The sequence below is a fragment of the Belnapia arida genome, from assembly GCF_016773205.1.
GTDB lineage: Bacteria > Pseudomonadota > Alphaproteobacteria > Acetobacterales > Acetobacteraceae > Belnapia > Belnapia arida.
The window spans coordinates 1-55140 of record NZ_JAETWB010000025.1; the positions used below are offsets into that span (position 1 = coordinate 1).

The 55140-nt window shown below is 64.4% G+C and carries 56 protein-coding genes and 1 pseudogene; 16 read left to right on the forward strand and 41 right to left on the reverse strand.

Annotated features, from left to right (window positions below; genetic code table 11):
* Positions 1-267: 267 nt before the first annotated feature.
* The 8 genes from JMJ56_RS25290 to JMJ56_RS25325 all read right to left on the reverse strand — a co-directional run bounded on the left by JMJ56_RS25290 (position 268) and on the right by JMJ56_RS25325 (position 9459).
* Positions 268-1422, reverse strand: coding sequence for a zinc-binding metallopeptidase family protein (locus JMJ56_RS25290; RefSeq protein ID WP_202834538.1), 1155 nt, complete (start codon positions 1420-1422; stop codon positions 268-270).
* 290 nt (positions 1423-1712) lie between these two features.
* Positions 1713-2441 (reverse strand): uroporphyrinogen-III C-methyltransferase, encoded by a 729-nt coding sequence (gene cobA, locus JMJ56_RS25295; RefSeq protein WP_202834539.1) that lies wholly within the window; start codon positions 2439-2441, stop codon positions 1713-1715.
* Entirely contained in the window at positions 2438-2761 is a 324-nt protein-coding gene (locus JMJ56_RS25300; RefSeq protein ID WP_202834540.1) for a nitrite reductase (NAD(P)H) small subunit, read from the reverse strand. Before JMJ56_RS25300 ends, cobA begins: the two co-directional genes overlap by 4 nt.
* Positions 2762-2989: 228 nt before the next feature.
* Entirely contained in the window at positions 2990-3322 is a 333-nt protein-coding gene (locus JMJ56_RS25305) for a Rieske (2Fe-2S) protein (RefSeq protein ID WP_328702471.1), read from the reverse strand.
* A gap of 2 nt (positions 3323-3324) precedes the next feature.
* A complete protein-coding gene (gene nirB / locus JMJ56_RS25310) occupies positions 3325-5766 on the reverse strand; it encodes a nitrite reductase large subunit NirB (RefSeq protein ID WP_202834542.1) in 2442 nt (813 codons plus the stop codon).
* An 11-nt stretch (positions 5767-5777) separates the two neighbouring features.
* Complete coding sequence (locus tag JMJ56_RS25315; RefSeq protein WP_202834543.1) at positions 5778-6131, reverse strand: hypothetical protein; 354 nt, start codon at positions 6129-6131, stop codon at positions 5778-5780.
* A complete protein-coding gene (locus JMJ56_RS25320) occupies positions 6128-8248 on the reverse strand; it encodes a molybdopterin oxidoreductase family protein (protein ID WP_202834544.1) in 2121 nt (706 codons plus the stop codon). Before JMJ56_RS25320 ends, JMJ56_RS25315 begins: the two co-directional genes overlap by 4 nt.
* Complete coding sequence (locus JMJ56_RS25325) at positions 8248-9459, reverse strand: nitrate/nitrite transporter (RefSeq protein WP_202834545.1); 1212 nt, start codon at positions 9457-9459, stop codon at positions 8248-8250. The genes JMJ56_RS25320 and JMJ56_RS25325 overlap by 1 nt, the downstream gene beginning before the upstream one ends.
* 291 nt (positions 9460-9750) lie before the next feature.
* On the opposite strand from JMJ56_RS25325, the gene JMJ56_RS25330 reads away from it, so the two are divergent.
* Positions 9751-11481: a bifunctional protein-serine/threonine kinase/phosphatase gene (locus tag JMJ56_RS25330; RefSeq protein WP_202834546.1), complete on the forward strand. Its 1731-nt coding sequence runs from the start codon at positions 9751-9753 to the stop codon at positions 11479-11481.
* Here the strand turns inward: JMJ56_RS25330 and JMJ56_RS25335 are convergent.
* The 15 genes from JMJ56_RS25335 to JMJ56_RS25405 all read right to left on the reverse strand — a co-directional run bounded on the left by JMJ56_RS25335 (position 11473) and on the right by JMJ56_RS25405 (position 28177).
* The gene (locus JMJ56_RS25335) at positions 11473-11676 is read right to left on the reverse strand and encodes a hypothetical protein (protein ID WP_202834547.1); all 204 of its coding nucleotides are present in this window, start codon (positions 11674-11676) and stop codon (positions 11473-11475) included. The genes JMJ56_RS25330 and JMJ56_RS25335 overlap by 9 nt on opposite strands.
* A gap of 70 nt (positions 11677-11746) precedes the next feature.
* On the reverse strand, positions 11747-13156 hold the full coding sequence (locus JMJ56_RS25340) for a cytochrome P450 (RefSeq protein WP_202834548.1): 1410 nt from the start codon (positions 13154-13156) through the stop codon (positions 11747-11749).
* 49 nt (positions 13157-13205) lie between these two features.
* Positions 13206-14090 carry an ADP-ribosylglycohydrolase family protein gene (locus JMJ56_RS25345; protein WP_202834549.1) on the reverse strand — a complete coding sequence of 295 codons (885 nt, stop codon included), beginning with the start codon at positions 14088-14090 and terminating at the stop codon, positions 13206-13208.
* Complete coding sequence (locus JMJ56_RS25350) at positions 14087-15421, reverse strand: vWA domain-containing protein (protein WP_202834550.1); 1335 nt, start codon at positions 15419-15421, stop codon at positions 14087-14089. The genes JMJ56_RS25345 and JMJ56_RS25350 overlap by 4 nt, the downstream gene beginning before the upstream one ends.
* Positions 15418-16071: a helix-turn-helix domain-containing protein gene (locus tag JMJ56_RS25355; RefSeq protein ID WP_202834551.1), complete on the reverse strand. Its 654-nt coding sequence runs from the start codon at positions 16069-16071 to the stop codon at positions 15418-15420. The genes JMJ56_RS25350 and JMJ56_RS25355 overlap by 4 nt, the downstream gene beginning before the upstream one ends.
* 303 nt (positions 16072-16374) lie before the next feature.
* Positions 16375-17232, reverse strand: a complete 858-nt coding sequence (locus JMJ56_RS25360; protein WP_202834552.1) for a KilA-N domain-containing protein — start codon at positions 17230-17232, stop codon at positions 16375-16377.
* Positions 17233-18022: 790 nt separating this feature from the next.
* Positions 18023-18325 carry a hypothetical protein gene (locus tag JMJ56_RS25365; RefSeq protein ID WP_202834553.1) on the reverse strand — a complete coding sequence of 101 codons (303 nt, stop codon included), beginning with the start codon at positions 18323-18325 and terminating at the stop codon, positions 18023-18025.
* Positions 18326-18566: 241 nt separating this feature from the next.
* Positions 18567-19646 (reverse strand): tyrosine-type recombinase/integrase, encoded by a 1080-nt coding sequence (locus JMJ56_RS25370; RefSeq protein WP_202834554.1) that lies wholly within the window; start codon positions 19644-19646, stop codon positions 18567-18569.
* Positions 19646-21526, reverse strand: a complete 1881-nt coding sequence (locus JMJ56_RS25375; RefSeq protein WP_202834555.1) for a site-specific integrase — start codon at positions 21524-21526, stop codon at positions 19646-19648. Before JMJ56_RS25375 ends, JMJ56_RS25370 begins: the two co-directional genes overlap by 1 nt.
* Positions 21527-21690: 164 nt before the next feature.
* Complete coding sequence (locus JMJ56_RS35645) at positions 21691-22041, reverse strand: helix-turn-helix domain-containing protein (RefSeq protein WP_202834556.1); 351 nt, start codon at positions 22039-22041, stop codon at positions 21691-21693.
* 84 nt (positions 22042-22125) lie between these two features.
* Positions 22126-22833 (reverse strand): hypothetical protein, encoded by a 708-nt coding sequence (locus JMJ56_RS25385; protein ID WP_202834557.1) that lies wholly within the window; start codon positions 22831-22833, stop codon positions 22126-22128.
* Between the two features lie 1074 nt (positions 22834-23907).
* The gene (locus JMJ56_RS25390; protein WP_202834558.1) at positions 23908-25497 is read right to left on the reverse strand and encodes an ABC transporter substrate-binding protein; all 1590 of its coding nucleotides are present in this window, start codon (positions 25495-25497) and stop codon (positions 23908-23910) included.
* Positions 25494-25673, reverse strand: coding sequence for a hypothetical protein (locus JMJ56_RS25395; protein WP_202834559.1), 180 nt, complete (start codon positions 25671-25673; stop codon positions 25494-25496). The genes JMJ56_RS25390 and JMJ56_RS25395 overlap by 4 nt, the downstream gene beginning before the upstream one ends.
* Before the next feature lie 55 nt (positions 25674-25728).
* Positions 25729-27150, reverse strand: a complete 1422-nt coding sequence (locus JMJ56_RS25400) for an amidase (protein WP_202834560.1) — start codon at positions 27148-27150, stop codon at positions 25729-25731.
* A 688-nt stretch (positions 27151-27838) separates the two neighbouring features.
* Positions 27839-28177, reverse strand: a complete 339-nt coding sequence (locus JMJ56_RS25405; protein ID WP_202834561.1) for an HNH endonuclease — start codon at positions 28175-28177, stop codon at positions 27839-27841.
* A gap of 681 nt (positions 28178-28858) precedes the next feature.
* Between JMJ56_RS25405 and JMJ56_RS25410 the strand changes: the two genes are divergently transcribed.
* The 3 genes from JMJ56_RS25410 to JMJ56_RS25420 all read left to right on the forward strand — a co-directional run bounded on the left by JMJ56_RS25410 (position 28859) and on the right by JMJ56_RS25420 (position 32400).
* Positions 28859-29797 (forward strand): replication protein RepA, encoded by a 939-nt coding sequence (locus JMJ56_RS25410; protein WP_202834562.1) that lies wholly within the window; start codon positions 28859-28861, stop codon positions 29795-29797.
* Positions 29798-31090: 1293 nt separating this feature from the next.
* A complete protein-coding gene (locus JMJ56_RS25415; RefSeq protein WP_202834563.1) occupies positions 31091-31735 on the forward strand; it encodes a ParA family protein in 645 nt (214 codons plus the stop codon).
* Entirely contained in the window at positions 31732-32400 is a 669-nt protein-coding gene (locus JMJ56_RS25420; RefSeq protein ID WP_202834564.1) for a DUF3102 domain-containing protein, read from the forward strand. The genes JMJ56_RS25415 and JMJ56_RS25420 overlap by 4 nt, the downstream gene beginning before the upstream one ends.
* A gap of 105 nt (positions 32401-32505) precedes the next feature.
* Here the strand turns inward: JMJ56_RS25420 and JMJ56_RS25425 are convergent, their stop codons facing one another.
* From JMJ56_RS25425 to JMJ56_RS25435, 3 genes are all read right to left on the reverse strand, one after another.
* Positions 32506-32730: a hypothetical protein gene (locus tag JMJ56_RS25425; protein WP_202834565.1), complete on the reverse strand. Its 225-nt coding sequence runs from the start codon at positions 32728-32730 to the stop codon at positions 32506-32508.
* An 8-nt stretch (positions 32731-32738) separates the two neighbouring features.
* Positions 32739-32939, reverse strand: a complete 201-nt coding sequence (locus JMJ56_RS25430; protein WP_202834566.1) for a hypothetical protein — start codon at positions 32937-32939, stop codon at positions 32739-32741.
* Positions 32940-33284: 345 nt separating this feature from the next.
* Positions 33285-33581, reverse strand: coding sequence for a hypothetical protein (locus tag JMJ56_RS25435; RefSeq protein ID WP_202834567.1), 297 nt, complete (start codon positions 33579-33581; stop codon positions 33285-33287).
* Positions 33582-33598: 17 nt separating this feature from the next.
* On the opposite strand from JMJ56_RS25435, the gene JMJ56_RS25440 reads away from it, so the two are divergent.
* Together JMJ56_RS25440 and JMJ56_RS25445 are read left to right on the forward strand one after the other, a co-directional pair.
* Positions 33599-34000 carry a hypothetical protein gene (locus tag JMJ56_RS25440; protein WP_202834568.1) on the forward strand — a complete coding sequence of 134 codons (402 nt, stop codon included), beginning with the start codon at positions 33599-33601 and terminating at the stop codon, positions 33998-34000.
* 200 nt (positions 34001-34200) lie between these two features.
* Entirely contained in the window at positions 34201-34437 is a 237-nt protein-coding gene (locus JMJ56_RS25445; RefSeq protein ID WP_202834569.1) for a hypothetical protein, read from the forward strand.
* A 103-nt stretch (positions 34438-34540) separates the two neighbouring features.
* Here the strand turns inward: JMJ56_RS25445 and JMJ56_RS25450 are convergent, their stop codons facing one another.
* The 4 genes from JMJ56_RS25450 to JMJ56_RS25465 form a co-directional block, all read right to left on the reverse strand.
* Positions 34541-34903, reverse strand: coding sequence for a hypothetical protein (locus JMJ56_RS25450; protein ID WP_202834570.1), 363 nt, complete (start codon positions 34901-34903; stop codon positions 34541-34543).
* Between the two features lie 28 nt (positions 34904-34931).
* A complete protein-coding gene (locus tag JMJ56_RS25455; RefSeq protein WP_202834571.1) occupies positions 34932-35672 on the reverse strand; it encodes a response regulator transcription factor in 741 nt (246 codons plus the stop codon).
* A gap of 104 nt (positions 35673-35776) precedes the next feature.
* Positions 35777-37327 carry a carbohydrate-binding domain-containing protein gene (locus JMJ56_RS25460; RefSeq protein WP_202834572.1) on the reverse strand — a complete coding sequence of 517 codons (1551 nt, stop codon included), beginning with the start codon at positions 37325-37327 and terminating at the stop codon, positions 35777-35779.
* A gap of 633 nt (positions 37328-37960) precedes the next feature.
* Positions 37961-38446, reverse strand: coding sequence for a GFA family protein (locus tag JMJ56_RS25465; protein WP_202834573.1), 486 nt, complete (start codon positions 38444-38446; stop codon positions 37961-37963).
* A 152-nt stretch (positions 38447-38598) separates the two neighbouring features.
* Between JMJ56_RS25465 and JMJ56_RS25470 the strand changes: the two genes are divergently transcribed.
* From JMJ56_RS25470 to JMJ56_RS25485, 4 genes are all read left to right on the forward strand, one after another.
* Positions 38599-38880 (forward strand): type II toxin-antitoxin system RelE/ParE family toxin, encoded by a 282-nt coding sequence (locus JMJ56_RS25470; RefSeq protein WP_202834574.1) that lies wholly within the window; start codon positions 38599-38601, stop codon positions 38878-38880.
* Between the two features lie 67 nt (positions 38881-38947).
* A complete protein-coding gene (locus JMJ56_RS25475) occupies positions 38948-39268 on the forward strand; it encodes a HigA family addiction module antitoxin (protein ID WP_202834575.1) in 321 nt (106 codons plus the stop codon).
* A gap of 501 nt (positions 39269-39769) precedes the next feature.
* The gene (locus tag JMJ56_RS25480) at positions 39770-39925 is read left to right on the forward strand and encodes a hypothetical protein (RefSeq protein ID WP_202834576.1); all 156 of its coding nucleotides are present in this window, start codon (positions 39770-39772) and stop codon (positions 39923-39925) included.
* A 121-nt stretch (positions 39926-40046) separates the two neighbouring features.
* Positions 40047-41027 carry a Bug family tripartite tricarboxylate transporter substrate binding protein gene (locus JMJ56_RS25485; RefSeq protein ID WP_202834577.1) on the forward strand — a complete coding sequence of 327 codons (981 nt, stop codon included), beginning with the start codon at positions 40047-40049 and terminating at the stop codon, positions 41025-41027.
* A 119-nt stretch (positions 41028-41146) separates the two neighbouring features.
* Here JMJ56_RS25485 and JMJ56_RS25490 read toward each other — a convergent pair whose 3' ends face one another.
* The 3 genes from JMJ56_RS25490 to JMJ56_RS25500 form a co-directional block, all read right to left on the reverse strand.
* A complete protein-coding gene (locus JMJ56_RS25490; protein ID WP_202834578.1) occupies positions 41147-42202 on the reverse strand; it encodes an LLM class flavin-dependent oxidoreductase in 1056 nt (351 codons plus the stop codon).
* 181 nt (positions 42203-42383) lie between these two features.
* Entirely contained in the window at positions 42384-42710 is a 327-nt protein-coding gene (locus tag JMJ56_RS25495) for a hypothetical protein (RefSeq protein WP_202834579.1), read from the reverse strand.
* Positions 42711-42948: 238 nt separating this feature from the next.
* Positions 42949-43176, reverse strand: coding sequence for a hypothetical protein (locus tag JMJ56_RS25500; RefSeq protein ID WP_202834580.1), 228 nt, complete (start codon positions 43174-43176; stop codon positions 42949-42951).
* Between the two features lie 515 nt (positions 43177-43691).
* On the opposite strand from JMJ56_RS25500, the gene JMJ56_RS25505 reads away from it, so the two are divergent.
* Together JMJ56_RS25505 and JMJ56_RS25510 are read left to right on the forward strand one after the other, a co-directional pair.
* On the forward strand, positions 43692-44585 hold the full coding sequence (locus JMJ56_RS25505; protein ID WP_202834581.1) for a GNAT family N-acetyltransferase: 894 nt from the start codon (positions 43692-43694) through the stop codon (positions 44583-44585).
* Positions 44586-44780: 195 nt separating this feature from the next.
* Positions 44781-45959, forward strand: a complete 1179-nt coding sequence (locus JMJ56_RS25510) for an acyl-CoA dehydrogenase family protein (RefSeq protein ID WP_202834582.1) — start codon at positions 44781-44783, stop codon at positions 45957-45959.
* Positions 45960-46363: 404 nt separating this feature from the next.
* On the opposite strand, the gene JMJ56_RS25515 is transcribed toward JMJ56_RS25510, so the two are convergent.
* Complete coding sequence (locus JMJ56_RS25515) at positions 46364-47269, reverse strand: helix-turn-helix transcriptional regulator (RefSeq protein ID WP_202834583.1); 906 nt, start codon at positions 47267-47269, stop codon at positions 46364-46366.
* Between the two features lie 260 nt (positions 47270-47529).
* Between JMJ56_RS25515 and JMJ56_RS35650 the strand changes: the two genes are divergently transcribed.
* From JMJ56_RS35650 to JMJ56_RS25535, 4 genes are all read left to right on the forward strand, one after another.
* The gene (locus tag JMJ56_RS35650) at positions 47530-47772 is read left to right on the forward strand and encodes a DUF1127 domain-containing protein (RefSeq protein ID WP_202834584.1); all 243 of its coding nucleotides are present in this window, start codon (positions 47530-47532) and stop codon (positions 47770-47772) included.
* A gap of 115 nt (positions 47773-47887) precedes the next feature.
* Positions 47888-48355 (forward strand): cupin domain-containing protein, encoded by a 468-nt coding sequence (locus tag JMJ56_RS25525; protein WP_202834585.1) that lies wholly within the window; start codon positions 47888-47890, stop codon positions 48353-48355.
* An 80-nt stretch (positions 48356-48435) separates the two neighbouring features.
* Entirely contained in the window at positions 48436-48849 is a 414-nt protein-coding gene (locus JMJ56_RS25530; RefSeq protein WP_202834586.1) for a DoxX family protein, read from the forward strand.
* A gap of 1424 nt (positions 48850-50273) precedes the next feature.
* Complete coding sequence (locus JMJ56_RS25535; protein WP_202834587.1) at positions 50274-51239, forward strand: IS5 family transposase; 966 nt, start codon at positions 50274-50276, stop codon at positions 51237-51239.
* 55 nt (positions 51240-51294) lie between these two features.
* Here JMJ56_RS25535 and JMJ56_RS34185 read toward each other — a convergent pair.
* From JMJ56_RS34185 to JMJ56_RS36250, 7 genes and pseudogenes are all read right to left on the reverse strand, one after another.
* Positions 51295-51549, reverse strand: a pseudogene (locus tag JMJ56_RS34185) (IS481 family transposase); the annotation flags it as partial.
* 65 nt (positions 51550-51614) lie between these two features.
* Positions 51615-51821 (reverse strand): tripartite tricarboxylate transporter substrate-binding protein, encoded by a 207-nt coding sequence (locus JMJ56_RS34975; RefSeq protein ID WP_202834588.1) that lies wholly within the window; start codon positions 51819-51821, stop codon positions 51615-51617.
* Between the two features lie 68 nt (positions 51822-51889).
* Entirely contained in the window at positions 51890-52693 is an 804-nt protein-coding gene (gene rutD, locus JMJ56_RS25545; protein ID WP_407927949.1) for a pyrimidine utilization protein D, read from the reverse strand.
* A complete protein-coding gene (gene rutC, locus JMJ56_RS25550) occupies positions 52690-53079 on the reverse strand; it encodes a pyrimidine utilization protein C (protein ID WP_202834590.1) in 390 nt (129 codons plus the stop codon). The genes rutD and rutC overlap by 4 nt, the downstream gene beginning before the upstream one ends.
* Before the next feature lie 5 nt (positions 53080-53084).
* Positions 53085-53804 carry a pyrimidine utilization protein B gene (gene rutB, locus JMJ56_RS25555; protein ID WP_202834591.1) on the reverse strand — a complete coding sequence of 240 codons (720 nt, stop codon included), beginning with the start codon at positions 53802-53804 and terminating at the stop codon, positions 53085-53087.
* Positions 53804-54307: a hypothetical protein gene (locus JMJ56_RS36245; protein ID WP_328702472.1), complete on the reverse strand. Its 504-nt coding sequence runs from the start codon at positions 54305-54307 to the stop codon at positions 53804-53806. Before JMJ56_RS36245 ends, rutB begins: the two co-directional genes overlap by 1 nt.
* Positions 54291-54881 carry an LLM class flavin-dependent oxidoreductase gene (locus JMJ56_RS36250; protein ID WP_268885099.1) on the reverse strand — a complete coding sequence of 197 codons (591 nt, stop codon included), beginning with the start codon at positions 54879-54881 and terminating at the stop codon, positions 54291-54293. Before JMJ56_RS36250 ends, JMJ56_RS36245 begins: the two co-directional genes overlap by 17 nt.
* Positions 54882-55140 lie beyond the last annotated feature (259 nt).

A 55140-nucleotide genomic window follows, 5' to 3' on the forward strand; every position in this document is an offset into this window, starting at 1 on the left:
TTACGCCCGACGTTAAGGCCGCCAGCCTCAACGCACCTCAGCAGCCAGAGAAGGCGATGGAGGCCGGACGCTTACGACCGTGGCACCGTTGCCAACGAAGCAAAGCGGAAACCCGGAGCGCCGCCGAGATGAAGGACCAGAATGGGATCTTTAGAAGTCTTCTAAATTCCATGTCCACGAGACGCTCGCCCATCCCAATCTGGTTTCAGGTTCCGTCGGGCTGGAACAAGCCACCTTTTGGCCTTTGTGTAAGGTTCAGCCCTCGAATCAAGCTAGGCGTCTTCTGCCTTCAGCGCCCGCCCGGTGCTCCTGCACGAGGTCGTGGATGAAGCGCAGCTTTCTTATGACTGCACCTGACAGTACGAAAGGGTAGAGGTCCGGCTGCCCCATGGAGCGGTTCAAGCTGTTCATCGCAAGGGATAATGGCAGCCAGTTGCCGATGACCGGGTCGAAGTCCTTCGTCTGATACGGGTCGAAGTTTACCACGGCGCCAATTGTGCCGCCGCGGTCGCGCGGGTGTACCTCGACCCCATGGGCGCCTGCTGTCTCCAGCATGTCGAGCAAGTGCAGGTAATGCGCCCAGGTTTCGGCGAAGTCTTCCCAGGGGTGCATTGTTGCATAAGCGCTGACAAAGCGGCCGCGCCAATCGTCAGGCGCTCCATGGATGTAGTAGGCCTTGAGCGACCTACCGTAGTTGACACGCTCATCCCCGAAGAGGGCGCGGCACGCTTCCAGCTGGCCGCTGTCGCACACCAGCGGGTCCCAGAAGTAGTGCCCGCTCTCATGCCGGAAATGGCCGAGCAGGGTGCGATAGGGCTCGCCCAGGCTCTTGCGCATCTTCTCTCGCTCGACGTCGTCGGCTTCTCGCAAGGCGATGGTGATGAGGCCGTTGGCATGGCCCGTTATCACCCGTGGCAACTTCGGGTCGGGTGGATCGGCGAGGAAGTCGAAGGCGAGCCCCTCCGGGTTCTCCGCCCTAGTCGGCATGGGCAGCCGCAGCCTCAAAAGCGAATAGAACAGCCGGCGCTTGGCTCGTTCGAGCTGACGCCAGCCCGCCAAGTTATCATCTTGGCCAGGATCAGAAACATGGCGATTGTGCCGGCACGCCGCACAGTGCGGTTCGGCATCCTGAAAGGGAACCAGCCAATTGCACCCTACGAGGCTCACATTCGCGCAGAAGCGATACCGCTTCCCCGGCCGTAGATATGGAAGCCAGACTTCCTCCACATCCAGCGGCAGTGCGACTGCGTCGCGCAGCCCGGTTTCGTCGAGTGCAGCGAGGAGATCCGGGTTGACGTCCGGCTCCAGAGCCGACATCAGCCCGATTTCGGATAGGTAGCCGAGCCGGGAGCCGCAGCGTACGCAACGCGTGTTCTCAAAATATACGGTCTGCCCGCAGGCTTGGCACTTGAACAACCTCATCCGGGGTCCGAAAGCTGCATGCTCAGTTGGGCTCGGCTGATAATGCCAACCTCCATTCAAGTTGCGGTTCGACAGCTATACGACGCGATCGGCATCTCCTCGGATGTGATCGAGCGGCGGTCGAGGTCACCTTTCCGCAGCAGATTATTGGCACTAACGGCTGCTTCAAAGCGAGTTCTGTCTCGGTAACGTGCAGGAGGCCGTGCCTCTTTCGGTCGAATTCGATCCCCTTTCTTTCGGGAATAGATGCCTGCGGGCCTTAATGGTCAGCATCGTGGTCTCTACGGTGTTCACACGGTGATTGCGCCCATTGCGACTACCTCGCCGATCAGCACCATGGTTGGTCCAGCGCCGCCGAGCCGCGCCACCTGGTCGGCGAGATCAGCCAGGGTGCCGTAGACACAGCTTTCTTGCGGCAAAGTGACGGACTGCACTGCGACAGCAGGCGTCGACGGTTTCATGCCGGCTTCCAGCAGCCGCGCGGTCAACAGCCGCAGGGTGCGGATACCCATATAGACAGCCAGGGTGCCGCCGCGTGCGAGCGCCGCCCAATCATACTCCGGCAAACCGTCTTGGTGGTCATGTGCGGTCAGCAGGTGCAGGCTGCGGGAGACGCCACGATGCGTCAGCGGCACCTGCAACTGCGCGCCGACGGCGAGCGCGGTGGTGATCCCCGGCACCACCTCGACCGGAACCCCAGCCTCGCGCAAGCTTTGCAGTTCCTCACCGCCACGGCCGAAGACGAAGGGATCGCCGCCCTTTAGGCGCACCACGCAGCGACCAGCCCGGGCGTAGATTCGGATCAGCCGGTTGATCGCCGCCTGCTCCGTCGAATGCCGGCCGCAGCGCTTGCCGACGTTGATCATCTGCGCATCCGAGCGGGCGAAGGTCAGGACTTCAGGCCCGACCAGATTATCGAACAGCACCACGTCGGCGGTGGCGATGATGCGCGCGGCCTTCAGCGTCAGTAATTCGGGATCCCCCGGGCCGGCGCCAATCAGATAAGCACGGCCGATCATACCGGCAGCGCTAACGGCGCGCGACCTGCCTTAAGTTTCACCGGCCTGCGCCGTACGTACCCGAAGTCGGACGCCTGCGCCTCGCCACTGTCAAGATCGATGACCCTGTTATGCAGCGGGTAGGTCACCGTGTGACCATGCACGATGCCTTGGCTCAGTGGCCCGCCCTTGTGCGGACATTTGTTGTCAACCGCGAAGACGTTGTCACCGGCGCAGCGGAACAGTGCGATATCGCATAGCGCGGTCGCTACGACCCGGCTGCCGAGGTGGGGGATGTCGGCAAACCAAGCGACTTCCCCCCACGCCATTGTGGCTTTCATCCGCGTCACTCCATTTGCGGCGGCGGAACCGGCGACAGCCACAAGCCGTGCGGTCGGGGCCGCTCCGTCACCGTGGCGGAGCCACAGGTCACACAATCCATCCCGGGTCCTGACCTGCTGGTCTCAAAGCCTAACCCCGGTACCTCGGCTAGCCAACTGAGGTGCTTGGCGTGAGGCCTGACAGAAGCGCGGCGATTGCCCCGATGCTGTGCCACTGGCCAAAAGGCCTCAGGAGATCATGGCGTCGGAGGCGGCTGGCAGCAGCAGGACGACCCCATCTGCCGTCCTGCGCACCGGGTAAGTCATAAGGTCGCAATCGCCGGTCAGCTCGCGGCCATTGGCGAGATCATAGACGCGCTCGTGCAGCGGGCAGGTGACCGTTGTGCCGCCGAGCATGCCGTCCGCCAGCGGCCCGCCCTTGTGGGGGCATTCGGCTGCTGTTGCGAAAACAGAGCCGGTGCGGGTGTGGAACACCGCGATGCGCTGGCCGTCCATCTCGAAGGTGCGGCCCTCGCCTGGCGGGACATCCACCAGACGGCATAGGAAGCGTTCGCCGAGCACGCTCATTCTCCCGCCGGGATAAGGGAAGCGAAGCGGGTTGTCTCTTGCCCCTCGATCAGCGCACCCCAGGGATCTACATAAGCATCGACGGATTCCTGCATTGCGGCGTCGAGCCGCGCGGCAATGCCGTCGCTATCCTCGACGACAACGGCGCGCACCCGCTCGATGCCGACGCGTTCGATCCAGTTGTAGGTGCGTTCCTTGTACTTCGCCTCCTCACGATAATACTGCATAAAGCGCCCGGAAATCAAAATGGCCTCTTCATGACTGGAGACGGTGCAGAGCAGATCTCCCTTGCGCACATGAGAGCCGCCAGCACCGGCAACATAGATCTCCCAGCGGTCGTCACCGACCGCGACCAGACCAACATCCTTGATCAGGGCCTCGGAGCAGTTGCGCGGGCAGCCAGCGGTGGCGAGCTTCATCTTATGCGGGCTGTCGATGCCCTTGAACCTGTCCTCGATCTTCTTGGCCAAGGCCATGCTGTCGCCAAGACCGAAGCGACAGAAATCCGTGCCAACGCAGGCCTTGCAGGTGCGGTAGGTCTTACCGTAGGCGTGACCGGAGACGGTGCCGAGCTCGGCCCAGACTGCAGGCAGATCCTCCTTCCGCACGCCGAGTAGGTCGATGCGCTGGCCACCCGTCACCTTTACCAGCGAGACATGGTACTTTTCGGCCACCTCGGCAATGCGCCGCAGCTCTGCCGGCGTGGTCGCGCCGCCCGGCATCGGTGGCACGACGGAAAAAGTACCGTCCTTCTGGATGTTGGCGTGGATGCGTTCGTTGATGAAGCGCGCATCGGGCTCCGCCACGTATTCGCCCTTCCATACCACCGAAAGCAGCGAGGCGAGTGCGGGTTTGGCTCCGGCGTCTTCGACACCGCCAGCGAGCTCGCGAAATACAGCCGAGACGGATTTCAGCGTTCGCGCGCGGATTGCCTCGACCAGCTCGGACTTCTTCAACGGGATGTTTGGCACATACCAATGGACCGAGGGGTCCTCCTCCACGTCGCCGCCGGCGAACCAGGCAACGAGGTCGGAGACCAACCCTTTGCACGACCCGCAGCCCTTGCCAGCGCGCGTTGCGTTCATCACCCCGGGCAAGCTGCGGTTGCCGCCGGCGACACAGTTGCCGATCGCCGCCTTGGTGACGCCGTTGCAATTGCAAACCTGCGCCTCGGCTGGCATCTCGTCCAACGTCACCTTCTGCGGCGGCGCACCGAGATCGAACAGCAAAGAGAGCCGTTCCTCTGGCAGTGGACTGTCGCGGTCGAAAGCCTGCATTAGGTAGGCGGCTTTGCTGATGTCGCCCATCAGGATCCCGCCGATTAACCGACCATCGCGCACAATCAACTTCTTGTAGGTGCCGCGCTGTGGCTCACTGAACTGGATGGTCTCGTCGCGTTCCTCGGAAGGTTCAGTGATGCCCATCGAGGCCAGCTCAACCCCCATGACTTTCAGTTTGGTGGCGAGCTTCGAGCCATGATAGGCGGCATTGCGGTTGGCACCCGTTACATGGTCGGCGAAAACCTTGGCCTGATCCCAGAGCGGCGCGACCAGCCCATAGACCCGGCTGCGATGCTGTGCACATTCGCCAACGACATAGACGCTCATGTCATCAACCGCGAGCATGTGGTTGTCCACCACGATGGCACGCTCCACGGTCAGCCCGGCGCGCACGCCAATCTCGGCATTTGGCTTGATTCCGGCGGCGACGACGACCAGGCCACATTCGAGCGATGTACCGTCCTTGAAGGCCAACCCAGTGACGCGGTCCTCGCCCAGCACCTGGCTGGTGGACTTGCCGACATGAACGGTGACGCCCATGCTCTCCATGGTCTTCTTGAGGATCGCGCCGCCCGGAGCGTCGAGCTGCTGCTCCATCAGATGGCCGGCAAGGTGGACGACATGCACCTCGCAGCCATGGTGCAGCAGGCCACGTGCTGCCTCCAGCCCTAGCAGCCCGCCGCCGATCACTGCCGCCTTACCGCCAGAGCCCGCAGCGGCGGCGATGCCGGAACAGTCGTCGATGGTACGGAAGCCGAAGACGCCGGACTTGAGCTTGCCGGGCTCCGTGAAGATGCCAGGAATGGGTGGGATGAAAGCGCGGCTGCCGGTTGCGATCAGCAGCTTGTCATAATGCGCCCGTACGCCACTCGCGCTTTGCACCACTTTGGCAAAGCGATCAATCTCCGTGACCGGCGACCCGGCATGCAATGTGATGCCGTTCTCGGCATACCAGTCGAGCGGGTTGAGAAAGATCTCGCTGGCATCCTGTATCCCGCTCAGGATGTTGGACAGCAGGATGCGGTTGTAGTTGCCGTAGGGCTCATCGCCGAACATCGTGATGTCGAACATCTCGCTGCCACCGCGGGCAAGCACCTCCTCAACCGCACGGGCACCCGCCATGCCATTGCCGATGACGACCAATCTCTGCTTCGCCATGGACGTGCTCCTCAGATTTCCATCAGGCCCAGATCGACCACCACCTCGCCCGTCACGCCTTGCGGCGCCGCGAGGTGCAGCTCAAGCACCGTTTCGGGAAAGATGTCCTCCACCACGGCCAGCGGCACATGCATGGCCCCACGTGCGCCGACCGGGAAGTGCCGCATCGGCGTGCCCGCCCGCATCAGCACCAGATTGACGAGCGCATCCGAAGAATTGCCGGCGCGGAGGTAGATCAATTGCGCCCGTTTGTCGGCTGGCACCGTATAGGTGAGTTTAGCATCGAGTAGTGCGGGCACGGTGAGTCCCTTGCCCTCGAAGTGGTAGACGCCGTTGAGGAAGCGCGGTGTGGTCTCCATGGTCATGCTGAATTGGATCCTTGTTGAGAAGCAGGCGGCATGCATTCGACGCGGACGGCGCAAGTCTTGAACTCGGGGATGCGCGAGACTGGGTCGAGCACGGCATTGGTCAGCAGGTTCGCATTCCCCAGGCCGCCCCAGTGGAAGGGCACGAACACGGTGTCGAGGCGGATGGTACGGACCAGCCGTGCCCGCAGCGCTGCGGCACCACGCCGCGTCACCAGCCGCACCATGTTGCCCTCGGCGATGCCGAGACCTCGGGCGGTCTCACCATGGATCTCGACAAAGGCCTCGGGGTCGGCCGCCAGCAGTGCCTGCACACGCCGGGTCTGGGTGCCTGAATTGTACTGCGCCAGCACGCGGCCCGTGGTGAGAAGCAGCGGATACTCCTGGTCGGGCGGCTCCGCCGACAACGGCTGCTCCACCGCATGGAAGCGGGCGCGGCCGTCTGGCGTGGCGAAGCGCTCTTGGAAGGGGCGCGGAGTGCCGGGGTGCCCGGGCGTCGGGCATGGCCAAAACACGCCCTGCTCCGCCACGATCCGCTCCCAGGTGATGCCTGCGTAATCGGCAATGCCACCGGCGCTGGCGCGGCGAAGCTCCTCGAAGACGTCCCGTGCGTCGGCGCTGAAGAACTTCCCGCGGCCGAGGCGCTCGGCGATCTCCTGCAGCAGCTCCAAATCGGTCAGCACGCCTGGCGGCGGCGCAACCAAGCGGTCGCGCAGCAGCACCCGGCCCTCGAGGTTGGTGATGGTGCCGGCTTCCTCAGCCCAATGCGCCACAGGCAGCACGACATCGGCGAGCGCGGCCGTCTCGGACAAGAATGGGTCGGCCACAACCAGCATGTCGAGCGCCGCCAGCCGCTCCCGCACCCGGTTGGTGTTGGGCGCCGCGACCAGCAGGTTGCAGCCCTGTACCAGCAATGCGCGGATGCCATCCGGCGCGCCGCAGCGGTCCAGTAGCTCGCAGGCAGAAGGGCCGGGTCCCGGCAGCGTCGCTGGATCGACACCCCAGATGGCGGCCACGGCGGCGCGGTGCGCCGGATCGGCGAGATTGCGGTAGCCCGGCAGCTGGTCCGCTTTCTGGCCGTGCTCGCGGCCGCCCTGGCCATTGCCCTGGCCGGTGAGCGTGCCCCAGCCGCAGGCCTGACGGCCGGCCTTGCCCAGTGCGAGCGCCAGGTTGATGTAGCCCAGCGCGTTGGCCACGCCGTGGCGCTGCTGCTCCGGACCGCGGCCGGTCAGGATCATCGCCGTCGCCGCCTCGCCTAGCAGATGCGCCGCCTGCACCAGCTGGCGCTCTGGCACGCCGGTCGCACGCTCCACCCGATCGGGCCACCAGGCGGCGGCGGCGCGGCGGGCGGTGGGGAAGCCGGTTGTGCGCGCGGCAATGAAATCCTCATCTAGCAGCCGGTCGCGCACCGCGATATGCAGCAGTCCATTGGCCAGCGCCGCATCGCTGCCCGGCGTCAGCTGCAGGTGCAGCGTCGCCATGGCGGCGGTCGCTGTGCGGCGCGGGTCGGCGACGATCAACTGCCCGCCGCGCTGCCGCTGCGCCTCCAAATATTGCAGCAGCACCGGCAGGGTTTCGGCGGGATTGCCGCCGGCGATCAGGATCGCCTCGGCTTCCGGGATGTCCTGCAGCGGGAAGGGCAGGCCACGGTCGAGGCCAAAGGCGCGGTTGCCAGCCGCTGCAGCCGAGGCCATGCAGAAACGGCCATTGTAGTCGATGTTGCAGGTGCCGAGGCCGACGCGGGCGAATTTACCCAGCGCATAAGCTTTCTCGTTGGTCAGGGCGCCGCCGCCGAAGACGCCGACCGCATCGGCACCGCCTGCCGCCTGCGCCGCGCCGATCCCTCTCACCACATGGTCGAGCGCCTCCTCCCAGGTCGCGGGACGTAGCGGGGCATCGCGCCTGTCGCGCAGTAGCGGAGTGAGCGGCCGGTCGGCGGTAAAGAGGTCGGCGGCTGTCCATCCTTTGCGACAGAGCCCACCCTGGCTGGTCGGGAAGTCGCGGGGCGTGACCTCCAGACGCCCGTCCTTTGCCACCAGCCGCATGGCACATTGCATGGCGCAATAGGGGCAATGGGTGCCACCGGTGGGGTTGCAGAGCGGCGGAGCGGCGATCATCAAATGCGCCCGACGCCGGCCACGGCACCCCAGGTGGTCCGCCAGCGCGCCTTGACGCTGGTGAGGCCGACCAGCGCGACGGCAGCGAGCACGGCGAAGACCAGCAACCCGACCTGGTAGCTGCCGGTGAACTGCTTCGAGTAGCCAAGACTGGAGGCGAGATAGAAGCCACCTATGCCGCCGGTCATACCGACCAGCCCGGTCATCACCCCGATCTCCCGCCGGAAGCGCTGCGGTACCAACTGGAAGACCGAGCCATTGCCCATGCCGAAGGCCAACATGCCAATGATGAAGACGGTCAACGCCATCCAGGCTTGCGGCAGGCCGATGCTAACGACGGCAATGGCTAGCGCCGCAGTGGCGTACATAACCGAGAGCGCGCGGATGCCGCCAATGCGGTCGGCGAGCGTCCCGCCGACCGGCCGCACCAGCGAGCCGGCGAGGACACAGGCGGCGGCGAAATAGCCGGCCAGTTTAGGGTCCAGTCCGTACTGGTCGTGGAAGTATATGGGCAGCGAGGAGGCGAGGCCGGAGAAGCCGCCGAAGGTGACAGCATAGAAAAACATGAACCACCAGGCGTCACCGACGCGAAAGACCGCCAGGTATTCTGTCAGCGACTTCGGCGGCGGCGTCTCTGGGCTTTCGCGCGCCACAGCCAGGTAGGTGACGAAAGCGACGATCAACGGGATCGTTGCGAGTCCAAACACGTTGGTCCAACCGTAGGCGGCGGCGAGGCCGGGTGCGAAGAGTGCGGCGAACACCACGCCGGAATTGCCGGCGCCGGCGATACCGAGCGCAATGCCTTGGAGCTCTGGCGGGTACCAGCGGGAGGCCAGGGGCAGGGCGACGGCGAAGGAGGCGCCGGCGACGCCTAGGACGATGCCCAGCAGCAGCACCTGCGCATAGCTGTGCACACCGAACCACCAGGCCGAGAGCAGCCCGAGGATGACGATGACTTGGCCGATCGTGCCGGTGCGCAGCGGCCCGATGCGGTCCACCAGCACGCCGTTCACCACCCGGAGCAGCGCGCCTGCCAACAGCGGCACGGCGACCATCAATCCACGCTGTGCCGCGTTCAGGTGCAGGTCCTGCGCGATCTGGACGCCGAGCGGCCCCAGCATCACCCAGACCATGAAGCTCATGTCGAAATAGAAGAACGCCGCGAAGAGCGTCGGCGGATGCCCCGCCTTGAAGAAGTCACGACTTGCCATACGGCCAGATTGCCCCGCGCGTCCATGGGTCGCGCAGATCGTCGTGCCACCCGCCCGGCCACCCGAGCGTGTCACCGGCGACGCTCTGCGTCGCCGTGGTACCGTGCCTTCTCCCGTTGCCATCGGTCTTCGACACGACTCTTGTCGCGTACGCGCCGGGGCACTTCCACAGCTTATGAATTCATCAATGATTGAGGCAGTCGTAAAGACGGTAGCTGTCTTCACAGAATCGTTTTCGAGACGCCATCATTCTGATGTTCTCATAAGGAGATCCGAATTCCGAACAAACCTATGGCGACGACGCTAGGTATTGCCGGAGCGACCTCGCCCGGCCAGCCGAACGTGCGAGCCGGCTTCTGTAGCGAGCGCGGCCGGCGTCCGGACAACCAGGATTATTGCGGGCTCTGGCTCGGCGACCCGGTGCGCGGCGACCGGCACGGGATGATTGCGGCTATCGCGGATGGCGTAGGCGGCGCGAAGGGTGGTCGCGTTGCGGCGGAACTGGCAGTACGTGGGTTGCTTGAAGGGCTACTCGGACAGAGCGAGACGCTTGCGGTGCAGCGCGCCGCAGCGCGCGCGATAGAGGCGACCAACGGTTGGCTGCATGCCGTGGGCCGGACCGATGCCGCACTCGCCGGCATGGCTTGCACACTGACAGCGCTGGTGCTGCGCGGCCGCCGGTTGCATGTACTGCATGTCGGTGACACGCGGCTCTACCGCTTGCGAGGCGGCGTGTTGGACCGACTGACCACCGACCATACCCCAGGCGCGCCCGGCACTTCCCATATGCTCACACGAGCGGTCGGACCGGCGGAGACGGTACGGCTGGACTATGCCGAGGAAGCGGCACAGCCGCATGACCGCTATCTGCTGTGCAGCGACGGCGTACATGGTGAGCTTCCGGATCGCCGCATCCTGGTGGAACTTGCCCGCCGCGCCGCTCCGCATGAGACGGCGCGGCGGTTGGTGGAAGCCGCGCTCGCCTCATCGGCGGGGGACAATGCTACCGCGCTGGTGCTCGACGTGCTCGACTTGCCGACGCCGGATCAGGCAGACCTGCAGGCGGCGGCGGCGGCCCTGCCGGTACTGCCGGCGCCCCGGCGCGGCGCCACAGTAGACGACTTCGTGCTCGACGAGATGCTCGTCGACGGCCGCTATAGCCGGGTTTTCCGCGGCCGCGACACGGCCGCCGAGGGGCGTCCGGTGGTCCTCAAGTTTCCGAAGCCTGGTGCCGCGGCTGAGGCCAGCTTCCGCCAAGCCTTCCTGCGCGAGAGCTGGATCGCTGCGCGGGTCCGCAGCCCCTTCGTGGGCGAGGTGCTGGAACTGCCAGCGGGGCGGCAAAGCTGTCTCTATTCGGCCATGCCGCTGTACCAAGGCGAAACGCTGGAGCGGCGGATTTTGCGTGGCCCGCCGGTGTCCCTCGAGGCTGGGGTCGTGATCGCGGCGAAGCTCGGCAAAGCGCTCGGCGCGCTGCACCGAGCCGGGGTGATCCACCGCGATATCAAGCCCGATAACGTCATCCTCGAGCCTGGTGGTGGGCTGCGACTGATTGACCTCGGCGTGGCGCGCCTGCCCAACCTTGAAGACTTTGCCGCCCCCGACATCCCGGGCACGCCAAGCTACATGGCGCCTGAGTTGCATGCCGGGCAGGCCGGCGACGAGCGCTCTGACCTTTACGCTCTAGGTGTCACGCTGTACCGGCTGTTCGGTGGCGGCTACCCTTACGGCGAGGTGGAACCCTTTTCCCACCCGCGCTTCAAGGCGCCAGAGTCGCTGCTCACGCGGCGCAGGGACCTGCCGGCTTGGCTGGACCAGGTACTCGCCCGGTCGGTCGCGGTCGCGCCGGAGCACCGCTTCGCCGATGCGAATGAGCTGGTCGCGGAACTCGAGATCGGCATGGCGCGCGGAGCCCCGCAAAAGCCAGGGCCGCGCTCGCTACACGATCGGAACCCGCTGCTGTTCTGGCGAATAACCGCTGGACTGCTGGCGCTGATGCTGCTCGCCAGCTTGGCGTCAAAATGAAAACTTCGCGTTGTTGGCCTGGCGGTTTGGTTGGGACATGTTCCTGAAGGACCAACGGTCCAACTTCTTCCAGAAGCCCAGCTTACCGTTCAGGGCCAATGCTTCTCGATTGTCGGTATCCATATCGACGAAGATGTCGGTGTCAGCGAGTCTGGGGCGGAAGTGCTTCAGTCCGTCTAGATGATCGATTTGCACGCGGTGCTCGCTAAGCGGGTGAGCGGCTTTGATGACCTAGTGACGTTGCACACCGCACCTGTGCGGCGCATCAGTCGACGCGCACCAGGTGCACTTGCATCCCATCCTTTGGCTGCGGAATTGGCCACATCCTCCAAGCTGTGACGTAGCCGGGCGCGACGCCGACCGAAAGGTTCTGCAGCAGGTGCCGAGCGAAGCACTTGGCCTGCATCATGGCGAAGTTCAGCCCGAGACACATATGCGCGCCGCCGCCGAACGGGACATAGGCGCCACGGCGGCGGCCTGCCCGCGCAGTCTCGTCAAAGCGGTCCGGGTCGAAGCGGTCGGGGTCGAGCCAGAGACCTGGCATATGATGCGTGAACAGCGGATTGATCCCGATCGAGGTGCCGGCCGGGATATGGTAGCCGCCGAACTCGAAGTCCCGCAGCGCGCGTCGCGGCACGGCGGGTACTGGTGGGATGATCCGTAGCGCTTCCTCGAAAGCCATCCCGGTCAGCCGCAGTTCGTCCAGCCGATCGAAGGGCAATGGCTCGTCAGCCTGCAGGCCGAGCCCGGCGATCTCGTCACGTAGTCGAACCTGCCAACGCGGGTTAGTGGCGAGCAGCCATACAAAGGCCGTGAGCGAGGAGGTGAGCGTGTCGTGCGCCGCCATCATCAGGAAGCTCATATGATCCACCGCCGCCTCGGTGGGGAGCGGTACGCCATCCTCCGTCGTCGCATGGCAAAGCTGGGTGAACAGGTCATTGCCATCTGACATGCGACGGACCGGAACCTGTCGAGCGAGGTACGCGACGATACGCGCGCGCCCCTGCACGCCACGGCGCATCTGCGTCCCCGGTAGCGCCCTTCGAATGGGCGCGACCGTCGCTGCGATCATGTCGGCGAACGCAGACCTGACGTCTTCCATGTCAGGGCCAATGTCGGCGCCGAGAAAGGACCGCGCGGCGAGATCGAGGGTGAGGCGCTTCATCTCCGGGTAGAGCGTCATCGGGCCCGGTGTGGCCCGCCACCGTGCCACAGCAGCGGCAATCCCCGTATCCAGCGTCGCCAGATAGGCCCGCAGCGGCCCGGCCTTGAAGGCTACCGCCAGCGCACGGCGCTGCAGTCTATGCTCCTCGAAGTCCAGGGTCAGCAGGCCACGCGGGAAGACCCGGTCGAGAAATCGGCCCCAACCCAGCTGGGCGGAGAAGAGGCGCTGCTGGTCGAACAGCACCAGCTCGTTCGCCTCCGGCCCCAGCAGCTGTACACCCGTCTCACCAAGGATATTGACCCGCATCACAAGCCCGTGCCGCGCGGCGAGCGCCTCGTAGTATCCTTTGGGATCGGCGAGGACCTGCAGAGTGCTGCCGATAAGCGGCAAGCCATTGCTGCCCGGAATATGCACGAGGGCGCGTCGCGGAGGCGGCACGACCTTCGCACGATTAAGCGGCACGCCAGCTGAAATCATAGCTACAGCCCTCTTCTCGCTGCGGGTCCCCAAAGCGGCAGCAACGTCGAGTTCCGCCCTTCGAAGCCCGTGCGCCCTCGTGTCAGACTGTAGTCGCCTGCTGGCGTGGCTGGCTGATAAGATTCCAACCCGCCGCCTCGATCTCTTTGCGCCAGAGCAGCCGTTCGCGCCACATGCTGGGGATGCCGGCATAGCCGTACATTGCTCCCGCGATCTGCCCTGCGACGGCCGCAGTGGTATCGGCATCCTCGCCGAGATTGGCCGCGGCCAGTACCGCCTCGCGGAAGCTGCCCGTGGTGGCGACCGCCCAGCGCGCGGCGTTCCAGGTATCGAGGACATAGCCGCCAGAGCGCACCAGGTTCCGAGTTGCCGCCACCTCGCCCAGGACCTCCGGCCCGGCGCCGTGGAGCAGATCATACAGGAGGCCGGCCATGGCCGCCGCCGTCGCAGCGGCTTCCTCGCTGTTGTGGGTCAGCCGCGCCTGCTGAACCGCCAGCTCAGCTGCGACCGTACGCCGCCGCTCCAGCGGCTCGCGCATGGCAAAGAGCACGACCGGCGTGAGCCGCATGATCGCGCCGTTGCCGGCCGCGTCGGTCGGCGGCGGCAAGCTGCCATCCCGCTCAAAGCGCCGCAGGGCCGCCCTGGTCTGGTTGCCGATGTCGAAGCAGGTTCCGGTGTGGCTGTAGGCCCCCTGCCCCATCCAGCGGAGCCAGCGCCGCATGATGTCGGCGCCGTCGAAACGCCCGAGTTCGACCAGGCTGCCGGCCAGGCCAAGCGCCATGGAGGTGTCGTCCGTCCAGCCGCCCGGCGGCAGCCGGAAGGGGCCGCCGCCCACCATGTCGGTCAGCGGCGGGTAGCTGTCGCGCGGACAGAACTCGAGCGTCGTGCCGACGGCATCGCCCACGGCCAGGCCGACCAGGGCGCCAAGCGCCCGGTCCGCCAGTGTTCCTGCCAGGGGGGCGTTCATCGCCTTGGGACCCCGCTGAAGCGCTCGGCGATAGAGGGCGGCGCCGCGGCGCGCAGGTCCACCTCACCGCGGGCACGCTGGTAGGAGGCGGCATAGACCTCCTTGCGAACCTGCTCGTCCCAGTCCTCGCCAACCCGGCGCAGCAGCAGCACCAGCTCGGCCAGCAGCGGCTCCACCGCCTTCAGGCCTCGGGCATAGCGCTGCATCCAGCGCAGCTCCCGCTCGAGGTAGTGCCGTGCCGCCCGTCGGTCGCCGTCGCGGTTCATCCGCACCGCCCGCCGCAGCACCTCCGCCTGCCAGGCCCGCACGGCGGCGAGGTCGCGGTCGGCGTCGCGCGGCTGGGCGCTGTTCTCGTGGCCAGGCGCCAGTTGCAGCTCGGCCTCCGCCGGGCGGGCCTCGATCAGACCGCCACCATCCGGCAGGGCACCACTGGCCGAGACGCCGAGCAGCAGCGCCGTCCCCGGTGCCCCGGCTGGCGCGTGCAGCCGGAACACCAGCCGCTTCGGGCGGTCCGGCAGCAGCGTGCCGACCAGCACCTCGAGCGCGCCGGGCAGCGCCGTCTGCGTCCAGGCCCCCACCACCTCGGCCCGGAGGGTCGCCGGGACGGAGAGGCGGAGGGTGGTGCGCTCCAGCAGTGCGTCGCGGCCCTCGCGCAGCTCGCCCAGCACCACCTCGCCGATCTCGTGGGCCTGCCCGGCATCGTGCAGCCGGCCACCGCCGGCCTCGGCCATGGCGCCCAGCAGCTCCTCATCGTAGCCGTCGCCGATGCCGACGGCCGAGGTCATGATGCCGCGCCTGAGCAGCTCGCCCGCGTGGTGGGCGAGTTCGGTGCGGTCGGTCACCCCCTCATTCGCCTGGCCGTCCGAGAGCAGCATCAGCCGGTGCGAGGCCCCTGCCCCGGCCGCCATGGCGATCGCCACGTACTCGGCGGCGAGCAGCCAGCCGCTGAAGAGGTTGGTGCCGCCGCGCGGGGCCAATCGGCCGATCGCCCGGGCCGCAGCGCGGCGGCCGGCCGCGTCCATTGGCCGGGCATCGAGCAGCAGCTCCGCCCCGCTGTCGAAGGCGACGACGGTCAGCCGGTCGGCCTCACCCAGCGCCTCGGCCACTGCGAGGGCCGTGCGGCGCGCGGCCTCCAACTTCTCACCGGCCATGGAGCCGGAGACGTCGATGGCCAGAGCCAGGTTGAGCGGCGGTACCTGCCGCCCTGGCTTCCCGCCATCCCCGGCGGTGAGGTCGGCGACGAGGTAGCGGATGGAGCCGCCGCCCTCCCAGGCCAGGGCGCGGTCGAGGCCGGCGGTGAGGGTCAGGCGGGTGGCTGGACGATCGGTCATGAGCTGCTCCCGAGCAGGATGTCGCGGATGAGGTCGGCGCAGCGCTCGAGCCGGGCGCGCTGCTCGGCATCGAGGCGGCCGCGGACCGCCAGCTCGACGTCAGGAGCGATGGGAATGCGCAGCCACTCCTCCGCACGCACCTTGCGGGGCGGCTCGCGGCGGGCCTGGGCCAGGTGGAGCTCCAGCGCCTCAAAGCCGGCTGTCGGCAACGCCAGGGAACCCTGGCGCTGTGGGGACCGCGGCGGTGGCCCCTCCCCGGCTCGGGGCGGAGGCGGTAGGGCTACTCCTGCGGCCGGCGTTGGCTCCCGCCGCTCCCGAAGGCCGCGGAGGTAGTCGAGGGCCGAGGACGGAGCCGAAGCCAGCTCGCGTGGCTCGGGCACCAGGTCGGCAGCTCGGCCGGCATGGACCCGCAGCTGCTCGGGCGTGGCCACCAGCAGCTCCTGCCGGATGGCGGCGAGAGGCATGCCGAGGCGGTCGCGCATGCCGCGGATGGCCAGCAGGCGCTTGAGGGCGTCAGCGGGGTAGCGGGCGCCGGGACCGCGGGAGCGTGGCCCTGGCAGCAGGCCCTGGGCCACCCAGGAGCGGATGGTGCGGGGCTCCAGGCCCGAGGCTGCCGCCAACTCGGCCAGGGTAGGTTCTGTGTCGGTCATAGCGCCACTATAGTGGCGACATTACGACACATCAAAATAACTTTTCGAGGGCGCTCTAAGATGTCCTACCGGCACCTCCCATGCGGCTGGAGGTGGCTCCCCCTTCCCACCATCCGCACCCACTATCGCCGGCATGATGCAAAGCTTCGGCAGTGTGCTGGCGGCCCATGCCGGTGCTGGGTTAGAGCGAGGGCCAGATGAAGGGGCGTGACCCCGGAAATGCAAAAAGCCCCATGACCTCGGTGTGAGGTCATGGGGCTCTGCAGGTCCTCCACCGGGGAGAACCTTGGGGGTTCCTGCGGGCTACCGCATCGGGGCCGTGGTGCTGGGATGCCCCCGACGCCGTTGCTTGAGCACCGCGGCCTGGAAGGTGCGGAACTCGGGCATTCGCGCGAAGCGAACGAGGTAGCTGCCGCGGGTCAGCTCGCCATGGCAGGCCGCGCAGACCAGCCAGCCATGCTCCGGCCGGTTGAGGCCGCGATGGAAGAAGTGGTCAAACTCGGCGCCGGGTAGCGGCCGGCCGGCCTCGGTGAGGACGGGGTTGGTGTCGCAGCAGGGGCACTGGCTATTGAACGGCTCGGCCGCCGCCACCCTGGTGATGATGGCCTGGCTGCGCTCCGAGAAGTCCCGCCGCTTACCGAGCAGCAAGTCCTGCGCCGAGAGCTGCAGGAACATCAGGTCCGCCGCATGCCGGTCGAGGATGTCGAGCCGGCGATGCAGGCTGCGGAACTGCTGGGCAAGGGAGGGCAGCAGCGGGTCATGCCTCGGGGTCGGAGAGCCGCTGGGCTGCGCGATAGCGGTGCGAACCACGGTGTTGCACCAGAGGTGGAGCCTCGGTGAGAGATAGCGGGCATAGGACAGCGCGAGCTGCCAGTGTGCCCAGGTCCCGTCGTGGTGGCCGCCCAGGGTGGCAACGAGGCCGTCGCCGTCGATCTTGATACTGCCATCCGAGATGACGGTATCCGCGGTCGGCGCCTCGAACATGATCCAATGGATCTGGGGCTGCGCGCGACAGTGCTGCGTCTCATTGAGGATCAGCCAATGGGCCGGGTGCCGGTTCTCCGGGCCGCCGGCTGCCTGCCACATGTCGGTCAGGTTCAGCATGGCGCCACGGAGGCGGATGGGCCTGCCCTGGTAGCTGAGGGCGCTGATGGGGGTCATGCGATCTCCAACATCGGGTTTCCGGCCTTGCTCAAGGGGCCGCGACGGTCGGCTTGGGAGCTGCCGAGACGGGTTGGAGTGCCGCGTGGGAGAGCGGGGTGGGCTCAGCATGCAATCAGCCCGGCGCGCTGTGAGACAGCGGCCGGGCTGACGCGAAGCTTGTCCGGTCGGGTGATCCACAACCCAGACGGACCTTCTAAATGGCGGCCCGAGCGCTGCAGTCGCCGCGGGCTGGGCCGAGTTGCTCGGCGTGGGCTTGTGGCCCGCGCCAACGCCACGTCCTGCGCGGCGGGGCCGACGCATCGTCCCTGGATTGGACCGGGGCGGCGCCGGGTGGGCGCTTGGTCATCGCCACCCCCATGCCACCGCTGGCAAGGGAAGGTTTGCAGAAGCAGCCGGCTCAGTGCCGGATGCGCGGTGCCGGGCCACGGCGGCGCCGTGGATAGCGCTGCAGCGGCTCCGCCGAGGTGGGATGACGAAGGGGAAGAGGAGTCATGACTCGCTGCGTGAGCCCGACCGAATGCAGTGCGGGATAGCGACAGGGCATCATCGCTGATGCAGCGGCGCTACCCCGTGGCTGGTCGGGTTCAGCTCGACCCTGAAAACACGAATGAGATTGCAGCTGGGAGCAAGGGTGCCGGGCGAGCCATGTCCCTCGTACAACATAGATGGGGCTGGTACCCAAGCTTTTCAATGTTTTTGCGTAAATAAATGTCAGAAGCGCGACGGAAATTGGCTGAGCGGACGCTCAGCCATTCCCTACTCATGATTTTGATTAACCAACCGCGAATCAGCCACCGTTATCGGCTGGATCTGCTTTGGCTGGACGCGAAAGAGGCGCTGACGTTGCACGGCGCTTGCGCCTCTTTGTCTCCATGGTGGTGAAGAAGCCCGGCATGGGCTCTCCCGTCAGCTGCGACGTGGCTACACTAATGGCAAAATCGCTGAACTTGTTACCGGCGCGCTGGCGCAGCAACTCGGTCATGGCAGTACCCTGGCGTGAAAGGCGTCCATCCTTGGGGGCGAGTATGGCGATGGCTGCCGCAGCATAGGCCAACGCTTCGGTGATGATAGTCTCATTGCAGGTCGTCATTGCTGAACTCCTCATACATTGCGCGCCGTTTCTGGCGCATTGGTCAGCGGAAGCCGCGGTGGTTGGAGTTGAAAATTCCTGAGGTGTGGTCCTCCTTGCAAACTCCAGACGGATCCAGTACCGCCCGTGCATCTCGACGCCTGCCCAGGCACGCGCCACCCAGTTCGGGCGGCAGAACTGCTACCTGGCCAGCGAATAGAGTTGGAACAACTGCGCATCCCGCAGCAGCTCACCTCTGCGGCTACAGCCCCTGCCTCTTCTTCAGGATGCGCTTCCACTCCGTGGCAAAAACGCTGATATCGGATCTGTCGTAGACCTGATTGACGCTTGCCGTACCGCGATGTCCAAGAGCCGCTGCCGCGATGCGGATTCCGCCAGCACCCATTTGCATCAAGCCGGTTGCCATGCCGTGCCGGACGCCATGCGGGCTCAGGCCAACACCAGCCAGCCTCCGCCCCATGTTCTGGAAGACGCGGCGGAACGCGGATGGGGCCAATGGCAGGCTACGCTGATTGACCCAAAGAAAGCCGTGATCCTCCCGTCCGTCCAGGAGCAGCGGCCGGTAGATCTGCAGGTAGCGCTCCAGGCACGGTACAAGCCCGGCGCCCAGGCGCGGAGTGAGCGGCTCGCTGTTCTTAGTCCTGCGAATCCGTAGGCGCCAGGCGCTATCCGATATAGATATCAGGTGCTCGCCCATCTGGATCTCGGCGAGGTTGCTCAGGCGTGGTGCGTGGTAGCAGGCAAGGGCGATAATTAACGCATCACGGTACTCAAGGGCGATGCCGATCGAAGGCACGGTATCATCGAGCGCAATGCAGAGATCTATGGCGTCCGCCGCGATCTGGATGGTGTCAGGTGGCTTCGGTTTGCCATCTGCGATGGCCCGAACATCTGCCCGGCTGGGCCTGCCAGGCGTCTTCCTAACCCAGCGCCAATCGTTGCCTGGTACCATGGCTTCGATCACTAGGGAGAGATGCACCAGGGCCATGTCAGCGGTCCTAGCCGCCACCCTGCCGCGGGTCTCGGCGAACCAGCCGGCAACCCGGTCTGGCCGCACGCGCATGGCGGGCGTTTCGGTTATGTCCAGCTGACCTTCTGCCTCCAGCCAGCACAGAAAGCTGCCGTACGTTTTCTCCCGAAGCCGCTGGCTGCTGACAGAGAGGTGGGCAGCCGATCCAGGATCATCCAAAGGACTGGCTGCAGGCCCGATCGCCATGGCCCAGGCCTGCCGGTCAGCTTCCGGCCATTGCGCACTCAAAGGCCGTCGCTTAACCAGGGGAAAGAGCGTGCTGTGTCGGCCACGGCGAGATATGTCGCTCATCAGCCCTGTTTCCCCGTGCGCCGGCGGCGGATCTTTTGCTTAACCAAATCATCAATGGCCTCGCTCCATTTGTGGTGCGCGCCGGCCGTGCTGATCTCGCCATACATCCTGGTTGTAGTCTTGACCTCGGTGTGGCCAAGGGTACGTTGCACGAGAACGCTGTTGTCGCCGTCCTCCTCGTAGAGGATCGTCGCCACGATGTGGCGGGTCAGGTGAAGGTTGAAGTCAGCCCCAAGGCGCTTCCGTACAAGCTGTGCGAGCTTTGCACTTTGGGCATCGATCGAGCCATGCCTTGTTCCATCCGGACTTGGCACGAACCAGCAGCTGGACGCGCCCGGCAGGTTTGGCCGAAACACCGCACAGTGTCGTTTGAACAGTCGGCTTAAAGCGTGCGGGAACTCGGCTTGGATCGTGATGCCGTTCTTGGTGTGCTTGGCTCGGATGCCGGTCACTTCGCCCCTTTGGTCGCGGACAAAGTCGTCCTGCAGGTTCAAAGCGATCAGGTTGCGCCGACGCATGGCGGACCGGAGCAGGAGGTGCAGCAGGATACCTCGGCGGTGGTGCGCCGCCGCCTGGTAAGGCTTTTCTTTGCGCATCTCCTCGGCTTCCGTGCAGAGTTTGTCGGCCAGCGTGAACAAAGCCCGGCGCAGTTGCAGATCGTCGAACTGCGCCAGCCGGTCGCGCACCTTCTCTGGCAGGCGACCCGCTCGCGGTGTCAGCACCTTGCGCTGCAGCGCGCGCAGTGGGGCGAGCGCGGTGTCGTCAAGTCCGAGATGATTGCGGGCCAGACCGACCAGGACAGTGGCCAGATGCACCGCGGTCGGCGTCCAGGTGTCGCCATCCGCATGGTATCGCTGCAACAGGATGAGGCGCATTGCCTCGGGTGTCGCCAGGCAGTCGACATTGGGAACCGCTTGCGGCCCACCTCGCTGACCAGCGAGGATCGTAGCAGCCAGCAATATCTTCGACCCGTATAGCGCGATGGTCGGTTCCGCCAGGGCACGTCCTCGCCCTTCCAGGGGCTTTGTGGCACGCAGCCCGGCCAGGAAGGCGTCGAAGCTGTCCTGGAATGTGGAAGGAAAAGCGGTCGCGGGAAGGTTACGTGGGCGAGGTTGCAAGCCTGGGCTGGTAAGACGCTGCTGTGGCCACCCTGGCACCCGCCGCTGACAACTGTTCCATCGCATCCTGATACTCTGCAAGACCTGCGGCAGGTGCTTGGTGTAGCTGTTTGCCGCTCGCCAGCGTCCGTACTCCTTGAGTACGTCTGCAGGCACCTCATCCGGCCCGATGTTGCAGCTGTCACACCAGCGTACGAGGCTCATTAGGGGCGAGCGAGATGTACAAGGCAGATGCCCAACCCGGGCTTGCCAAGGGGGGCTCAGCGTCAATGGCATATGACGGTCGCGCTTTGGTGGAAGGACGCCGACCGCGCTAGCCACTGCCCGCAACGAGGACTGCAGGTTGGACCAATGTTTGGCTTTGAGCCGTCTGTTGCCCAGCTTCGCGCCGACCTTCACCTTTTCCAAATACGGAACGAGCGCCGCAGGGGCCGTTGGCAGCGTCTCTGGCGACAGCCCGATCCACGTCGCGGCTTGTTCGACGTCTGATTTCCAACGGGACAGCGTGTCGGGGGGCATCCTTCGTTCGGCTTCAAGCGTGGCCAAGGAGATGGCGAAAGATGCCGGCGGTAGCTGGCCACTGCGCGCTACAGGTCTTGGTCCGTCGGCCGCATTGGCGACGTCATTGATGGCAATCAGCGCTGGCGATGGCTGAGGCAACGGTGTCGCCACCGCGGTGATGGTCGCCGAAATCAGCGGTAGATTATTCTCCAACACCGGCGCAATCACGTCCTGGGCCACGGCCCATTCGAACAGGTTCATCGGTCTGCTCCGGTCAGGTCTGGTCAGGGTTGGTTTGTTGTCTTGCCGTGTGGTCAGGACTGAAATTCGGGAAAAGGGGACCTCTGGCTTGTTGAGTTGTAGCGAGCCCGCCTTTTCCGGAAGGGGGCTGAAAGTGAGGGATTCCCTTGCGCTCGGCACGAGCATCAGCGCGGCTTCCGGTGATTGCGGTCAAGCCACGCATCAACATCCACCTGGGTCAGCCTGACGCTGCGACCCACGGTGATGGCCGCAAGGTGCCGCAGACGGATGGCACGTCGGACAGTGCTGTCCGAGAAGCCTGTCGCTCGGCAAACCTCGACGATGGTGAAGAGCTGGCGCAGCGTCTCGGGCTGTTGGGCCGGCGGCTCGGAGAAAGCGGCTGCGACTGCGGCGGGGCCGGTAGCCCTACTAGCGTAGCGGCGGGACACCGCTTCCGGTGTCGCGTGATGAATGGGACCGGCGTCGGCCGTGGGCCGTGAGACGGTGCGGGATGTGAGGCGGGGCTGCTGTTTCATGACAGCCCAGATCAATCAGGACCGCAGCAACCAGGTCGATGGAAGTCTGCTCCAGAAACCCGGGAAAATGCCTCCGCTGCGGCGCTACTGGTTGGCGCGCTTTGGCAGTCGGGCCGCGACGGCGTGACCTACAGACCTTGTTGTAAAAGCGAACGGAGGGGCGGCGAACAGGGTTTGCGCCAGCCCGCCAAACCCATTCGCATTGGTGCTTTGGTTCGGCGGGTCGGGGCGGTGTCGGCGCCAGATCCGCTCCAGCTCCTCAAGGCCCAAACTGAGCACATCGGAACGCTTGGGCCGGTTAGCCGGCTGCCGCTCCGTTGCGGCTTCGATCGCAGTGAGGCCTGTCTCGAGAACGCCAAGGGTTTCCCGCAGGGCTTTCAGCGTGCCCAACCAATAGAGTCGCCCGGGCTCGCCTACCTCGGTGTGCAGGGGGGGTAAACCGTCCGGCAGCAGCAGCGCTCGTCGAAGCTTTGCCAAGGTTTGATCCGGAAGCTCCGCCAGTTCTCGCTCCAGCGCCATGATTTTTCCTGAGGTCGCAGGATCAAGCGCCCCAGCTAACGTCTCCACATCCAACTGATTAAAGGCCAAGCGGAGACCTTTGAGGTGCTTGAGGATCAGGTTGATCCGGGCCTGACGCTCGCTGCCTCGGCCGGTACGTTTGAGACCAACGAAATATCCTGTCAATAAAACAATCAAACTGTCCAGTTGGCCTTCAACTACTTCGGCTTGATCCTCACCAAAATACTGATTAGCGATTGCCAAAAAATCGTGAGGCAAATTTGTGTTATCCATCTAAGTATCCCACTTTCGATTATTAATCGATGCAGATACTGCAACCGTGGATGGCCATCAACTGCATTGCGAACATGTCTTCAGCCCCCGCGTTTCTCGCTTCTGCTCGACAAGGTAGCCGCAGCGGATGCAGTTGGCACGGTCATCATCCTCGGCGAAGGGATCCGCAAAATGCCGCACCACCTTCGATGCGCCTGACTTTGTGCCATGCGGTTCACGAAGCTCCACAGCAGACTTCCCCTGCTCCGAGGCCAACTGCTGCGCTGATGGTTGCCACATTGGCATGACGTGTACGGTTGGAGGTGGGGCTTCGGGTGACATGGGTTGTGCCTCCTGCGGCAGTGCAGGTGCAGGTGAGTTTGGGCGAAGTCCTGCGGGCCAAGTCTCGACGTGGGCACTCTCTGGTACCCGGCGCGGCTGATCCGTCACCGGTCTCGGGATGCCTCGCGTGACATGCACAACTTCAACGACCCGACTGGCCACAATCCCGGAGCGGTTCTTTCGAGGCGCGCTGACAATGTGCCGCGTTTGACGGGAAGAGGTGATTGGCTTGGACATGCGTGAAAAAACGCGATCTGCTTCTGACATGGGTATCCATTATTAGGGGTCACCACCCCTGCAAGGCGAAACCGATCATGGCCTGGGGTCAGGTAACATCAATGATGCAGGGCTATGTTTAAAAATTTACGTGGCAGGATTTGCAGACGATGACGACGTCAAATCCCTGAAGGTAACTTATGATTGGGCTTTGTGACCGGACTGGTTGGCCGATCCATTTGGTTCTGCTTCGGACTCTGGCTCTCCGCCCTGAACGTCCGCCCGGTTTATTTAAGGGACAACACCATGACCAAAACGAGCCTAGACGATGCCTAGGTGTCGCTGATGCTGGTGCTGCAGCAGATTCCAATCGTATGGAAGCGTGATGAGAAGGCGCTTCGCCACTTCGTCGAGGCGACACTCTGGATTTGCCGGACCGATGCGCCGAGGCGCGAAGGCGCCGGGCTTATGGTCCAGCGTCCATCATCGCTGGCGACGTGTGCTCACTTCAACCTGCCAAATCGTCTTTGCCGAGTACTACTCCATCCGCACCGTCGTCAGATCCTGAATCCAATTCCGCGCTTGAACGAAGCCTTTCACCCGCGGTGACATGGCACGTGGATTCATATCATGCACCACCCAGAGCCAGGTGGCGTCCTCTACCATACGGGCATGCAACTCGGCGAGCAGGCTGTCCTGCTTCTCCGGATCGAACTCCGCCCGGATCGCATTGGAAAGCCTGTCGAACTCTGGCACCCGTACATTGCCCCAGTTGTTCCCGCGGGGCGCGATCTTGTCGCTGGCCAAAACGCTGACGAAGCCGAAATCCGGGTCGACCCAGGACCAGGAATTGTTCAACCCATGAATGCCGGTCTGCTCCGGCGACTGCGCCCCCTGGCTGCGGCGCTGGGTCATGGTGGACCAGTCGATGACCTCGAAAGCCACCTCGACCCCCACCGCCCGCAGCATCTCCTGCATCGCCTCGTTCATGATCTGCGGCTGCATCTGCCCGGAGCCGGAGGGGCTAATGGTAACCCGCATCCGGAGTGGGTTGCGCGGACCGAAGCCCGCCTCGGCCAAAAGCCGTCGCGCCTCAGCCGGGTCGTATCTCACCTGCCATTTCGGCGTGCCGAACCACGGGTGATCCGGCGGCACCTGCCCCACAGCCGGCGTCCCGAAGCCGCCTAGCAGTCCGGCGATGCCCTCACGGTCGATCGCAAGATTGACCGCCCGGCGCAACCTGATGTCATTGAAGGGCGACCCATCCACCCGGCTCAACATCCAGGGCCAGGTATGCTGGTAGCTGTTCACCACAATCTGCATCCCAGCCTGCCGTAGCCGGGACGCGGCATCCGGTGGTGGCGCCTCCACCCAATCCACTTGGTTCGAGAGCAGCGCGGCGACGCGGGTATTCGCATCCGGGATGGGCACCAGCACCAGCCTGTCCGTCTTCGGCACCCGGATCGGATCCCAGTAAGTCGGGTTGCGGACGAGGTCCAACCGTTGGCGCGGCACGATCCGGTCGAACCGCCAGGGTCCGGTGCCGGAGGGCGCGCGGGCGAAGGCCTCCCAGCTCCGCCCGACCTTCTCCCACTGTGCCGGGGAGGAGAAGAAGATGCGGCCGAAATACCAGGGCACCAGCGCATCCGGCGACTTGGTGATGATGGCCACGGTGAGCGGATCGATCACCTCGACCCCGGCCAGAGCATTCATTCGCCCATAGGTCTGCGCCGCCTGCCGTGCGTCGTATTGCGGCGCCGCCGGGTCCATCAGCTTGGCCATGTTCCAGGCGACCGCATCGGCATCGAAGGCCGAGCCGTCGTGGAATGTGACGCCCGGTCGCAGCTTGAAAATCCAGCGCCGCCGGTCAGCCGGATCCGCCGCCCAGGATAACGCCAATGCGGGAATAAGGTGGGAGGCCCGGTCGGTTCGCGAGAGATCCCAGCCGACCAAGCTGTCGTAGAGGGTCACCCCAGCGAAACGCCAGCCCTCTCCGCCCTGGTCCGGCTGGCCGGTTATGGACGGAATATCGGACAGGGTCATTCCCACCCGCAGCACTGTCTCAGCCGGCGCCGCTCCAGCCACGCCGCAGGCCAGCACCGCAGCCAGCAAGCCCCGCCGCATCATGGCAGTGGCACCGAGAAGCTGGCAGCTGGCTCTAGCCCTGTAGGCAAGCCCTGTGGCTGGCGAGCGAGCCCGGCCTGCATCTGAGCCGCGGCGGCAATCAGCCGGGCGACCAGAGTCGCGTCAGGCGACGCGATCCCAGCCCGCACCAACTTGGTATATGCTTCGAGTTCGGTCATCAGCGGCATCTCCGTGTAAAGGACGGACCAGCCGCCCCGCGGTCATCGAACTGCCTCAACCAACCGGCAACCGACGCCAGTAGTCGGTTGCTTCCTCGAAGGCATGGGCGACCCGCAGCAGGGTCGCCTCATCGGCATGCCGCGCCACAATCTGCAGCGAGAGCGGCAGCCCAGCGCTATCAAATCCGGCGCAGACCGAGGCCGCCGGATGGCCGCTGACGTTCAGCACGCAGGTGGCGCTGGCCATCATGAATTCCTGGAAGCGCGCCTCCCCCTCGGTCCAGCTCGGCACTTTGGTCATCACGCACGGCATCAGCACCGCGTCGCAGCCTCGGATGGCGGCATCCGTCGCGTCGGCCATCTGCCGCCGCCAGCGCTGGGCAGTGACGTAATCCGCACCCGATATGGCCATGGCGCTGAGGAACTTCCCTTGCAGCGCCTTGCCCATCATCGGCCATTTGGCGCGGATATCCGGCCCATGGATGGACAGGGCCTCGGCTGCGGAGATCGGCCGCATGCAATCCCGAAAGGCTTGCACGGTAAAAGGCACATCCACCTCGACCAGCTTGGCGCCCAGCCCGCGCAACACCGTGGCTGCCGCCTCGAACGCTGCCACCATCTCCGGGTCGGCAGCGAAATCCCGTTCGTGGAAGCGCCGCAGCAGCCCGATGGTCAGGCCCTTCACCCCATCGCCAATCCGGGCGGTGAAATCCGGCACCGGCAGGTCGAGGCTGGTTGGATCGAGCGGGTCATGCCCGGCGAGCACGTTCATCGCCAGCGCCGCATCCAACGCACGCCGGGTCAGCGGCCCGGCCACATCCAGCGTATAGGCATTGGGCAAGATCCCGGCACGGCTGAGCCGGCCATATGTCGGCTTCAACCCATGCAACCCGTTTGCCGCCGCCGGCAGCCGCACAGACCCGCCAGTATCCGAGCCGAGCCCAAGAGCGCAAAATCCGGCTGCGACCGCGACACCGGTCCCATTGCTGGACCCGGCGGTGTAATAGGCTGAGTTCCAGGCATTGTTCGGGGGCAGCAGGAATAGGTCGTCCTGCAGCTCCCCGGTGCCAGTGCCGTATTCCCAGGTATTATGCTTGCCGATGAGGATCGCCCCGGCAGCCTGCAGTCTCGCATGCAACGTGGCGTCGGTCGTCGGCACATTCTCCCGCCTGGCGCGGGAGGCAGCGGTCGTTGGGACGCCCGCTGTATCGTAGTTGTCTTTCAGGCCGTAAGGGATGCCATGCAGCGGACCGCGCGGGCCGCGGGCCATGATCTCCGCCTCCGCAGTGCGAGCGGCGGCCAGGGCCGGTTTCTCTAGCAGGGTGACATGCGCATGCAGGGTCTCATCCAACGCCTCGATACGCCGGAGCACGGCCTGGGTGAGTTCCACTGGCGATAGGGCGTGGCGGGCGATCAGCGCGCTCGCCTCGGCGAGGCTCAGTCGGGCGGGGTCAGTCGAGGTGATGCTATCAGGCATCAGCGGCAGCACGGATGTGGGCGCAAGCAATCCTCCTCGGATTGGCTGAGCCGGTGCTGCTGTTTCTCCCGCTTAGGCGATGATCCTTCGTCGGGTCAGCGGGCGCAAGAGCGCATCGGCCGAAGCCAGGTGGGGTAACGGGCTGGCCACCTCCGCCATTCAGATCGGCAGCCGGCCCGTTACTCCACCTAGACCGACCGCTTCACTCGTGCGTTGCGACGAAGAACAGTCCCGGAAAGGGGAGCAGCACGGTGCCGTCCGCTGGTGCCAGATGCGCCTGTGTCACTTCTGCCTCATAGCGACGCAGGAACTCCGCGCTTATCGAACTCCTCGAAGGTGGAAACGACGGTGCCGCCCTGCCCCGCTGCATGACGGGCGACGGCCTAGCGCTGCGCCTCCAGGCTGAGGCCGGAACGGCCCTGCTTGTGAGACGGGCAATGTCGGCGCTGCCGGGCCAATACCCCGCCGGATCGCCGGACAGTCCAGAGGCATCACTTCGGCGGTCGCGATGCGTTCGCATTCGCCCGCTACGTCTTACCGCGAGGCAGATCCGGGATCACGGCTGCCCTTCCCATAATGGCGAGTTATGCAGTTGTCGTGCATTGCCCTGAGGGCTCTACTGCACCAGGCATGGACATTAAGATTGCACGCTGCAACCCTGTGGCGCCTGCCTTCGCTCTGTGACTTCTCAACCACCTACAGCCGCGTTTGCCCGCCGCGTCGCAACGGCCTTCCGTGCAGCGGCACTGCGCTTTCTCGACAGTGCTGCTTTTGCACCAGCATCCTTCATCCGAACTTTATGATTCGGTATGCCCTGCGTGGTCTGCCAGTGAGCCTGCAGGAGCTGGATAGCTTCGATGGGGTAGAGGCCTGCGTCATACATCCAGTGATGCGTCGGGCAAAGGCGCGCCAAGTTATCTGGTGCGTTGTTCGAGGCATTGTGGTCGAGGTGAGCCACTTGCAGGCACGTTGCCGCCTCCAGACCGCATACCACGCAGCAACGGTAGGGATAGGCCTGGTCGATCATGCGCCTCGCTTCCGCCTGGTTGCGAACTGTAATCGCTGGCGGCCGTAAAATCTGCGCACCTTCGGGAGTTGGATCCGTGGTGCCTGATCGACGGGAGGTCGGCATGAGCGGCCCGATCAATGTTGCTAGTGGCGTTATCGAGCACAGGCCTTACTCGAAATTGCACGAAGAGGTGCATGATTGGTGCCTTTGGGCCGACATGTCGGATGCTGATCACTAGCGGGACGCGGCGCCGTCCTGCGCATGTCTGATATCAAGCTAATATATATGATAATGGCAGTTACCGCGCATACTCGCTTTCTATCCCGATACAGTGTGTCAGGACTGCAGTGAGTTAGTCCAAAATCTATTGGATCGTGGCACCCCGCGAACGCTGAGAACCAGCGGAAACCGCGTTGGCGAGAGCCCGAGATAGCCTGCCCGAGTCGCAGCGCCGGGTGGGGAATCGAGTGAGCCCCTGCCCTCTTGAGGAATCCAGTGAGTCCACAGGCTGACCGGGGAAACGAGTGAGCGAGCCGGGGAAAGCAGTGAGCGACGCGACGGAAAATCAACGAGTTGTCGCAGTTACCCCGAGGAAAGCAGTGAGCACTCTAATAGTAGAATTTCCAATAGCTTCTAGTATTTCGGCTCACTCGATTCCCCGGCGACATTTGCGGCGAGATCGGGCAGAGTTTGCAGGCAATGGGTACGGTGCATGACCTGATCGAGGCTAAGGGACGCAAAGGCGCCATCGATGCGGGCTTTGAGCGTGCAGTCGTCGAGGCAGCGTCGGCCTACCTTGCAGACGAGGACTCAGGCCTCGGCTTCGCCTACAGCGGATGGGCCCAGTGCGCACTTCCCCACAAGAGGCTCGAGAACGATGCCCCCTGGGGCATAGTGTCCGAGAAGGTCAAGCTCATGGTGGAGCCGGGCCGTCGCCAAATCGTGGCCCCGGACGGCAGCCAAAACTTCGAGTTTGTCGGCGTCCCATTTGGCAGCCACGCCCGTCTCATCCTGCTCTACCTCCAGACGGAAGCCCTCAGAACCGGCAGGCGCGAGGTCGAATTGGGCAACTCCATGCGAGGGTGGCTGGCCCGAGTTGGGATCCCGGCCGGGGGTATGACGGGCAAGAGCGTCCGGGATCAGGCCGAGCGCATCAGCCGCTGCAAGCTGACATTCGACATCTCCACCGGCAGCCGCAGCTCCGGTCTCGTTCAGCAAACCATCGTGGACAGGGCCCTGTTTATCGAGGCGGACGACGGGGCGACCCAGGGACGTCTCTCGCTTGAGACGGCAAAGCTCTCGGAAGGGTTCTTCGAGCAGCTCAGGAGGCACCCCGTCCCGCTCGAAGAGGCGGCCATCAAGGCGCTATCAAACAACGCCCCAGCTCTCGACGTCTATCTCTGGCTTGCATACAGACTGCACGCTCTCAAAGAAAACCGCTTGGTACCCTGGGGAGCTCTAAAAGCCCAGTTCGGAACCGGCTTCTCTAAACTGTACCATTTCAAAAATAAGTTCCCAGGAACCCTCGCGCTGGCGAACGCGGTCTATCCGGGTGCCAAGGTTGAGTTCACGGACGAGGGCCTCGTTCTGAAGCCCTCTCGCCCCCCGGTGGCACCCCGTCTTCTGACTGCCCGGTAGGGCTCACTCGATTCCTCAGTCTTAAAGACTGGGCTCACTGGATTCCCCACTTGTCCTTGTCACGTCGAGGGCAGCCCGCCAAAAAGGAGCTACCTGAAGCGAACCGGCGCCTATCATGTTGAAGCAATCGTCTCGCTGGTTGCAATTGCCAAGCTCAAAGGCCTAGGCGAATCGCGTACTCGATGTAGTCGTGGGTCATGGTGCCGCATTTGCCGGGTTTGAGAGACAGGCCAGGCTGAATATGGCGAGCGCCTGTATCTGCGACTTTTCGTCGATGAACAGCACCCCGATGTGCATCGGTAGATCAATGTACAAGCTGAGGATGTCCTCAACCTTCTCAGCGACGGCCGGGTGGCCAGGACGCTTAAAGCGTCAAAACCATTACAGCTACAACGGATAGGAGTTCCAGATGCGCTGCACCGAGTACAGGCTGATGCCGCTGGCGTGTGCCATCACCCAACTGGTCCAGTTCGTGGCTAACTTGGGGGCGTAGAGCAGGTGAGCGCCAGCACCTTCGCCATGGTTGCGGCTGGCACTAGCGCCCTGCAGCGTGAGTGGGTCTTGTCGCGTAGCAGACCCCGCCACCCCAGCTTGAGCCTAGTATACCTGCCAATGCCGCACCGCTCGCCGGCTTGTCGCAGATCGACGGGCGATTTTGGCGACTCAGCAGACGCGTGAAGTGTTCACCTGCGCCAAAGCAATAGCTGAGGCGAAGAAAAGGACCTTGCCCAATTACTTAAAGAGCCGTTTACATGAGGCGCGGCCGAGTTGCGTTGAAGCATGCGGTGCGAGCCCCTTTGGTAAAACTCGAGGAAGAGTGCGGCCGATCTTCTACTCCCTGCCTGCCGCTTTGTGTGCACTGGTTTGGACTCAGCTCACGCCCACGCACTGGACTTTGCTGAAAGCCGCTAGGTAGATGCCCGGGTTGGGTCCCGCCGAGATCTTTCCTCAGCCATGCCAACTCACACACAACCTGTCAGCCCCGGAGCTACCGCGCTTACCCCGTTGGAAGCGGGTATTCGGCCAAATGTAAGGCACGTCTTGCATTTCGACGCTTGGTAGGATGCATCGGCATAATGCGCAAGTCACTGTAACTAAGCGATTCACTGCTACCAAAATGTAAGGCACGCCTTGCTTTTACGCGCTCAAAGTATCTTACGGGCTGCGCAACCCCCAAAGTTCCGGCTACATCTCGTCCTCATTAGGGAATCGAGGGGGAACCTTATGGCGAAGAGTTCGCAGGGCGGAGCGAGGGGGCGCGCCGCTCGACCAGCCCCGATGCGGGACGGGCGCATGGCGCGATGGCTCGTTATTTCCACAGCCAAGGGAGGCTCCGGGAAGACGACAACCGCCCGGAACCTCGCAGTAGCCGCGGCCCATGAGGGCTTGCGAGTGCAGGTGGTCGACACCGATGCACAGCAGGCGCTGGCACGGTGGGTCGCGCGTCGACCGGAGCAGGCACCACTTATAGCTTGTGAGGCCATCGCCATCGCCGAGATCGAGGCTCACTGGGACAGGCTCGATGCAATGAATGCCGATGTGGTCATCGTGGACACACCACCTGGCGTCGAGAGTAGTCCGGGCCAGATGCAGGCGCTCCTCCGTAAGGCGGATCTCGTCCTAGTGCCTGTCCAACCCTCCGACGATGACATCGAATCCGCCGCCCCCTGGATGGCGCTTCTCGTGCGGCTCGATGTTCCGGCACACTTCCTGCTAAATCGCGTTCGGCGTGGCAGCAAGAGCCTCGACGAGGCCAAGCTAGGCCTACTTGAGACCGGCGGCCGCTTAGCCCCGGTCGAGATCCGCGACCTAGAAGACATCCGCCGCAGTGCGCGCGCCGGGATCGGCGTTATGGAGTTGCGCGGCGGAAACGGCACTGACGACTTCCGAGGCGCATGGGCCTTCGTCAAGGCTGAGCTAGGGATGCATGCCAAATGAGCCGTCCATCCACGCCCTTCGTCCTTGGTCGCGGCGAGGTTGCCCGTCGCCCCACCTCAGCCCCGGCAGCATCCGTTTCCAGCGTCGTGCCGCCTCGTGCGCAGGTTGATATTGTCCGTACGGCGCAGCGCGAGCTGCGGAATCCGGACGAGTACGTGCGCGAGATCTCCCGGCTCTGGCGCGAAGCTCAGCAGAGTTTCCTCGCCATTGGTCGCTATCTCGTTCAAGCCAAGCGAAAGTTGGCACATGGCGAGTTCCAGCGGATGGTTGATGCGTCGCTGCCTTTCGGGCGCCAAACCGCTTATGAGCTACGGATGATTGCCGAGGCCGTGGACGGCGGCCGCATCCCGGAACCCAAGCTGCCGCAGGCCGCGAGTGTCGCCTACCAGCTCGCCACTTTAAAACCAGATGATCTCGCAGCGGCGGATCAGGAGGGTCTTGTGCGCCCAGACCTGCGGCGCCCGGAGATCATCACTTGGAAGCGAGAGCGACTGCGCCGGTCGGCCGGAGCCAATCATGAATCCCTCACCCGTAGGCGCGTCCGGCTCGCTGAGATTATCCGGCGTCACGAAGAAGAGTTAGAGAAGGCGCGACGTGAACTTGCTGAACTCGACGAAACTATAGGCGCTAAGGTCATTAATGGGGAGGTGGAGGAACAGAACTGAAGGGAGGAGAGACGACGCGCGCAGCGGCATCAACATATGCGATAAGAATTTTTCTTCCGCTTGAGGCATGGCCACTCACCCATGTGAGCATTTCCATAGCGCGCCTTATCCAACAGCACAGATGCCCTCTGCGGTAGTGTTCTTACCGAGCATCTGGGCTTCCAGCGCTGTAGTGACCTCCTCGGCCACGACGTCCCGCCCGAAGTACTGGTCGACCTCTTCGCTGGCGCTGTCGATTTTCATCTTCACCTGTGCATCCGGGGCGGCGATGCCGAGGATCTCACGGGGAGGGTCCGGCTCCTCCCCGTGGCGGATCGCCATGAGGCCCATGGCGGCGATCAGGGTCTGGATCGACCCGCCATTCCCGCCACGCGCGGCGAAGGCGCCGAATCCATGGCAGCGATTGCCAGAAATGGCGCGTCGGCGCCTTCCTCTGCCACGGCATCGGTGCCCTGCATGTTGGGGACGCCGCCTTCCGCCAAGGCGCGGGAAAGGGTTGAAAGCGCGTCGAACATTCGCTGTTTTGAAACAGTGCGCATGAAGTCTTCGCAGTTCCATGGACGGCCGGAGGAGAACCTGCGGCGCTGGCATCGTTTGCCACTCCCTCGGGACAGCGCCGGTCCTTCGCCGCGCCGCCTATGCGCAGCACTCCGCAAACAGGCAGCGGGCGATGGCGCAGCGGCCTCGAGCATCGCTCTCCGCTAAGCGCGGGTTTCGCGGGCGAACAGGTCAAGCTCGGCCATCGACCCTGGGCCGCCGCGGTCTGGTGCCCATCTGGGCGGGTCGCCAGGGAGCAAGGCAAAGCGGCACAAGTCGGCGCCCTCCCACCAATATGCGGTCAGAGCCAAGACGCCGGCCAAGTCATAATAAAAAAACTATGCAAATTATTTGAATTGATTTGGAAGTGTCATAATAAACTGAACTACTGCGCGCCAGTTGATCTTGCAGCCGACGCGTTCATAACTCCAATTCAAACAAACATTCTGGTAGCGGGCGGCGTGATAGATCTCGACACTGTTGTGAGAAAAGCCTTGCTTGGCTAGCAAGACGATCGAAACGGGGTGGTTCGCATATTGCTGTTCCCTTGTGCTGTTTCTGCCGTTGATGTCCGGTGCTGGCGCGTTGGCACTTGCATGCAGCACCTGTAAGGCGGAGAGGTACCCAGCGCGATGTGCCAGCATTCCAAGCGGAGACAAGAATGACTGGCCAAACCGTCATTGGGGTTTCGGATGACGTGATCCTCAGCCCCGACGAGGTCACGATGACAATGCAGACTGCGGGTGGACCGGTGCCCCTGTCCATCTCGCTCGCTGCGGCAGAGGCGCTGCTGGTTCGCTTACGGGCCGCCGCTGATGATGTGCATCGCTTGCGCCAGGAGCGCGGTGATCCGCACGGCAAGGCTGTTGTCCTGGCTGATAAGCCGCCACTCGATACCGTTGGCTGCATGGCCACCGTATTAAAGGACGGGCGCATTCTGCTGCAGTTCCGTCATCCGTCGGCCGCCAGCACGGCTCTTCTAGTCTCCCGGCCTGGAGCAGCCATTCTGGCGAAAACTCTTACTCAAATGGCGGGCGCGACTGAGGGAATGCCGAAGCGGTAGCGCAGGCGGCTGGCCTGCATACAAGCCGCAGCGCACCAAATATGTTGCATGGGTGACCGGTCATATCCAATCCGGTCCGACATACTGCCCTCAGATCAGGACGTAGTTGTCGCATAAGAGGCTATAGAACCCTCAAATTCGCGTTGCTGGTTTGTTGATTGAGGTTCAAGCTGGTCTCTCGATCTAGGAGGTGACAGCGAATGCAGAGCCCTTCCTTCAGCAACAGTGGCCTTACCGGTCCCGGCGAGGCATGGCAGATCGCTGTGGAGCCCTGGTGGCCGATTAGGCCCGAGAGCCAGCAGGTCAGCACCCTCGCCTGGATCTGGGCGGATGGTGAGATGCAGGAGATCAAAACGGTCGTGGTCCTGACCGAGGAGCAGATACGCAACTGGTCAGAGATCGACCTACCGTTAATGCTCCCAGGCGGAACCTGCTGAAGGTGTCGCCTTTCAGCGGAGCCTTCGGGATCTGAACGGCGCATGCCCAAGCTCGGCATGGCTCCCCACCGGGGAAGCCATGCCGCAGGCCGAGGTTGCTGCGTCAGGTCGCCTGCTGCACATTGGTGAGCAGGCTGGCCGCCGACGCTGCCGCAAATGCCCGGAGATCCTGGAGCACTGAGCGAAGCAGCTTTGCCTCAGCCACACACAATCCAGCATCGGCATCCTCATCTGCGAGGCGGCTCACCAATACTTCCACCTTGCCGGTCAGGGCGGCCAGTGTACGGGACGGCGCCTCGGCCAAGCTGGCCACCGCACCAAGGTCAGAACAGTCTGCTGCAGCCGGTTCGACGGAGATGCTGGCGTCCAAATCATCCCCTGCCCTTGCCGGTTGGGACAGCGGCTGGCGACGATAATGCGCCGCCCCCGCACGGCGCTGCACGGAAAAGGGCAAAATGTCAGCCATGGCCCGGGTCTCCTGATGTGGGGGCGGCTCAGATCTGCTGAAAAAGGGCGGCTTCGCCTGCTACGCCCGAAGCTGCAGCGACATTAAGCTTGTAGCAGCGGCCAGGTGCGGTCAGCAGCAGTTGCGGCTGGCTGGGGATGGCCTCGATTTTCTGGCGCAGACGATAGATATGCGTCTCCACCGTGTGAGTGTCGGCAGAGCTGCTATATCCCCACACCTCGTGCAGCAGCGTTTGGCGCGGCGCCGGCTTACCGCCAAGGCGATACAGGAACCTGAGGATGCTGTTCTCCTTATCGGTCAGTCGGACCTTGCGGTTGCGCGCCGGCTCCAGCAGGAGCTTTGCACCGGGCCGGAAGACATAGGATCCGATACTGAGGGAGGCGTGTTCGGAGCTGTCGAACAGCCGAACTTGAGCCCGCAGCCGTGCCAGCAACTCGGGAAGGCGGAAGGGCTTGACGATGTAGTCGTTCGCTCCGGCATCGAGGCCGCGGATCACATCCGCTTCGGTATCAGCGCCGGTCAGCATGATGATGGGCATGCGGTAGCCCTCGCGCCGCAGCTTGGTGCAAAGGTTACGGCCGTCGGCATCGGGCAAGCCCACATCGAGTAAGATGGCACTAAACTGGCAGCGCCCGTCGGCTAGCACAGCTTCGGCGGAGCCGGCGCTGTCCGCTTCGACAGCGCTGAACTCACCATCGAGGCAGATCTGCTCAGCCAGGGTGGCCCGCAAAGCAGCATCATCTTCGACAATCAGAATGCGATGCGACATGAACACGGTCTTATCCTTGCATAACACAGACAACTTGCGGCGCTGAGAACGCAATACCTTTGCTCATCAGCAAGGCGGATCGTGTGACCCACCCTGCAGCTTTCTCAGGCGAAGAGCATGTCGGAGTTGGCATGCGCAGTGTTGGATAGGTCGACGAAGCTGAAAGCGACCGACCCGTTGCTGTGCAGATCGGCAGTGCCCTTGGCGACAACGGCGCCATTGTAGGTGATGCCGTCTACATGCAGATTGCGGTCAGCGGCAGCACTGCCGCCATAGCTATCATTCAGGAAGTTAACAGCGAGCTTATGGGTGCCAGCGGTCCAGTCACCCTTGACGGTGATGATGTCATCGTGGCCCGTGGCATGCGAGGCACCGGCGGTCAACATGCCACCGATCTGCTTGCCATCGACACTGATCGTGTACTGCGCGTCGCCCTTGTAGCCATCTTGGCTGACCTTCAGCACGAGCGTGTCGCTACCAACTCCAATGGTTTTCACCACAACGGGGCTCTGGAGCATGGGTGCCGGGCTCGGTGGAACGGCCTTGGTGAAGCCGAAATCCATCGGGCCATTCGCGCCGAGGTCCGCGGTACCCTTGCGCAGCGCAGTGCCGTTGAGGGTGATGCCGTCGACATGCAGGTTGCGGTCGGCGGCGGCGCTGCCGCCATAGGCATCGTTGAGGAAGTTGACGGTGACCTTGTGGCTGCCTGAGGCCCAGTCACCTTTCACTGTGACGATGTCATCCTGGCCAGCGGCATGCGAGGCGCTGGCGGTCTGCGTACCGCCGATCTGCTTGCCGTCGACGCTGATCGTGTACTGCGCGTGGCCCTTGTAGGCATCCTGGCTGACCTTCAGCACGAGCGTGTCGCTGCCGGACCCAAGGGTCGTCTTGACCGGGGTTGGGTTGGTTGGTGCCGTGTTGCCGCCGCCCGTCGGCGCAGTGCCAGTCCATTGCGACATCACCACATTATCGATATGCGTGGTGACCTTGCTCGGCGTCGAGCTGTCGGGCCCGCCACCCAGCCAGGCTTGGCTGTTGTTGGCGACATAGCCCATTGCGCCGAAGCCCATCGGGCCGTCCGGGATAAGGTCCGGATTGGTCCAGGAAGCGGTGACCTTGCCGTCCACCTCGACTTTGATGAGGTTCGGCAGCCAAGTCATCTTGTAGTGGTGGGTCTGGTTGGTATCGATGCCGCTGAGCTTGCTGCTGTAGACATCCTGGTTGTTGGCGCCAGCCCAATGCACCGTATGCAGGGCCGTGCCCTTCGGCGTCTCGAGGATGTCGATCTCGCCGTCGCGCGGCCAGACATCCGATTTCGGCCACATCAGGATGGCGGCCTGAGTGCCCTGCGCGGTTTCGACGCGGGCGTCAAACTCGACGGTGCCGTATGTGATGGTGACGCCGGCCGCCTTGCTGTTGAAGCCGCCCGCACTCCAGCTGCCGTTGGCGTGGCGGGTCTCGCTGACCTGCATCTCGCCACTGGCAACCTTGACGTCGCTGGCGCTCCAGCGGAAGGCGCCGTTGCTGTAGACGCCGCCGTCATAGGCTGAGCCCCAGTTGGTATGTTTGAAACCGGCGCTGAAATCGTCGGCAAGTACGACCTTATACTGATTGCCGTTGGCGTCTGTGCTGATTGCGCCGGGGGTCGCAGCCATCGGTTGTCTCCAGGATTGTTGATCACAAACATGTGACCATCTTCGGTGGAATGGGATGTACATTTATCAACCATAAATTGCAATCACGGAAACGTGTGGTTGTGCTGAATTTCTTCTTACGAATTCAGAACGGGATGTTTGGACGTCACACCCACCCCCGAGATCCTCGGTTTCGTCTCGCTTGAACCTGATTTTTGGCAGATTGCCGCGAGGCCCATTCGAAAGCAGCTCTTGGGCAAGGCATGTGACGAGGCACGCGTGCACCGCCTATAGTTGTGACATCCGAACCTGATCTCGGACCTGACCAACACGGCAGGCGATCGCTGCTAGCCATTGAAGCGCAATGCTAGCGGCTCGAGCTGTGCGTGGTGGATGGAACAGGCAACACGGAACGCAGGCTGGCTGCACTTGCCGGCGTCCCACAAGGGCTCCCTGCCGCTCGCAAGCCCGCCTTAAGCCGCTGAAAACTGCGGACGTATTGCGATTGCGGCAAGCCCTGGATCACTTGCGGTAAGGGGGGATTACCGCATGTGATATGCCGCTGCCGCAGTCGGCGCGGCCACTGCCCAAACCTAGTGGTGCGCGTCAGACAGATGGTACCCGCCGTCGTGGAGGCGCTTGTCCAGGTGGGGCTTACCTCTCCGGTCGCGTTTCGTGGGGCTCCGGCGGGCGCGTGCGGCCGGTAAGCGGGTCGTACTCGACGGGCGGCGTCATCCCTTCGGGCTTTTTGGCGTGGCGCGGAGCGTCGTCGCGGATGTCAAGCCACGCCATGGCGCTCTCCACGCAGAGGTGCATCTGCGGCTTGAAGCCGTCAGGCTTGTCGAGCGAGCCAACGGTGAGCCCCATTAACGCGCGGGTATGCCGCTCGAAAAACAGCTGCGAGCCGCACCGGCCGCAGAAGTGCCGGTTCGAGGTCGGCGACGAGCGGTAGATGAGCGGCTCTCCCTCGGTCGCCCGCACCGCTTCAGAGGGCAGGAAGAGTACCCCCATGAACGGACCGCCTGACGCCCGTTGGCACATCCGGCAATGGCAGATGAGGGTCAGCCCCGGCGTGCCGGTCGCCTCGTAGCGGACCGCGCTGCATAGGCAGCCACCCGTTAGTGTTGTCTGGCCGGTCATCGCTCGCGCTCCTCGCCCCAAAGCATGTAACAGCGGCTGTCGGGTACCAAGCATCAGATTTTGACCGCCAGAATGAACGGCCATCCCAGCGCTGAAGCAATCGGCCATATGTTATGCTTGACATAACGGCGTTATGCGTCTCATAACGGGCTATGATCGAAAGCTTTCAGGACAAGCGCACGGCAGCGGTGTTCCTGGGGAAGCTGCCCAAGGGCTTTCCGGTGGACGTGGTCAACGTGGCGCGGCGGAAGCTTCGAATGCTGGACGCGGCTGTACGCCTGGATGACCTGCGAGTGCCACCGGGCAACCGGCTGGAGCCTCTGACAGGAAGCCGGAAGGGGCAGCACAGCATCCGGGTTAATGACCAGTGGCGCGTCTGTTTTGTCTGGCGCGACGGAGGTGCGTACGAGGTTGAAGTTACCGACTACCACTGAGGGGAGTAGCCCCGGTGGTTGGGCAAGGGGCAATTGTGCCCGGCCCATTTGGAGGGATGGACGCCCAATGAGTATCCGCCGCGAGGAACTTGCGGACTTGGACCTGTCCGATGTGACGGACGGGGAGCGGCTAGCGCCGGTGCTGCCGGGCGACGTGCTGGGCTTGGAGTTCATGAAGCCCATGGGCCTGTCCGCCCGGGCGCTGGCGCGGGACATGTGCGTGCCGCCCAACCGGATCACCGGAATCTTGAACGGCGAGCGTGCCATCACGGCAGAGACTGCGCTCCTGCTGGCCCGGTGCTTCGGCACTACGCCGGAGTTCTGGATGAACCTCCAGGTAGCCCATGACCTGGAGCTGGCCCGGGAGGCCGTGGGGACAGCCGCCTGACACCGTCGTGGTTTGGGAGTGGCCGCTGGCGACGCGCACTTGCCGCGACCCTGGAGTGGGTTTCACTGGGGGCGCCCACGCCACACCTCCCCAGACGCCGTGACCCAGGCGCGCTTTGACCGCCTGATTCGCATCGCGGACCGCCTGGCCGAGGTCGAGACCGGCAGCGACGCGGCAGACCAGGCCATCCACGCCGCGCTGGACCGGGCTGGGCCTGTGCAGGCCCACACCACCAGCGAGTCGGCGGCGCAGACCCTGCTGCCACCGGGGTTCGAGTGTGGATGCCCGCCACCCCGGTCGCGGGCTGGGTCTATGCGCCGTGTCGCCAGGCAGGTCTTGAGGCGGACGGAATGCGCTACCCGCACCATGGGCAATGGGGGCAGACCCTGCGCTATCCATGTGCGGGGCGGCAATGCGGGCTTCGGCGATGGTGGCAAAGGGCTGAGACGGAAAAGGAATAGGCCGGGCCTCTCAGCCGGGGGGAGCGGCCGGAACTTCGCCGTGCTCTTCCCCTTCTGGAACATGGTCTTCCGCACTGGCGACTTCCACCTGAATGTCTTCCCCCGCCCTGGCGATCCGGAGGCCGCGCCTTCCCTGGTCAGCGGCGGCTGGTGGCGCCAGCAGGCGGGGGGACGCGGCGCTTCTTCGTCGCCTTAAGTGGCAATGGCCAACTGCGCCGCTTGATCCCACTCGCGCAGCCGCCATACTGATCGTGGAAGAAGGCTAATAATCCGGCCATACGCCCGTCAGACGGCCTGAACCAACCGAGGAGGTTGAGATGCTAGGCCGGTTTCTTCTCGCTGCGGCGGCTCTTCTGCTGGCGGTCCCGATGGCGCGTGCGCAGCAGTTCCCGACGCCGGGGCGCCCCATCCTTCTGCTGGGCGGCTTTCCCGCCGGCACCCAGGCCGACATTTACTGGCGCCTGATCCAGCAGCCGCTCGCGGCCGAGCTGGGCGTGCCGATGGTGGTGGAGGCGCGCAGCGGGGCCTCGGGCAACATCGCCATGGAAGCCACGGCCCGTTCCGCGCCGGACGGACATGTTGTGCTGGCCGCCACCTCGGCCATGCTGGCGATCAACCGCGCCGTGTTGCCCTCCATGCCGATCGACACGCAGACCGACTTGGCGCCGGTGATGAGCCTGTTCGAGGTACCCAATGTGATGGTGGTCAGCGCGGAAAAGCGGCCGCACTTCACGGATTGCCAGGCGCTGATCGGAGCGGCGCGCGCCGCTCCGGGCAAGCTGAACTACGCCAGCAGCGGTATTGGGGCTTCCACGCATCTCGCCGCGGCGCAGTTCGCGACCGCAGCGAACATCAACATGCTGCACGTGCCCTATCGCGGAGGCCCGTTCGCAATGACCGCCCTCTACCAGGGCGATGCGGACCTGTTTTTCTACCAGTCCGGCCCGGTGCTGGATGATTGGCGCCTGGGCCGCGTGCGCCTGCTTGGCATCACCTCGGCCGAGCGCATGCCGACCCTGCCAGAGATCCCCACCATCGCGGAGGCCTGCGGCATGCCGGGCTTCGAGAGCACCACCTGGTACGGGATCGTCGTCTCGGCCCGGACACCGAAGCCAATCATCGACCGCCTGCACGCCGCGATCACGAAGGTGACGGACACGCCCGAGGTGCGGGCGCGGATGGAGGGAATGGGCTTCACGATGATGCTCGGTGGGTCTGAGGCGATGCGGAAGCGGCTGGCCGCAGATATCCCGCATTGGGCCGGCGTGGTGCAGCGTTCGGGCGCGCGCCAGCAGTAGCGTCGGAGGCTGCCCGTGCGAAAGCCGGTGCTCCATCCCAGGCCGGGCGCCGGGCCGGGGGTGGCCGATGCCACTCCAGAGGAGGTTCCGGGAGGCGAAGCCTCCCGGCGCCACAGGTGCTACGAAGCCAGGCGGGCAGGGGCTGGCGCCAACTGCCGCAGCACGGGCAGAACCCGTTCCCCGAAGCGTTCCAGCGAGGCGATCACGCGTGGTGCGGGGAGGCCACTGAACCCCATGTAGAGGCTCCAATGGGTCGGTGAGAGCAGCGTGAAGTCTTCGGCCAAGCGCTCGGCCACCAGCTCAGCGGAGCCGATCGGGGCGTTCTCCAGCAGCCAGTCGATGCTTGGCTCGCCCTCGAAGGGAACGGAGCGCATGAAGGCGCCGTCGCGCGGCGGCACCGCGTCGCGCAGCGAGAGGGTGGTGCGGATGAAGCGCAGCATGCCCTCCGCGGCCTGGCGCTGCTCCGCCGCGTCGGCGGTGACGAAGACGTAGCGCTGGATGGCGAGGCGGAGCGCGGAATCGGGCAGCCCGCCAGCGCGGAGGGCCGCGAGGAGCTTGTCCCGCATCGGCAGCGCCGCCGCCGCCCGGCGATGGCCCTGGCTGATGAAGAGGGAGCCGCCGGCACGCGCGGCGCGCTGGAGCAGCTTCGGCTCGCCGCCGGCCAGGAAGATGGGCGGCATCTGGCCGGGAAAGGCGGCGATCGGGGCCTCCGGGATCCGATAGTGGCGGCCTTCATGGCCGACGAGGCCCTTGGTCAGCCCGCGCTCCAGGATATCCCAGCCCTCTTCCAGGATGGCGGTGCGCTCGGCCATCGGAACGCCATAGGTATGGAATTCATGCGGCTGATGGCCGGTGCCGAGGCCGAGCTGGACCCGGCCGCCGGTCAGCGCCTGAAGCATGCCCAACTCCTGCACCACCCGCAGCGGATGGTGGAGCGGCAGCACCACCACGGCCGGACCGAGGCGGAGGCGCTGCGTCACCGCCGCACAATGCGCGACCATCATCAGGGGGGAGGGGCAGACCGAGTGGCTGGTGAAGTGGTGCTCGGCGAACCAGGTGCCGTCGAAGCCCAGCTGCTCGGCGAGCCGGACCAACTCCACTGTCATGCCGAGGATCGCGGACGGCGTCTCATCCGCTCTGTTCTGGGACATGAGGTTGAAGAGGGCGATGTCCATGCGTTGGTTCTCCGGTCGAGGGCAGGAAAGCAGAATCGGTGCCACTGCGCAGGGGTGCGCCGCGCGGCCCGGCGCGAGGCGTCGGGGCGATCTTTGAGGCGAGTAGACTTCTCGATGATGACCAGCCCGCCAACGCCACCCGGGCAGGTTCACGAGCGTGCCGCAGCAGCAGCGGCGCTGTTCAGCTCGGCCAGCCGCTGCTTGCTGGTTCCGGTACTCGCACCCCCAACCGGGCCGCCGCAGCCTCGAGCCGCGCCATATCTCCCTCCCGCTGCTGTTTCCGCGTCAGCAGGGCCATCGCTTCAGCCGGTGGTATTCCAAGAGCCTCACCAATCCCGGCAGCGGTGGTGATGCCCTGGCTTTCCAACTCCCGGCCGATCGCCATCCGCAACCGGATGGCCTTCAACCGGTCGGCGTCACGGCGCCGGCGTTCCTCGGGCGAGATCTTCGGCTTCGCGGGCAATTTTTGGTTGTCGGGCGGCAGGCTCATGTTGTGGATGTCGGTCAACGCCGCCGCCGGCGCTACCCCACCATGAATGACGCGCGACGGAGCCGCTGGCGATGTGCGGGGCGGTGATGCGGGCCTGGGCGATGCTGGAGAAGGGCTGAGAGGGGGCCATCCGGCCCCGGCCTGTCCTACCGCGACGCGGGGTTAATGCATTCGCAGCAACAAGCCCCTTCCGGCTCCCGAGGAAGCTAGGTAGTCCATGGGCACCCAACTGGAAATGGCTTTGGGCCACTCACCCTCAGTGCCGCTCGTGGTGCCATGCTTGGCCGTCCAGGCGACGGTCGACGCGGGAGCGTGCTTCATCGAGCAACACCGCCAGGCCATCGGGCACACTGCATCGCAGGGTTGATGTTTCGTAGGTGTTCGGTTCGAAGATGGTCAACATCCAGCCTTCCGCGCCATCGTCTTGCACCTCAATCCGATGGTCCCGGTAGTTCTCAACACCAACTTGGCGAGGGCCTGGCATCAGGAGCTCCCAATCATCGACCTGGAAAGTTGTCTGGGTTCAATAGCTCCTGAGCAGTCAAGTTCGTAGAACTGACTTTGTTCCGCATGGCTACATCCTTCCTTGCGATAACCAGCGATCGCAAGTGACAAAGGCCTGTTAGGCTCCAACTACGGGGCTGTCGCGTGTTCTTCTAGCTGTCCAAGCCGTGCACCGCTCCTCGTACTTGCTGCTGCGCCAATGGCTTGCGCCTGAAAGTCGGACACGCAGTAGAGCACTTTGGACAACGGGTAAGGTATTTTGACATCCAGAAAGGTCCGCCTGAGCCGCTAATGCGTCAGCTTTCGCTTGGGCAGGCACTAAGGGTTTCGACACCGGCCGACGCCGCAGGAGAAAGCGGCCCCAACCCACGAGACAAGAGTACCAATCAACGCTTCCTTTGCGCCGGCGAATGGCGCTTGGATGATGCGATCGACGACCTTGCTGGATCCTGGTCCAACTCGTTCCGGCTATTCCACAATTGATTGAGGTGCGGCATGAGCATCACCTACCGGCCGGCGACCGCTGACGATCTCGTTCCCGCCACAAAGATCGTCCAACAGGCTTTCAGCGATCTGCGGCAACGGCATGCCGTGAACCTGCCAACCAACCTGAGCCCGCCGCTGTTTCAAACCTTCTGTCTGACAGAGAACCCCGAAGGCCTATGGGTTGCGGAGTACGACGGAGCCGTCGTCGGCCTCGGCCTCAGTTGGATCTGCGGGGCATTCTGGTATCTGTCCCAGCTTTTCATTCGGCCCGACCTGCAGGCCAGCGGCGTCGGCCAGGGATTGATGGCGCGAACATTGGAACTGGCTGCACACCATGGCGCCACCAACCGGGCGCTCATCACACTCGGCTACAACATGAAATCCGCTGGCCTCTATCTCCGGAACGGACTGTTTCCGCGCGAGCCGCTGTTTCGCCTGGCGGCGCCGGCACCGAGTGTACGGTCCCGCCTGTCAATGTCCGATTGTGCTACCGTGCCCATAGCGCAGCCTGAGGATTGGGTGGGCAGGCTCGATGAGGCAGTGCTTGGCTTCCGCCGTCAACCGCATCATCGCTTTTTACAAGGAAGCGGCACGGTCCGCGCCGCGCAGATCGAGCATGCAGGTCGGCCGGTCGGCTACGCCTATGTCGCGCCGACCGGCCATATTGGTCCGCTTGCCATCGAGCCTGGTACGGATGCACGACCGGTGATCCTGGCGGCAATCGGAAGCGCACTGGAGAGCAACCCGGCGCAGCTGTCGATAAACGTGCCGGGGAAGGCTGAGCGTGCCTTGCAGACGCTGCTGGAGCTTGGCTTCCGGTTAGAGGAGCCGATGGTTTTGATGTCCGCAAAGCCGTTCGGCGACTGGCAACACTACCTGCCCCGCGACCCCGGCTATCTGTAACTGCAGTTCGGCACTCTACAAACCTCATGGGTCTGCATCCGGTGAGCAACAGGATAGCAGCACGATCGAGGACGGGCATGAACGTGGCCTCAGCCTTGAGATCCGGTCAAGCGGGAACGAGTTCTTGGCAAAGTGAATTCCTGAGAAGGGGTGATGCCATGAAGCCGATGGGCATCTAGCGGGGGGGGGACGGCCATGACCGTGGGAACAACCATTGCGCCCGAGGCAGCACAGTTGATCGAGGCGGCCCATCATCTCGGCCCCGCCATTACAAGCATGCGGGATGAATTCGATCGAGAGCGCCGACTGCCAACATCGCTCGTCGAGACATTGCGGGATCTCGGATTTTTCTCGCTTTGCCTGGCCCGCGCTTTTGGTGGCCCCGAGTTGAGCCTGACGGATTTCATCCGCGTCGTTGAGGCGTTAGGCCGGTTGGATGGCTCGGTTGCTTGGTGCGTCACCAATGGTGCGGCCTGCACCTGGTTCTCGGGCTTCCTACCCGGAGACTTCGCGCACCAAGTCTTTGTGGAGGAGCGGGCGGTGGTGGCAGGAAACTTGGGAACCATCGGTAAGGCCGTCCAGGTGTCCGGCGGTTACCGGGTAACCGGGCGCTGGGCTTATGCCAGCGGCATCCTGCACAGCGGCTGGACGGCCGCGGGCTGCGTCGTGCTCGACGGTGACGCACCCCGCCTGGGGGCGGACGGAGCGGCAGAGACAAGGACTGTGTTCTTCCCGACCGCCATGGCCGAGGTCATCGACACCTGGCACGTCGGCGGTCTTCGGGGAACCGGGAGCAACGATTATCGCGTTGCTGACCTGTTCGTGCCGCTATCGCATACCATGACGTTCAGCGAACCCCCGCGGCTATCTGGGCCGCTCTACGCACTTCCTCGGCACACCTTCCTCGCTGCAACAATCGCGGCTGTGCCGCTCGGCATCGCACGTGCCGCCCTTGACGCGTTTCGTGACCTAAGCGCCGGTAAAATCCCTCGTATCGGCTCGGCCCTGCTATGCGACAGGCCCGTGATCCAGACCGCTATCGGGCGGGCGGAGGCGCAGTTGCGAGCTGCTCGGGCATTTCTGTTCGAGGCCTGCGACGAAGCCTGGAGCGCGACATCAACCGGCGTAGCACTAACCCTGGAGCAGCGGGCAACAGTTCGCTTGGCCTGCGCCCAGGTCGCGGAGACCGCGAAGGCCGTGGTGCAAGGCGTCTACGATGCTGGCGGTGGCACTTCGGTTTACGAGAGTTGCCCCTTACAGCGTTGCTTCCGAGACGTTCACACCGCGTCGCAGCACGTCCAGGTCCAAAGCGTCAACTTCGAGACTGGCGGCCGTGTCATGCTCGGGCTTGAGCCTGGCACACCAGTCTTGTGATCCGACCGCTGCGGGGCGGCAGACTACATCTATGGCCACGTTACCTGAACCGCTAATCGAATCGATGCGCAACTTGTGGCGAATGGCAAAGGACGCAGCACCTATGGTAATGCGACACTTATCGCATGTGACCGAGACGCCCAAGCTCCGGGCGCGGAGCATTTGTGCCGCCAATTGATCTCGGGTCCATGGCTGAATCGGGAGGGTTTGGGCGGTAGTAGACCGATCTGGGCTCCCGCCGGGAAAGGTGGGAAGCAGGCCTAACCATCCGATCGCTGCAACGGCCGCTCCGTGTCCATCGTGGACCCTATGGGCGGTTGCCGCTGTTCTCGGGAGCGAACTTTACGTTGTCGGTGTCCTTCGACCCGGATTCCAGAAGTTCGCCCGGTGCATCGTGCCGCTACTCACCTTTCCCGTTTCAACCGTCGCCACGCGCCCGGGGTGGAACCCATGGACTGACGAAACACTCGGGTGAAATGGCTTTGGTCAGCAAACCCGCTGCGCTGGGCGATCTCGGCGAGCGGAAGCGACTGGTCGAGCAGCAGCCCCCTGGCATGGTTGACTCGGCATGACTGGAGCCAGGTGTGCGGGGTGGTTCCCGTAGTCGCCTTGAAGGCCCGGGAAAAGTACGAGACGGACAGGCCGCAGGCGTCCGCGACTTCATGAAGCGAGACGTCGTCCGTGGGATCGGACGCGAGCATGTCCTGAGCGCGCCTGAGCTGCCAGGGTGCGAGACTGCCGGGGCGGGTCTCCCGTGGCCGCATCGCACCGTAGGTTGCCGCGATGTGCGAGGCCATCGCGAGCACGACGTGATCGAGATAGGCCTGTGCCACTTGGTTCGGATCCTCTACGACCGGCGCGAGCAACGTGGAGAGCTGCTGAGCGATCTGATCGCCGGACGTCCATTCCTCCCCTGTGGAAAAGCTCGTCACCGGCGGCGCGCCGGCTTCTGCGGCGAGGTCGTCGAGCGCGGTGCGCGGCAGGTGGACGTGGAGGCTGTCGACCTCCGCGCTCAGGAGCGCCCGCGTTTCGCGGCGCAGGTCGAGAATCGCCAAGGCGCCTCGCCCGACCTGCGGAGCTGGCAGGTGCTGGCCACCCACCCAGAGATCATGCGGCGGGTGCTCCTTGAGCTGCACGATGAGCAGGTGCGCATCCTGTGCAGGGGCCGTCGCGAGCGTCTGCCTCGAGCCGTCGAGGCGATGCCGGAACACGCCAATGCGCGCGTGTCGGGTCGCCGTGCTGATGGGACAGCGCGCCCGTGACGAGCCGTCAAAAAGAAGCTGTTGCTGCATTTCGGAAGGCACCCTCATGGGCTCCGCGCTCCACGGACACCGTTTCTGATGGTCTCGATTGTCCGCCGTCAAGCGCAGACCGCCGCTAGTTGAGGCCAGCGGCCACGCCGCGCAAGGCTCAGCGGTGCGCACCGGCCGAAACAGGCGAAACAGGGCGCTTCTATGCAATCGCCGCGGTCCCGGATCGGTGTTTCTGCGCCCTCCGCTCGGCCCAACGCCGATAACCGCGCCATCGACGCGCGCAGCCCTACGCCAGCCCCGAGTTCAGGACCGCAGCAATGACACTTGTTTTCACCGATTATCCCCCGCGCACCCTGCGAAGCTTGCCCCGTCCCAGCCTGGGCGACCTCGTCGCGGGCCTACTCCGGCGTGGCTGGACCGCTTGGGAGCGCCACCAGCAGATAGCGCGCGGTGCAGCCGAACTCGCTCAGCTGGATGAACGCATGCTGCGCGACATCGGGCTGACCCACTTCGACGTCATCCGCATTAGATCGAGCACCTTCTGTTACCCCGCGGACTGATCCCGTCTCGGCGTTTTCGACGATCCACGGCGTGACCCGGCAAGCACCGGATCCCTCACCCACGCCAAAATCCTCCCTTCAACGCGCCGTCTATGGCGTAGATCAGGAGCTCCCCGTGACCACGACGGCCTACTCAAATGCTTTCTTTCGGGATCCGGCAGATCATCGCTGGCTCTCGCCTTTCCCCGGCGAATTCGTCGCTCACCACGTCAACGGCCAGCAGACCGGCCAAAACTTCTCCTGCGCCGAGGCTGAGATCGAGCCCGGGGTCGGCCAGCCGCTGCATATCCATCACACGATCGAAGAACTGCTCTACGTTCTCGAGGGCGAGATTACCTTCGCCCTTGAGGGGCGACGCTTCCGCAGCGGCCCGGGTGGCGTGTTGTTCATCCCGCGGGGCAGCGCCCACGCCTTCCGCAATTTCGGGAACCGGCCGGCTCGGATGCTCGGTGTCTTCAGCCCGAGCGCCATGGACGGGTTCTTCGAAGCGATGGAGGGCCAGCTGCCGTCGGCTTTGCCCGAGATCGCGCGACGCTACGGCATCGAGTTTGTGGGTCCGATGATCGAGGCGGAACCAGCGTAGCGCTTTCTCCAGCTCCGGTTCGCCTCTGAGTGCCGGCGCGTGACACCGCTTCTTTCATCCCTCAGCTAGAGAGCTTCACAATGATAAACCGTCGCGCCGAGCGTATCGGCCGTGCCCTCGTGCTTCTCGTGTCGGCCTTCCTTATAACGGACGGGTTCATTCAGATTGTCTCGCCACCCTTCCTTGTTGCTGCGCTCACCCACATCGGCTTCCCGCCGCAGGCAGGCCCGGCCATCGCAGTCGTCACCCTGACCTGCGCCCTGCTCCTCGCTGCTCGCGCCACGGCGCCGTTCGGGGCACTGCTCACTACGGCCTTCCTTGGCGGCGCGATCTGCGCGCATGTCCGCATCGGGGAGATAGGCTCTCCGCCGCAGCTCCTTTGCCTTGTCCTCGGCACGGCGCTATGGGGCGGGCTCGTACTGTCCGATTATCGTGTCCGTGCGCTGCTGGCGCCACGCCGAGCCGTCGACGGCTACCGTTCTGAAGCAGTCTGACGGGCTACAATTCCTGCTGCACCGGAAGGTCGACCGCGATGCGCACCCGAAGACAGCGCGCCTGCACAGCGCGCGTTAAAGTTGATTGCTTCCGCAGATCTTCGGCAAAAAGCTTAAGTACGGTGACCTGTACGGGTTCGGATATCAGGCATTCATGTCCTTCCGGGGTGCCGGTTCATTGAAGTAACCCGGTCGGATCTCGGTAGCGTCGACCTCCGTGCCGAGGTTCGAGCACGGAGCAGGTGCTGCCCCGAATGCGGATAGTGGAGTTCCGCAGCCCACAGCCGCCGCGTGCGCCATCCTGCCGATCGCACTGGTCCCTCCGAAGCAGAGCGCGAAGGCACCAAGCGCTACGCGCCAACACAATGCCCGTATGACATTCGTTCTCCGATGCCCGGGGAGCGGGATGATCCGGCTCGCTGCGGGCGGCGGGATCGTGGGCTGCGACCGCTTCGCCATCCTGAAGATAACCGAGGAGCCTGGACCAATCTGATCACTCAACCGACGCACTTCGGAGGGCAGGATCGGTGAGCGATGCTCACTCAGCAGAATCGATCCAGCCATCCCTGGAGTGAGCAAGCAGGTTGCGGCTTCCAGAGATAAGTGGCCGGCACGGGCGACGTCGCACTGAATTTGCCGGCGCCTGGCGCCTTAACACACCCATCAAGGGATCTGTCATGAACCTCCGCCTCGTGCACCTCCTCGGTGCCATCCTCCTGGCAACTGCCGGCTGCGGATATTCTCCTTCCAAATCGGGCCCGCTTTACCCGCGGGGTGGCGATTGCTGCAATCTGTCGCAACTCTCTCTCCAAGCTGCTGCTACGCCCGGGCGTCTGTCTTCGAAGACCGTTGCGGGCCATGGGTGAGGTAAGGTGCGCCAGTTCCGCTCTGTCAGATTGGTCGGCATACTGGCGGGCGCCCCTTATAAGCGTCGGCATTTTCCTGCTCACTGCCGGCGTGGCAGATCGCTTACCGGCAGTCGACGAGGCCGTCCTGGCTTGGACACGCTCCGATGACGATCCGCGGAACGTCGCGGGGCCGGTCTGGCTGACGACCCTGTTTCAGGCCGCGGCTGTCGCCAGCAGTACGGCTGCGCTTCTCGGTGTGGTCTTTGCTGCCTCCGCTGCCCTGCTCCTGGCGCGGCGGAGGCGCGAGGCAATAGCAATAGTGCTATCCTCCGGAGGAGCGTTCACGCTCGCGCAATGCCTGAAGGCGCTCTTCGATCGTCAGCGGCCAAACGAAATGTACCGCTTGGTGGAGGCCGTCGGGCCGAGCTTTCCCAGCGCTCAGACCCTCGTGGTCACCGCGACTTGGACCGCGCTGGCTTGTATCGCTACGCCATCTTGTTGCGTGGGTCGCCCACTTGGGTGCGGTCGGGTAGGCTGGCGCAGGGGCGAGCCCTCGAGCAGTGAGGGACCCCCGCCGTGCCGTTCAAGTCCAACGCTGATCGCCGGCACCACGTCCCCAAGCAGCGCCATAGGGTGACCAACTGGGCTGAGTACGACGCCGGCCTACGCGCCCGCGGCAGCCTCACCGTGTGGTTCACGGCCGAGGCGGTTGAGGGGTGGGGAGCCGAGGCGCGCATGGGCCGGGGTGGTCAGGCGAAGTACTCGGACTTGGCGATCGCAACTGCCCTGACGCTGCGTGCCGTGTTCCGCCTGGCGCTGCGCCAGACCGAGGGCCTGATCGGCTCCCTTCTGCAGCTGCTTGGTCTCGATCTGGCAGTGCCGGACCACTCGACCCTGAGCCGCCGTGCCGAGACGCTGGAGGTGGTGCAGCCGAAGGCAGGCGGCGAGCCGGTGCACCTGCTGGTGGACAGCACTGGTCTTCGGCTATTCGGCCCAGGCGAGTGGCTGATCGGGAAGCATGGCCGCAAGCGGCGCCGGGGCTGGAAGATGCTCCACCTCGCCACCGATACCGACACGGGTCAGATCGTCGCCTCGGTCCTGACGGACCGGGAGGCCGATGACGGTTCGCAGGTCGGCCCTTTGCTCGAGCGGGTTGGTGGTTCCGTGGCGTCCCTCACCGGTGATGGTGCATACGACCGCGACGACGTCTACGCCGAGGTCACAGCACGAGATCCCGATGCGGTCGTGGTGGTACCGCCACGCGCGAACGCTGTACCAAGCGAAACCGCGCCGTCCCACCCAACGCAGCGGGACACGCATCTCCGATGTATAACTGAGCGCGGCCGCATGGGTTGGCAGAAGGCTCCAGGGTATAACTGGCGTGCTCTGGTTGAGGCCGACATCTCAAGATGGAAGCGCGTCATTGGTGACGGGCTGCGCTCGCAGACAGATAGGCGGCAAGCGACCGAGGTGGCCATCGCCGCCACCGTGCTAAACCATATGCTTGAGCTCGGACGGCCGGAGTACGTCCGCGTCGCATGACCCCGAACGCAAGCAGGGACCAGCACGTCGGTGCAGCTGACCAATGCAACACGGCGTCGTCGAGGGCGAAGTTGGTGGCGCGGCGGAGTGCGCAGACCACGGCGCGTTCCTCGTCATTGGCCTTCCACGGCAACTTATGCGGCGTGGCCGGCCGATCAAGGCAGTCGGCAGGGCCGCGCTTGCGCCATTTGCGGATGGTCTCGGTGCTGACGCTGTAGCGCTGCGCCAGCACACCGGAGGGCTCGGTGGATCGTGTAATCTCGGCGCGGACGGCAGGGGTGGTCCGGGCATTCGGGTGGATCTGCGCCATGGGCTACCTCCGACCAGAGGCGCGAGCGGTCAAGCGCTCGAAGCGGTAAGCATAGTCTACAATCGTCAGCCCAACCGGGTCCCAACAATGTTCTGCGACCAGACAGTTAGGTCACGCCGCGGATCAAAGCCGCTATCCAGGTTGAGCACCATCGCCGCTGCCAGCACACCCATAATGCCGAGGACGATGGTGAGACCATCCGGCTCAGCGCGCATTAGGCGCTGCAGACCCACCGGGCCGCCGGCCTTAATTTCCACCACCACCTGCGCCACGCTCTGCTCATCCTGGCCCACCACGCTAACCGCTGCAGGCGTCAGGCTACATCAGCGGCAACCCACTTTTACGGAGGCAGGGCAAGTGGCTGAAAACCATTGGGTGTTGCGCTGAAAAAATTCATCATCACCGCATTGAAGGGGGCGGGGTTCTCGACGGTGCAAGCGTGCGCACCATGGTCCGTGAGCCAGAGCGTGGCATTGGGCAGGCCGGCCGCCAAGGCCTCCGACGCCGTGTACGGCACCAACAAGTCATCCTTCGCAGCCGCGACCAGCGTTGGGTGACGAATGCTTGGCAGATCGGTCATAACGTCGAAAGCGTGGAGGGCGCCGATGCGCTTGCGCAGCGTGTCCTCGCCCTGGAATGTGGCGGTGCCGTGCTCGATCTCAGCCAGGATTTTTTCGTGATGCGCCGAGGCATAGGCGGCGCTGTGCAGGAACAGGGGCTGGGCGGCCACATAGGCACCTGTCCCCTGGCTTGCCAGAACGCCCAGCCTCACGTCGAAGCAGCGGGCGGTGTGGCGGTCGGCTTGGGCCCAGGCGTTCACCAGCACTAGCCGTCCAACCCGCGCCGGCGCCCGCCGCGCCAGTTCCAGGCCCACCAGCCCGCCAAGCGCATGGCCCAGGATATGAGCGGTGGGACATTCCGCATCATCCAAGATTTCCAGCACATCATCCGCCATGTGGCCAATGCTGTAACCCTCGGGCAGGGCCGCGCGGTTGGCGCCGGTGCCGCGATGGTCGTAGTGCAGCACCCGGAATTGCGTCTCCAGCGTCGGCACCTGCGGCGCCCAGAAACCGGCTCCGCCACCGAGGCCAGCGGAGAGCACCACCACCTCGCCATCCGGTTGGCCGGTCAGGCGGTACTTCACTTGGTGCCGAGATGCGCGATGGAAGCGATCTCGACCACTGCGCCAGGCTTCACCAGGCCACATTGGATGCAGTAACGTGCCGGCTTTTCACCCGGGAAATACTCAGCGTAGACGGCGTTCATCGACGCGTAGTGCTTCCAGTCATTTAGGAAGATTTGGTTGAGGGCGATGTCGGCCATGCGGCCGCCTGCGGCCTCGATGACAGATTTGATTGTCTCCAGCACATGTTGGGTCTGGGCAGTGGCATCATCGGGCGCCACCACGTTGTTTTCCTTGTCAAGCGCAAGCGTGCCTGAGACATAGACCACCCCATCGGCGGAGGCGCCGGGCGAATAGGGCGCGAGCGGCTTGCCGGAGCCGGCAGGGATGACGGGGGTGAAGGGCATGGGGTTCAGTCCTCACTCTGGCCGACGGCGCCACAGAAATCCGCGACGGTGGAGACCCATCCGAAGAAGGTCTCGATGTTGTAGAGGGCAGCCTTTTGTGCAAAATCCGGCCCCGCTGCGTGCGTCGCATCCTCCAGCACGATGCCGAAATACTCCAGGTGAAAGGCATCCCGCAGCGAGGATTCAACACAGACATTGGTCGCAATGCCAGTAAATACGATGTTCCGGACGCTGCGCGCGCGCAGCATGCTGTCGATGTTGGTGTTGAAGAAGCCGGAATAGCGTGTTTTGGGCACCACTATGTCACCCGGCTGGGGCGCCAACGCATCCACCAGCGCGTAATCCCAGCCGCCCTTGGCCAGTAGCTTCCCCTGCAGTTCGGGCTTCTTGCGCATGGCCTTCAGCGCGTTGGACTTGTGCCAATTCGGCGAGCCGGGGCCGCCCGCCTCTATGTAGTCAGCGTCCCAGCCGTTCTGGAAATACAGCACCGGAATGCCCGCCTTCCGCGCGGCCTCAGCGGCGGTGGCGATGCCCGCAATGCAGGCGGAAGCCTCGGAGATATCGAAGCCGGCAATGTCCAGGTAGCCGCCCGCCGAGGCATAGGCGTTCTGCATGTCCACGATGATGAGCGCCGTCTCGGCGGGATTCAGCCGGATGGGCTCGGGCTTGGCGGGCAGCACGAAGGGGATGCGCTCAGGGGTGGCGGGGGCATAGCCGGCGGTCATCAGGCGGCTTCCTTCGTCATGTGTTGGCGGCAGCGCATCAACGGCTGGATGCGTGTACCGAAATCCTTCACGTCCTTCACGAAGTCATCAAAGGTGAGCAGCACCCCGCCGGTGCCAGGCACTGCCGCCACCTCGTCGAGCATGCGGGCTACCGAGGCGTAGCTGCCAATGAAGGTGCTCATGTTGATATTCACGGCGCTGGTCGCGTCCGCCAACTGGCGGACATTGGTGTCGGAGGTGGGGCGGGCGTCGGCCGCGGCTTGGCCCTGCATCCATTCTATGGCCGCCTGGTCCGCGCCGGACTCGATGTGCTCCCAGCGCGTCCAAGCCTCCACATCGGTCTCAGCCGCGATGACCATGGATATGACGAAAGTCTCGGACCTGCGACCCGTCCTGGCCGCGAATTCCTGTATGCGCGCGGCGACGTTGGCGAAGACGGTGGGGGCATTGATGCCCTTGCCCAGGCAGAAGCTGTAAACGGTGTGCTTAGCCGTGAAGCGCATGCCCTCGGTGCTGGAGCCCGCACAAATCATCTTTATCGGCACAGACGGCCGCGGCGAAAGCACACATTTGTCCGTGGTGAGAAAATCGCCCTTTATGCTTCACCCGGTTTTCCAAAATTGCGCAAGATGGCGGCGTATTCGTCCAGTATCTCGTAACGGCAGGCAAAATGACTATCGCCGGGCCAAAGGCCCATCTGATCGTACTCAGCCTTCGCCAGCCGGTGACCGAGTTCAACCCAAACCGCCCGCCCGAGATGCTGCCAATGGTGACGCACATGCGCGCTGCAATGGCGGGCAGGATGGTCAGCGTCGCCACGCTCGCAAATAGCCTGATGTGCGTGGTCACGGCGGCCAGCCCGGCCATCAGCGTGAAGCTCTCCAGCCCATGATCCCAGAATTCCGTCTTCGCGCCCAAGCCGTGCAGCTTGACCATGGACAGCACAAAATCGAGCCTGTGCCGCTCCGCCGCCAGGGTGATGTCGCGGTTCAGTTCGAAGCTTGGCATGTACTGAGGCACGGTCTCGGACAGCAGCCAGCCATTGCTGTTGATGGGGATGAAGACGCCAGCTTGCATCGCCCCGAACTTCCCCTCCAACTTCGCAACGTGGGCGAGCCCAGGCCATGCGTGAGGCGCCCGACTCGCGCCTGCGCGCCACGAGGATCGCCCGATACGCAGGCACCCGGCAAAGCAAAGGCCGCGAAAGATAGTGAAACGCTGCCGGTGGAAGCAGCACCGGGACGCGCGCACCGCGCGGGCGGCTGAAGACGTTTGGGGGCGTTCTGGCGATCAGCAACGTATTCAGCCGGCGGGCACAGAGTTGGGCCTTGAGGTC

What these genes read in the sequence shown, in the direction of transcription:
- JMJ56_RS25320 (WP_202834544.1), bottom strand. Translation starts at nt 8,248, where the DNA reads ATGATCGCCGCTCCGCCGCTCTGCAACCCCACCGGTGGCACCCATTGC.
- JMJ56_RS25325 (WP_202834545.1), bottom strand. Translation starts at nt 9,459, where the DNA reads ATGGCAAGTCGTGACTTCTTCAAGGCGGGGCATCCGCCGACGCTCTTC.
- JMJ56_RS25375 (WP_202834555.1), bottom strand. Translation starts at nt 21,526, where the DNA reads ATGAACCTGTTCGAATGGGCCGTGGCCCAGGACGTGATTGCGCCGGTG.
- JMJ56_RS25420 (WP_202834564.1), top strand. Translation starts at nt 31,732, where the DNA reads ATGAGCCGTCCATCCACGCCCTTCGTCCTTGGTCGCGGCGAGGTTGCC.
- JMJ56_RS25500 (WP_202834580.1), bottom strand. Translation starts at nt 43,176, where the DNA reads ATGCCAGGCCCTCGCCAAGTTGGTGTTGAGAACTACCGGGACCATCGG.
- JMJ56_RS25290 (WP_202834538.1), bottom strand. Translation starts at nt 1,422, where the DNA reads ATGAGGTTGTTCAAGTGCCAAGCCTGCGGGCAGACCGTATATTTTGAG.
- JMJ56_RS25315 (WP_202834543.1), bottom strand. Translation starts at nt 6,131, where the DNA reads ATGACCATGGAGACCACACCGCGCTTCCTCAACGGCGTCTACCACTTC.
- JMJ56_RS25430 (WP_202834566.1), bottom strand. Translation starts at nt 32,939, where the DNA reads ATGCGCACTGTTTCAAAACAGCGAATGTTCGACGCGCTTTCAACCCTT.
- cobA (WP_202834539.1), bottom strand. Translation starts at nt 2,441, where the DNA reads ATGATCGGCCGTGCTTATCTGATTGGCGCCGGCCCGGGGGATCCCGAA.
- JMJ56_RS25330 (WP_202834546.1), top strand. Translation starts at nt 9,751, where the DNA reads ATGGCGACGACGCTAGGTATTGCCGGAGCGACCTCGCCCGGCCAGCCG.
- JMJ56_RS25460 (WP_202834572.1), bottom strand. Translation starts at nt 37,327, where the DNA reads ATGGCTGCGACCCCCGGCGCAATCAGCACAGACGCCAACGGCAATCAG.
- JMJ56_RS25440 (WP_202834568.1), top strand. Translation starts at nt 33,599, where the DNA reads ATGACTGGCCAAACCGTCATTGGGGTTTCGGATGACGTGATCCTCAGC.
- JMJ56_RS35645 (WP_202834556.1), bottom strand. Translation starts at nt 22,041, where the DNA reads ATGAAACAGCAGCCCCGCCTCACATCCCGCACCGTCTCACGGCCCACG.
- JMJ56_RS25445 (WP_202834569.1), top strand. Translation starts at nt 34,201, where the DNA reads ATGCAGAGCCCTTCCTTCAGCAACAGTGGCCTTACCGGTCCCGGCGAG.
- JMJ56_RS25530 (WP_202834586.1), top strand. Translation starts at nt 48,436, where the DNA reads ATGATAAACCGTCGCGCCGAGCGTATCGGCCGTGCCCTCGTGCTTCTC.
- JMJ56_RS25355 (WP_202834551.1), bottom strand. Translation starts at nt 16,071, where the DNA reads ATGACCGACACAGAACCTACCCTGGCCGAGTTGGCGGCAGCCTCGGGC.
- JMJ56_RS25515 (WP_202834583.1), bottom strand. Translation starts at nt 47,269, where the DNA reads ATGAGGGTGCCTTCCGAAATGCAGCAACAGCTTCTTTTTGACGGCTCG.
- JMJ56_RS25405 (WP_202834561.1), bottom strand. Translation starts at nt 28,177, where the DNA reads ATGATCGACCAGGCCTATCCCTACCGTTGCTGCGTGGTATGCGGTCTG.
- JMJ56_RS25415 (WP_202834563.1), top strand. Translation starts at nt 31,091, where the DNA reads ATGGCGCGATGGCTCGTTATTTCCACAGCCAAGGGAGGCTCCGGGAAG.
- JMJ56_RS25475 (WP_202834575.1), top strand. Translation starts at nt 38,948, where the DNA reads ATGAGTATCCGCCGCGAGGAACTTGCGGACTTGGACCTGTCCGATGTG.
- JMJ56_RS25300 (WP_202834540.1), bottom strand. Translation starts at nt 2,761, where the DNA reads ATGAAAGCCACAATGGCGTGGGGGGAAGTCGCTTGGTTTGCCGACATC.
- JMJ56_RS25485 (WP_202834577.1), top strand. Translation starts at nt 40,047, where the DNA reads ATGCTAGGCCGGTTTCTTCTCGCTGCGGCGGCTCTTCTGCTGGCGGTC.
- JMJ56_RS25510 (WP_202834582.1), top strand. Translation starts at nt 44,781, where the DNA reads ATGACCGTGGGAACAACCATTGCGCCCGAGGCAGCACAGTTGATCGAG.
- JMJ56_RS25400 (WP_202834560.1), bottom strand. Translation starts at nt 27,150, where the DNA reads ATGCCTGATAGCATCACCTCGACTGACCCCGCCCGACTGAGCCTCGCC.
- JMJ56_RS36245 (WP_328702472.1), bottom strand. Translation starts at nt 54,307, where the DNA reads ATGCGCTTCACGGCTAAGCACACCGTTTACAGCTTCTGCCTGGGCAAG.
- JMJ56_RS25370 (WP_202834554.1), bottom strand. Translation starts at nt 19,646, where the DNA reads ATGAGCGACATATCTCGCCGTGGCCGACACAGCACGCTCTTTCCCCTG.
- rutC (WP_202834590.1), bottom strand. Translation starts at nt 53,079, where the DNA reads ATGCCCTTCACCCCCGTCATCCCTGCCGGCTCCGGCAAGCCGCTCGCG.
- rutB (WP_202834591.1), bottom strand. Translation starts at nt 53,804, where the DNA reads ATGACCGCCGGCTATGCCCCCGCCACCCCTGAGCGCATCCCCTTCGTG.
- JMJ56_RS25425 (WP_202834565.1), bottom strand. Translation starts at nt 32,730, where the DNA reads ATGGGCCTCATGGCGATCCGCCACGGGGAGGAGCCGGACCCTCCCCGT.
- JMJ56_RS25450 (WP_202834570.1), bottom strand. Translation starts at nt 34,903, where the DNA reads ATGGCTGACATTTTGCCCTTTTCCGTGCAGCGCCGTGCGGGGGCGGCG.
- nirB (WP_202834542.1), bottom strand. Translation starts at nt 5,766, where the DNA reads ATGGCGAAGCAGAGATTGGTCGTCATCGGCAATGGCATGGCGGGTGCC.
- JMJ56_RS25435 (WP_202834567.1), bottom strand. Translation starts at nt 33,581, where the DNA reads ATGCTGGCACATCGCGCTGGGTACCTCTCCGCCTTACAGGTGCTGCAT.
- JMJ56_RS25350 (WP_202834550.1), bottom strand. Translation starts at nt 15,421, where the DNA reads ATGACCGATCGTCCAGCCACCCGCCTGACCCTCACCGCCGGCCTCGAC.
- JMJ56_RS25345 (WP_202834549.1), bottom strand. Translation starts at nt 14,090, where the DNA reads ATGAACGCCCCCCTGGCAGGAACACTGGCGGACCGGGCGCTTGGCGCC.
- JMJ56_RS25390 (WP_202834558.1), bottom strand. Translation starts at nt 25,497, where the DNA reads ATGATGCGGCGGGGCTTGCTGGCTGCGGTGCTGGCCTGCGGCGTGGCT.
- JMJ56_RS25490 (WP_202834578.1), bottom strand. Translation starts at nt 42,202, where the DNA reads ATGGACATCGCCCTCTTCAACCTCATGTCCCAGAACAGAGCGGATGAG.
- JMJ56_RS25365 (WP_202834553.1), bottom strand. Translation starts at nt 18,325, where the DNA reads ATGACGACCTGCAATGAGACTATCATCACCGAAGCGTTGGCCTATGCT.
- JMJ56_RS25410 (WP_202834562.1), top strand. Translation starts at nt 28,859, where the DNA reads ATGGGTACGGTGCATGACCTGATCGAGGCTAAGGGACGCAAAGGCGCC.
- JMJ56_RS25470 (WP_202834574.1), top strand. Translation starts at nt 38,599, where the DNA reads ATGATCGAAAGCTTTCAGGACAAGCGCACGGCAGCGGTGTTCCTGGGG.
- JMJ56_RS25505 (WP_202834581.1), top strand. Translation starts at nt 43,692, where the DNA reads ATGAGCATCACCTACCGGCCGGCGACCGCTGACGATCTCGTTCCCGCC.
- JMJ56_RS35650 (WP_202834584.1), top strand. Translation starts at nt 47,530, where the DNA reads ATGACACTTGTTTTCACCGATTATCCCCCGCGCACCCTGCGAAGCTTG.
- JMJ56_RS25395 (WP_202834559.1), bottom strand. Translation starts at nt 25,673, where the DNA reads ATGACCGAACTCGAAGCATATACCAAGTTGGTGCGGGCTGGGATCGCG.
- JMJ56_RS25360 (WP_202834552.1), bottom strand. Translation starts at nt 17,232, where the DNA reads ATGACCCCCATCAGCGCCCTCAGCTACCAGGGCAGGCCCATCCGCCTC.
- JMJ56_RS25465 (WP_202834573.1), bottom strand. Translation starts at nt 38,446, where the DNA reads ATGACCGGCCAGACAACACTAACGGGTGGCTGCCTATGCAGCGCGGTC.
- JMJ56_RS25385 (WP_202834557.1), bottom strand. Translation starts at nt 22,833, where the DNA reads ATGGATAACACAAATTTGCCTCACGATTTTTTGGCAATCGCTAATCAG.
- JMJ56_RS36250 (WP_268885099.1), bottom strand. Translation starts at nt 54,881, where the DNA reads ATGCAAGCTGGCGTCTTCATCCCCATCAACAGCAATGGCTGGCTGCTG.
- JMJ56_RS25455 (WP_202834571.1), bottom strand. Translation starts at nt 35,672, where the DNA reads ATGTCGCATCGCATTCTGATTGTCGAAGATGATGCTGCTTTGCGGGCC.